At 37.2% G+C, this 57,671-nt stretch carries 55 protein-coding genes, 1 rRNA gene and 3 pseudogenes (2 of these 59 cut by a window edge); 57 read left to right on the forward strand and 2 right to left on the reverse strand.

All coding sequences use genetic code 11. The features are described 5' to 3' along the window. The 8 genes from H1D32_RS00255 to rsmI form a co-directional block, all read left to right on the forward strand. Nucleotides 1–612 carry the end of an aminotransferase class I/II-fold pyridoxal phosphate-dependent enzyme gene (locus H1D32_RS00255; protein ID WP_261176234.1) on the forward strand. Its footprint begins 819 nt before the window's first position, so only the last 612 of its 1,431 coding nucleotides appear in the window; the start codon falls outside the window, past its left edge; its stop codon occupies nucleotides 610–612. A gap of 15 nt (nucleotides 613–627) precedes the next feature. Continuing rightward, a complete protein-coding gene (gene tmk, locus H1D32_RS00260; RefSeq protein ID WP_261176235.1) occupies nucleotides 628–1,260 on the forward strand; it encodes a dTMP kinase in 633 nt (210 codons plus the stop codon). Nucleotides 1,261–1,464: 204 nt separating this feature from the next. Beyond that, entirely contained in the window at nucleotides 1,465–1,794 is a 330-nt protein-coding gene (locus tag H1D32_RS00265) for a cyclic-di-AMP receptor (RefSeq protein ID WP_261176236.1), read from the forward strand. A gap of 11 nt (nucleotides 1,795–1,805) precedes the next feature. Next, entirely contained in the window at nucleotides 1,806–2,792 is a 987-nt protein-coding gene (holB, locus tag H1D32_RS00270) for a DNA polymerase III subunit delta' (protein ID WP_261176237.1), read from the forward strand. A 6-nt stretch (nucleotides 2,793–2,798) separates the two neighbouring features. Further along, nucleotides 2,799–3,632, forward strand: coding sequence for a PSP1 domain-containing protein (locus H1D32_RS00275; RefSeq protein WP_261176238.1), 834 nt, complete (start codon nucleotides 2,799–2,801; stop codon nucleotides 3,630–3,632). Nucleotides 3,633–3,639: 7 nt separating this feature from the next. Then, nucleotides 3,640–3,990, forward strand: coding sequence for a DNA replication initiation control protein YabA (yabA, locus tag H1D32_RS00280; RefSeq protein ID WP_261176239.1), 351 nt, complete (start codon nucleotides 3,640–3,642; stop codon nucleotides 3,988–3,990). A gap of 398 nt (nucleotides 3,991–4,388) precedes the next feature. Continuing rightward, nucleotides 4,389–5,126: a tRNA1(Val) (adenine(37)-N6)-methyltransferase gene (locus H1D32_RS00285; protein ID WP_261176240.1), complete on the forward strand. Its 738-nt coding sequence runs from the start codon at nucleotides 4,389–4,391 to the stop codon at nucleotides 5,124–5,126. Between the two features lie 114 nt (nucleotides 5,127–5,240). Continuing rightward, nucleotides 5,241–6,119 carry a 16S rRNA (cytidine(1402)-2'-O)-methyltransferase gene (rsmI, locus tag H1D32_RS00290; protein ID WP_261176241.1) on the forward strand — a complete coding sequence of 293 codons (879 nt, stop codon included), beginning with the start codon at nucleotides 5,241–5,243 and terminating at the stop codon, nucleotides 6,117–6,119. Nucleotides 6,120–6,201: 82 nt separating this feature from the next. On the opposite strand, the gene H1D32_RS00295 is transcribed toward rsmI, so the two are convergent. Continuing rightward, the gene (locus H1D32_RS00295) at nucleotides 6,202–6,489 is read right to left on the reverse strand and encodes a transition state genes transcriptional regulator AbrB (RefSeq protein ID WP_261176242.1); all 288 of its coding nucleotides are present in this window, start codon (nucleotides 6,487–6,489) and stop codon (nucleotides 6,202–6,204) included. Nucleotides 6,490–7,250: 761 nt separating this feature from the next. Here H1D32_RS00295 and metG point away from each other — a divergent pair. The 19 genes and pseudogenes from metG (at nucleotide 7,251) to spoVT (ending at nucleotide 27,700) form a co-directional block, all read left to right on the forward strand. Then, nucleotides 7,251–9,200, forward strand: a complete 1,950-nt coding sequence (metG, locus tag H1D32_RS00300) for a methionine--tRNA ligase (RefSeq protein ID WP_261176243.1) — start codon at nucleotides 7,251–7,253, stop codon at nucleotides 9,198–9,200. A 120-nt stretch (nucleotides 9,201–9,320) separates the two neighbouring features. Then, nucleotides 9,321–10,089: pseudogene (locus H1D32_RS00305) on the forward strand (TatD family hydrolase). 233 nt (nucleotides 10,090–10,322) lie between these two features. Next, a complete protein-coding gene (locus H1D32_RS00310; protein ID WP_261176244.1) occupies nucleotides 10,323–11,543 on the forward strand; it encodes a resuscitation-promoting factor in 1,221 nt (406 codons plus the stop codon). Nucleotides 11,544–11,784: 241 nt separating this feature from the next. Continuing rightward, entirely contained in the window at nucleotides 11,785–12,345 is a 561-nt protein-coding gene (rnmV, locus tag H1D32_RS00315; protein ID WP_261176245.1) for a ribonuclease M5, read from the forward strand. Continuing rightward, nucleotides 12,338–13,201: a 16S rRNA (adenine(1518)-N(6)/adenine(1519)-N(6))-dimethyltransferase RsmA gene (gene rsmA, locus H1D32_RS00320; RefSeq protein ID WP_261176246.1), complete on the forward strand. Its 864-nt coding sequence runs from the start codon at nucleotides 12,338–12,340 to the stop codon at nucleotides 13,199–13,201. The genes rnmV and rsmA overlap by 8 nt, the downstream gene beginning before the upstream one ends. A 238-nt stretch (nucleotides 13,202–13,439) precedes the next feature. Further along, the gene (gene yabG / locus H1D32_RS00325; RefSeq protein WP_261176247.1) at nucleotides 13,440–14,336 is read left to right on the forward strand and encodes a sporulation peptidase YabG; all 897 of its coding nucleotides are present in this window, start codon (nucleotides 13,440–13,442) and stop codon (nucleotides 14,334–14,336) included. Nucleotides 14,337–14,668: 332 nt separating this feature from the next. Further along, nucleotides 14,669–14,935, forward strand: coding sequence for a biofilm formation stimulator Veg (gene veg, locus H1D32_RS00330; protein ID WP_261176248.1), 267 nt, complete (start codon nucleotides 14,669–14,671; stop codon nucleotides 14,933–14,935). Nucleotides 14,936–15,181: 246 nt separating this feature from the next. Further along, nucleotides 15,182–15,364 (forward strand): small, acid-soluble spore protein, alpha/beta type, encoded by a 183-nt coding sequence (locus H1D32_RS00335; RefSeq protein ID WP_261176249.1) that lies wholly within the window; start codon nucleotides 15,182–15,184, stop codon nucleotides 15,362–15,364. Between the two features lie 339 nt (nucleotides 15,365–15,703). Continuing rightward, complete coding sequence (ispE, locus tag H1D32_RS00340) at nucleotides 15,704–16,567, forward strand: 4-(cytidine 5'-diphospho)-2-C-methyl-D-erythritol kinase (protein ID WP_261176250.1); 864 nt, start codon at nucleotides 15,704–15,706, stop codon at nucleotides 16,565–16,567. Between the two features lie 57 nt (nucleotides 16,568–16,624). Beyond that, nucleotides 16,625–17,467: a pur operon repressor gene (gene purR / locus H1D32_RS00345; protein WP_261176251.1), complete on the forward strand. Its 843-nt coding sequence runs from the start codon at nucleotides 16,625–16,627 to the stop codon at nucleotides 17,465–17,467. A gap of 2 nt (nucleotides 17,468–17,469) precedes the next feature. Beyond that, a complete protein-coding gene (locus tag H1D32_RS00350; protein WP_261176252.1) occupies nucleotides 17,470–17,844 on the forward strand; it encodes a RidA family protein in 375 nt (124 codons plus the stop codon). 187 nt (nucleotides 17,845–18,031) lie between these two features. Further along, nucleotides 18,032–18,325: a septation regulator SpoVG gene (spoVG, locus tag H1D32_RS00355; protein ID WP_261176253.1), complete on the forward strand. Its 294-nt coding sequence runs from the start codon at nucleotides 18,032–18,034 to the stop codon at nucleotides 18,323–18,325. Nucleotides 18,326–18,829: 504 nt separating this feature from the next. Then, nucleotides 18,830–20,200 (forward strand): bifunctional UDP-N-acetylglucosamine diphosphorylase/glucosamine-1-phosphate N-acetyltransferase GlmU, encoded by a 1,371-nt coding sequence (gene glmU, locus H1D32_RS00360; RefSeq protein ID WP_261176254.1) that lies wholly within the window; start codon nucleotides 18,830–18,832, stop codon nucleotides 20,198–20,200. Nucleotides 20,201–20,234: 34 nt separating this feature from the next. Continuing rightward, nucleotides 20,235–21,185, forward strand: coding sequence for a ribose-phosphate diphosphokinase (locus H1D32_RS00365; protein WP_261176255.1), 951 nt, complete (start codon nucleotides 20,235–20,237; stop codon nucleotides 21,183–21,185). 110 nt (nucleotides 21,186–21,295) lie between these two features. Next, nucleotides 21,296–21,919: a 50S ribosomal protein L25/general stress protein Ctc gene (locus H1D32_RS00370; RefSeq protein ID WP_261176256.1), complete on the forward strand. Its 624-nt coding sequence runs from the start codon at nucleotides 21,296–21,298 to the stop codon at nucleotides 21,917–21,919. A 288-nt stretch (nucleotides 21,920–22,207) separates the two neighbouring features. Continuing rightward, complete coding sequence (pth, locus tag H1D32_RS00375; RefSeq protein ID WP_261176257.1) at nucleotides 22,208–22,765, forward strand: aminoacyl-tRNA hydrolase; 558 nt, start codon at nucleotides 22,208–22,210, stop codon at nucleotides 22,763–22,765. A gap of 154 nt (nucleotides 22,766–22,919) precedes the next feature. Then, nucleotides 22,920–23,150, forward strand: coding sequence for an anti-sigma-F factor Fin (fin, locus tag H1D32_RS00380; RefSeq protein WP_261176258.1), 231 nt, complete (start codon nucleotides 22,920–22,922; stop codon nucleotides 23,148–23,150). Between the two features lie 213 nt (nucleotides 23,151–23,363). Then, nucleotides 23,364–26,893: pseudogene (mfd, locus tag H1D32_RS00385) on the forward strand (transcription-repair coupling factor). 267 nt (nucleotides 26,894–27,160) lie between these two features. Further along, nucleotides 27,161–27,700, forward strand: a complete 540-nt coding sequence (gene spoVT / locus H1D32_RS00390) for a stage V sporulation protein T (RefSeq protein WP_261176259.1) — start codon at nucleotides 27,161–27,163, stop codon at nucleotides 27,698–27,700. Nucleotides 27,701–28,049: 349 nt separating this feature from the next. Here the strand turns inward: spoVT and H1D32_RS00395 are convergent, their stop codons facing one another. Then, on the reverse strand, nucleotides 28,050–29,051 hold the full coding sequence (locus tag H1D32_RS00395; RefSeq protein WP_261176260.1) for an SDR family oxidoreductase: 1,002 nt from the start codon (nucleotides 29,049–29,051) through the stop codon (nucleotides 28,050–28,052). A 308-nt stretch (nucleotides 29,052–29,359) separates the two neighbouring features. Here H1D32_RS00395 and H1D32_RS00400 point away from each other — a divergent pair, with 308 nt between their 5' ends. From H1D32_RS00400 to H1D32_RS00540, 30 genes and pseudogenes are all read left to right on the forward strand, one after another. Next, nucleotides 29,360–29,677 carry an oligosaccharide flippase family protein gene (locus H1D32_RS00400; RefSeq protein ID WP_261176889.1) on the forward strand — a complete coding sequence of 106 codons (318 nt, stop codon included), beginning with the start codon at nucleotides 29,360–29,362 and terminating at the stop codon, nucleotides 29,675–29,677. An 8-nt stretch (nucleotides 29,678–29,685) separates the two neighbouring features. After that, complete coding sequence (locus tag H1D32_RS00405; RefSeq protein ID WP_261176261.1) at nucleotides 29,686–30,936, forward strand: putative polysaccharide biosynthesis protein; 1,251 nt, start codon at nucleotides 29,686–29,688, stop codon at nucleotides 30,934–30,936. A 138-nt stretch (nucleotides 30,937–31,074) separates the two neighbouring features. Continuing rightward, nucleotides 31,075–32,535 (forward strand): bifunctional methyltransferase/pyrophosphohydrolase YabN, encoded by a 1,461-nt coding sequence (gene yabN / locus H1D32_RS00410; protein ID WP_261176262.1) that lies wholly within the window; start codon nucleotides 31,075–31,077, stop codon nucleotides 32,533–32,535. Nucleotides 32,536–32,709: 174 nt separating this feature from the next. Further along, a complete protein-coding gene (locus H1D32_RS00415; RefSeq protein WP_261176263.1) occupies nucleotides 32,710–32,979 on the forward strand; it encodes an RNA-binding S4 domain-containing protein in 270 nt (89 codons plus the stop codon). Between the two features lie 223 nt (nucleotides 32,980–33,202). Continuing rightward, entirely contained in the window at nucleotides 33,203–33,484 is a 282-nt protein-coding gene (yabP, locus tag H1D32_RS00420; RefSeq protein WP_396126133.1) for a sporulation protein YabP, read from the forward strand. Continuing rightward, nucleotides 33,481–34,071, forward strand: a complete 591-nt coding sequence (gene yabQ / locus H1D32_RS00425) for a spore cortex biosynthesis protein YabQ (RefSeq protein ID WP_261176265.1) — start codon at nucleotides 33,481–33,483, stop codon at nucleotides 34,069–34,071. The genes yabP and yabQ overlap by 4 nt, the downstream gene beginning before the upstream one ends. 156 nt (nucleotides 34,072–34,227) lie before the next feature. Continuing rightward, complete coding sequence (locus H1D32_RS00430; protein ID WP_261176266.1) at nucleotides 34,228–34,464, forward strand: FtsB family cell division protein; 237 nt, start codon at nucleotides 34,228–34,230, stop codon at nucleotides 34,462–34,464. Nucleotides 34,465–34,533: 69 nt separating this feature from the next. Next, nucleotides 34,534–35,009, forward strand: a pseudogene (locus H1D32_RS00435) (S1 domain-containing RNA-binding protein). Nucleotides 35,010–35,677: 668 nt separating this feature from the next. Next, nucleotides 35,678–38,137, forward strand: coding sequence for a stage II sporulation protein E (gene spoIIE, locus H1D32_RS00440; RefSeq protein ID WP_396126134.1), 2,460 nt, complete (start codon nucleotides 35,678–35,680; stop codon nucleotides 38,135–38,137). Between the two features lie 206 nt (nucleotides 38,138–38,343). Next, nucleotides 38,344–39,075, forward strand: coding sequence for a VWA domain-containing protein (locus H1D32_RS00445; RefSeq protein ID WP_261176268.1), 732 nt, complete (start codon nucleotides 38,344–38,346; stop codon nucleotides 39,073–39,075). Beyond that, the gene (locus H1D32_RS25225) at nucleotides 39,044–39,214 is read left to right on the forward strand and encodes a hypothetical protein (protein ID WP_396126121.1); all 171 of its coding nucleotides are present in this window, start codon (nucleotides 39,044–39,046) and stop codon (nucleotides 39,212–39,214) included. Before H1D32_RS00445 ends, H1D32_RS25225 begins: the two co-directional genes overlap by 32 nt. Continuing rightward, a complete protein-coding gene (locus H1D32_RS00450; RefSeq protein ID WP_396126122.1) occupies nucleotides 39,205–40,014 on the forward strand; it encodes a protein kinase domain-containing protein in 810 nt (269 codons plus the stop codon). Before H1D32_RS25225 ends, H1D32_RS00450 begins: the two co-directional genes overlap by 10 nt. A gap of 120 nt (nucleotides 40,015–40,134) precedes the next feature. Further along, entirely contained in the window at nucleotides 40,135–40,890 is a 756-nt protein-coding gene (locus tag H1D32_RS00455) for a threonine/serine exporter family protein (protein ID WP_261176269.1), read from the forward strand. 14 nt (nucleotides 40,891–40,904) lie between these two features. Further along, nucleotides 40,905–41,348: a threonine/serine exporter family protein gene (locus H1D32_RS00460; protein ID WP_261176270.1), complete on the forward strand. Its 444-nt coding sequence runs from the start codon at nucleotides 40,905–40,907 to the stop codon at nucleotides 41,346–41,348. Then, on the forward strand, nucleotides 41,332–42,741 hold the full coding sequence (tilS, locus tag H1D32_RS00465) for a tRNA lysidine(34) synthetase TilS (protein ID WP_261176271.1): 1,410 nt from the start codon (nucleotides 41,332–41,334) through the stop codon (nucleotides 42,739–42,741). The genes H1D32_RS00460 and tilS overlap by 17 nt, the downstream gene beginning before the upstream one ends. Before the next feature lie 82 nt (nucleotides 42,742–42,823). Continuing rightward, nucleotides 42,824–43,363, forward strand: coding sequence for a hypoxanthine phosphoribosyltransferase (gene hpt, locus H1D32_RS00470; protein ID WP_396126135.1), 540 nt, complete (start codon nucleotides 42,824–42,826; stop codon nucleotides 43,361–43,363). A gap of 71 nt (nucleotides 43,364–43,434) precedes the next feature. Further along, nucleotides 43,435–45,417, forward strand: coding sequence for an ATP-dependent zinc metalloprotease FtsH (gene ftsH / locus H1D32_RS00475; RefSeq protein WP_261176273.1), 1,983 nt, complete (start codon nucleotides 43,435–43,437; stop codon nucleotides 45,415–45,417). Between the two features lie 172 nt (nucleotides 45,418–45,589). Then, nucleotides 45,590–46,357 (forward strand): type III pantothenate kinase, encoded by a 768-nt coding sequence (locus H1D32_RS00480; RefSeq protein ID WP_261176890.1) that lies wholly within the window; start codon nucleotides 45,590–45,592, stop codon nucleotides 46,355–46,357. A 121-nt stretch (nucleotides 46,358–46,478) separates the two neighbouring features. Continuing rightward, on the forward strand, nucleotides 46,479–47,357 hold the full coding sequence (gene hslO / locus H1D32_RS00485; protein ID WP_261176274.1) for an Hsp33 family molecular chaperone HslO: 879 nt from the start codon (nucleotides 46,479–46,481) through the stop codon (nucleotides 47,355–47,357). Nucleotides 47,358–47,536: 179 nt separating this feature from the next. Beyond that, nucleotides 47,537–48,463 (forward strand): cysteine synthase A, encoded by a 927-nt coding sequence (gene cysK / locus H1D32_RS00490; RefSeq protein WP_314733335.1) that lies wholly within the window; start codon nucleotides 47,537–47,539, stop codon nucleotides 48,461–48,463. Between the two features lie 324 nt (nucleotides 48,464–48,787). After that, nucleotides 48,788–50,209, forward strand: coding sequence for an anthranilate synthase component I family protein (locus tag H1D32_RS00495; protein ID WP_314733336.1), 1,422 nt, complete (start codon nucleotides 48,788–48,790; stop codon nucleotides 50,207–50,209). A gap of 12 nt (nucleotides 50,210–50,221) precedes the next feature. Beyond that, entirely contained in the window at nucleotides 50,222–50,800 is a 579-nt protein-coding gene (pabA, locus tag H1D32_RS00500; RefSeq protein WP_261176276.1) for an aminodeoxychorismate/anthranilate synthase component II, read from the forward strand. 2 nt (nucleotides 50,801–50,802) lie between these two features. Then, nucleotides 50,803–51,663: an aminodeoxychorismate lyase gene (gene pabC / locus H1D32_RS00505; protein WP_261176277.1), complete on the forward strand. Its 861-nt coding sequence runs from the start codon at nucleotides 50,803–50,805 to the stop codon at nucleotides 51,661–51,663. A gap of 4 nt (nucleotides 51,664–51,667) precedes the next feature. Then, nucleotides 51,668–52,495, forward strand: a complete 828-nt coding sequence (gene folP / locus H1D32_RS00510) for a dihydropteroate synthase (protein ID WP_261176278.1) — start codon at nucleotides 51,668–51,670, stop codon at nucleotides 52,493–52,495. Nucleotides 52,496–52,501: 6 nt separating this feature from the next. Further along, on the forward strand, nucleotides 52,502–52,873 hold the full coding sequence (gene folB, locus H1D32_RS00515) for a dihydroneopterin aldolase (protein ID WP_261176892.1): 372 nt from the start codon (nucleotides 52,502–52,504) through the stop codon (nucleotides 52,871–52,873). Next, nucleotides 52,866–53,393, forward strand: a complete 528-nt coding sequence (folK, locus tag H1D32_RS00520) for a 2-amino-4-hydroxy-6-hydroxymethyldihydropteridine diphosphokinase (protein WP_261176893.1) — start codon at nucleotides 52,866–52,868, stop codon at nucleotides 53,391–53,393. Before folB ends, folK begins: the two co-directional genes overlap by 8 nt. Then, nucleotides 53,345–53,551 (forward strand): helix-turn-helix domain-containing protein, encoded by a 207-nt coding sequence (locus tag H1D32_RS00525; protein WP_261176279.1) that lies wholly within the window; start codon nucleotides 53,345–53,347, stop codon nucleotides 53,549–53,551. Before folK ends, H1D32_RS00525 begins: the two co-directional genes overlap by 49 nt. A 23-nt stretch (nucleotides 53,552–53,574) precedes the next feature. Further along, nucleotides 53,575–54,567 (forward strand): tRNA dihydrouridine synthase DusB, encoded by a 993-nt coding sequence (gene dusB / locus H1D32_RS00530; protein WP_261176280.1) that lies wholly within the window; start codon nucleotides 53,575–53,577, stop codon nucleotides 54,565–54,567. A gap of 166 nt (nucleotides 54,568–54,733) precedes the next feature. Next, complete coding sequence (gene lysS, locus H1D32_RS00535) at nucleotides 54,734–56,224, forward strand: lysine--tRNA ligase (protein ID WP_261176281.1); 1,491 nt, start codon at nucleotides 54,734–54,736, stop codon at nucleotides 56,222–56,224. A gap of 323 nt (nucleotides 56,225–56,547) precedes the next feature. After that, a 16S ribosomal RNA gene (locus H1D32_RS00540) occupies nucleotides 56,548–57,671 on the forward strand; it runs 428 nt beyond the window's last position.

Raw genomic sequence — 57,671 nt, forward strand, 5'->3', positions numbered from 1 at the left:
TTTTATTTAGCGAATTTGTCAAAAGTGGAGCTTTTATTAACATTAGAAAAAATTAATGAGTTTAAAAAGTACTTAAACCAAATTCCACAACTAAAAGTAGTTGAAAATGAACATTTTCATGTAGATCCATTAAAGGTTACAGTTCAGTCTTGCTGTGAACTTAATGGGTTTGAGGTACAGAAGCTTTTAGAGGAGGAAGGTATTTATACTGAAATGGCAGATTTACATAATGTCCTATTTGTTTTGCCTTTATCAATAGTGACAGATCTCCTTTCTATTGGTGAAAAGATTGCAAATAAACTAAAAGGCAAATCTCTAGAACAAAAATCAGTAAAAGTAGCTAACGAATCTATAAATAAGATCTCAAGCTTAGCACTTTCCTATGAACAAATGGAAAATGTAGAGGTAGAAATAATAGCAATAGAAGATTCGAAAGGGAAGATTATTTCCGAAGAAATCATTCCCTATCCACCTGGTGTTCCGTTATTAGTCCGGGGAGAAAGGATAGAAAATAATCATATTGAGCAATTGTTTGCTTTAAGAAAATCAGGTGCTTACTTTCAAGGAGCTGATGTTTTTAAAAAAGGAATGAAAGTCTTTAAAAATGTATGAAGTGAGGAGCATATAATGAATCAGAATTTTATTAGTTTTGAAGGCGGAGAAGGCGCTGGTAAAACCACTGTTATTGAGGCTTTAGCTAGATTCTTAAAAGAAGAGGGATATAATTTTATTACGACTCGAGAACCTGGTGGTATTCAAATTGCCGAAAGTATTCGGGAGATCATTTTGGATACGAAACATACAGCAATGGATGGTAGGACAGAGGCGTTATTATATGCGGCAGCAAGAAGACAACACTTAGTTGAAAGGATTATTCCGTCGTTACAGGCTGGAAAAGTTGTTCTTTGTGACCGTTTTTTAGACAGTAGTTTAGTCTATCAAGGAATGGCTAGAAATATTGGCTTAGATGAGGTATTGGTCATTAATAACTTTGCAATTGAAAACTGCATGCCAAAGCTCACGTTTTACTTTGATATTGAGCCAGAAAAGGGATTAGCGAGAATTGCAAAAAATAAAGACCGCGAAATAAACCGACTTGATAAAGAAAATTTAGATTTTCATTATAATGTACGAAACGGTTATTTAAAGCTATTAACGATGTTTCCAGAAAGAATAGTGAAAATTAATGCAGATAGACCGTTAGAAGAAGTCGTTGCCGAGACAACGGCAAAAATAACCGAATATTTAAAGCAAGTTTAATCATCGAAAAAAACCTTCAGATTGTTGAAGGTTTTTTATAAGTATGGAACCTTTAATTATTCCTAAGCCAATTTTGTCTATAATTCAATTTTTCTAATAATCAAAATTACATAGATAGGTTCTTTATAGGACATCTGTTATAATAGGATAAATAAAGCTTAAAAGACTAAAGGATAGATATTACTATTATAGGGGGTAAAAAGGATGAAACTTGTTGTAGCAGTTGTTCAAGATAAAGATAGTAATAACTTAGCAAACGCTCTTGTAAAAGGTAATTTCAAAGCTACGAAACTTGCAAGTACCGGTGGATTTTTAAAAGCTGGAAATACAACGTTTATTATTGGTACAGAAGATCAAAATGTTAATGCTGTCTTAGACATTATTAAGGATAATTGTAAGAATAGAGATCAATTAGTTGCGCCGATTTCCCCAATGGGTGGAAATGCTGATTCGTATATTCCATATCCAGTGAATGTTAAAGTAGGTGGTGCTACAGTATTTGTAGTACCTGTAGATCAATTTGAGAGGTTTTAGGTGCGGTTAAAATGACTTGGAGAAAGTTATCTGAAACACAAGGAAAAGTAGTAAAAATAATTACAAATAGTATTCGTAAAGAGCGCTTATCACATGCTTATTTATTCGATGGTCCAAAGGGAACCGGAAAGCGTGAAGTAGCGTTGCAGCTGGCAAAAACATTCTTTTGCGAGAAAAAAGATCAATTTGAACCATGTGAGGTTTGTTCTGACTGTAAGAGAATTGCTTCTGGTAATCATCCAGATGTTCATATTATCCAACCAGACGGACAAACGATAAAGATAGAACAAATTCGCCAATTAAAAAAAGAGTTTTCGTATCGTGGTATGGAATCGGTACGGAAGTTTTATATTATTGAAGATGCTGAAAAGATGACAACTAGTGCTGCAAATGGACTATTAAAATTTTTAGAGGAGCCAGATGGGCAATCAATAGCAGTATTAACTACAGTCGAGGTGCATCGGATCTTACGTACAATTTTATCTAGGACGCAAATTATTTCATTTGTCCCACTGACACCATTACAATTGATGGAGAATCTTGAAAAGGATGGTATACCAAAGCCAATTTCCAAGCTATTAGGTCAGTTAACTAATGATTTGGATGAAGCTTACCAACTTTACCATGATGATTGGATTGCACAAGCTAGAGGCATAGTGATACAATTAGGGGAAGAAGTGTGCACAAGACCACATCAGGTCATGCTCACTTTGCAAGAAAGTTGGTTACCCCATTTTAAAGAGAAAAACCAATTAAATATGGGATTAGATATACTGTTACTTTGGTACCGTGATGTACTCCGGACCTTATTAGCAACTGACGATCAACTAATCTTTGTTGATCAGATCGATAAATTAGAACGACATGCATTAAAGAGCTCACAGCGAAAAGTTAGTCAGCATATGGCTGATATTCTAGAAGCGAAGAGACGTCTAAATGCAAACGTAAATCCTCAACTCTTAATGGAACAATTAATGCTGAGGTTACAGGAGGGATAGTGTATAGTGCATCAGGTAGTGGGTGTTAGATTTAAAAAAGCGGGAAAAATATATTATTTCTCCCCTGAAGATATAGATGTACAAAAAGGTGAGCTAGTAATCGTTGAAACTGCTCGAGGAATTGAGTTTGGTAAGGTTGTCATAGGAAGAAAAGTTGTTGGCGATCAAGACGTTGTATTTCCTCTAAAAAAGGTGGTCCGTGTCGCTAATGAAAAGGATCGGACAACGGTCGAAGAAAATAAGGCTGCAGCGAAAGAAGCATTTGAAACTTGCTTAGCGAAAATACACGAGCATAACCTTGATATGAAGCTTGTAGACGTAGAATACACGTTTGATCGAAATAAAGTACTATTCTATTTTACAGCTGATGGTAGGATTGATTTTCGTGAGCTAGTGAAGGATTTAGCTGCAATTTTTAGGACAAGAATAGAGCTTAGACAAATCGGTGTTAGAGATGAAGCGAAAATGTTAGGTGGAATTGGACCATGTGGTCGAATCTTATGTTGCTCATCTTTCCTCGGTGACTTTGAGCCAGTGTCTATTAAAATGGCGAAAGATCAAAGCCTGTCTTTAAATCCAACAAAAATCTCTGGTCTTTGCGGCAGACTAATGTGCTGTTTAAAATATGAAAATGATAATTATGAATCTGCCAAGCAAGAGCTTCCTGATATCGGAAAATCAATTGTAACAGCACATGGAAAAGGTCGTGTCATTGGTTTAAATATTTTGGAAAAGCTAGTACAGGTTGAGCTTGTCGATGCACGTATTATGGAATATACATTAGATGAGCTAATGAAAGAAGGAGTATTACCTACTCATACCACAAATATTGAGGTGTAAAGTTAACGTGGATAAAAAAGGGGTCTTTTCACGAGTAAGTCTTATGGAAGAAAAAATAGGTGGCCTTTATCGTGAATTAGGGGAGTTAAAAGAGCATTTAGCCCTCCTCTTAGAAGAGAATCAACATCTTAAGATTGAAAATGACCATCTACGTTCTCGGATCGAAAAAGCATCTGAACAAGAGGAAGAAGAAGTAAAGGTAAAAAAAGTAGAAGATGAAAAAATTGATATAGGAGAAGGTTATGATAACCTAGCTCGACTTTATCAAGAAGGATTTCACATTTGTAATCTTCATTACGGAAGTATCCGTAAAGAAGGAGACTGTTTATTTTGCTTGTCGTTCTTAAATAAAAAATAGTTGGAGGTGGACCTCTTTGGTCTATCTCTTTTTATGTTTCATATTTTTAATTACTCTCTAATCCTTTGGCAAGGTGTGACTTTAGCAATATGCTATATATAATTTGTTTTTTGAAGTAGGCTCTTTTCTATCAGATTGTTGCTATTAGCTTTTAGGTCGTACCCAAGCGAATGCTTGGTTCTTCACGCCTTGCGTGAAGCTTTTGAGAATAAATAAGCCATTGGGACAAATAAATTTGTCCCAAAAAGCTTATTTATTCTCAAAAGAAGACCTAAAATCCACAAAGTTTACGAAACAGCCATGAAGTAACATAGAAAATTGAAAATTAAACGTCCTGGAAACGGTTAGTATTCATTTGATATAATCAATTTTATTACAGCAACTCGAGAGGATATTTTATGGTGAAGATAGAGCATGATGAACGGGTTGATTACTTACCAAACGAAAAGTTAAAAATAATCCAAAGTCCCAATGTATTTTCTTTTTCAATGGATGCAGTGCTTTTAGCGAAGTTTTGTTATGTACCAATTCAAAAAGGAAAAATTGTTGATCTCTGTACTGGGAATGGTGTAATCCCACTCTTGTTAAGTGAGCGGAGCAAGGCAGAAATAGTTGGCGTAGAGATCCAAGACCGACTTTATCAGATGGCCATTCGTAGTTCCGAATTAAATAAACGACAAGAACAACTTCAATTTATAAATGATGATATAAAAAACGCCATTGAGACTCTAGGTAAAGGAATTTTTGATCTAGTGACATGTAACCCTCCGTATTTTAAGACAGTATCGGAGAAAATATGGAATGAGAACCAACATTTTGCTATCGCAAGACACGAGATTTATTGTAGCTTAGAAGATGTTATTCGTATAAGTAGTGAACTAGCCAAAGAAAAAGGAAAGGTTGCGCTTGTCCACCGCCCTGAACGATTAATTGATATTATTACAATCATGAAAAAATACCGACTAGAACCAAAACGAATTCAGTTTATTCATCCCAAGATGGGAAAAGAAGCAAATATATTATTAGTAGAAGGAATAAAAACGGGTAATTCAGCCGTAAAAATATTACAACCGTTATTTGTCTATAATGAGAATAATACGTATACGGATGAATTTAAGGAGATTTACTTTTCTTAGTAAATGAGGAATACAGCCTAGTGCTATAGCTTGTAATTCTAACACCGAAAGCAACAAAGCAATTTTTTGAGAGCAAAAAGGAATCGTAAATTATTGGGGAGGGTAAAATGATTCATGTGGATACAAAAAAGCTTTCGTAATGAAGAAGAAGGAGTTTTATATTTAGTTCCTACACCGATTGGTAATTTAGAGGATATTACGTTTCGAGCGTTAAATATTTTAAAAGAGGTTGATCTGATTGCAGCTGAAGATACAAGACAAACGAAAAAACTTTGCAATCATTTTGAAATAGCAACAAAGCTTGTTAGTTACCATGATCATAATAAACAGACAAGTGGCTTAAAGTTAGTAGAGGAAATTAAGGCCGGAAAAAAGATAGCTTTAGTTAGTGATGCTGGAATGCCAGCAATTTCAGACCCTGGTTATGAATTGGTTGTTAGTTGTATTGAAGAAAAAATATCAGTGATACCGTTACCAGGGGCGAACGCTGCATTGCCAGCTCTTGTAGCCTCAGGCTTTCCAACCGACGATTTTTATTTTTACGGATTTTTGCATAGACAAAAGAAGGATAAGAAAAAGCAACTAGAAAATTTAAAAAACATGCAGTGTCCGATCATCTTCTATGAATCCCCCCATAGGTTAAAAGAAACATTGAACTTAATGTTAGAGCAATTAGGTGATAGAAGAATATCAGTTTGTCGTGAACTAACCAAGAAATTTGAAGAGTTCATTAGAGGAAATATAACTGAAATAATCAGTTACTATGAAGAAGAGGATCCGCGAGGAGAGTATTGTTTAATTTTAGAAGGTGCTCTTGAAGTACTAGCTGATAGCGATAACCTTTGGTGGCAGGACCTTTCGATAGAACAGCATATTGATCATTATATAGCTATACAACTTTCATCTAAAGAGGCAATTAAACAAGTAGCCAAAGATCGTAATCTACAAAAGAGAGAAGTATATCAGATTTATCATAATTCAGAGCAAAAATAAAGGCCACCCCATAAGTAGTATAAGCTCTTCAATCTGCGAGCTTATACTGACTTGGGATAGCCTTGTCTATATTTATATATTATTATTTTGCTGTTTTTTCAACAAAATTTTGTAATTCAGTGATAATTTCTTGAGCACCACTTGGGCTTAAGATAATTTTACCACCAGCTAAAGATAAATTATCGTCATTTACTTCACCAGTAACTTGGCAAGTCATGTTTGGCTTGTATTTTTTTAAGATAATTCTATCACTATCAACATAGATTTCAAGTGCATCCTTTTCAGCAATATCAAGGGTACGGCGAAGCTCGATTGGAATAACCACGCGTCCTAACTCATCAACTTTACGAACAATTCCTGTAGATTTCATTTATTTCTCCTCCTGAAATTAAGTATCAATTTATCGATTAATTCTTCAATTTTCGACATTTTTCTCTGTGAATTTAGAATACCAATGTTTCCAAAAGAAGTCAATTATATTTATTCAAATTTTTGCTAGTTTTGTAGGATTTTCTGTAAAAGGATAAAATAAACCTTGGTATGACAAGGTTTATATTTAAGGTATTTTAAAGTGATGTTATTTATTGTATAAATTTACTAGTGCATTTTACAGTTTTGAATGAAATTTATAAAAATGCTCAACTGTTTTTTCGACAAAAATAACAGAAAAAGTCGAATGTCTTTCGACAAAATAAACATGAGTTAAAAAAGATTAAATTGGGCAAACTTGACAATGATATAGGTATTCGGTATATTTTTGCCAAAGGAAGTTTGAATTAACTTCATTAATAATTTCCGTTGAAGAGATAAGTAAAAAGGAAGCCTATTTAAATGACAAATTGTCATTGGCAGAGAGCCGGGGTAGCTGAAAACTGGTAGTAGGAAGAACTTTTGAAAATGGTCTTGGAGGATTTGCCTTCGAGTTACAATGTAATAAGGGGGCAACGTGAACTGAGCGTTAATTAGTACTGGTTACAAAATTGTAACCTTCTGAGCCTTGCTTTCGTGAGAAACAAGGGAAATTGGGTGGTAACACGTGAGAATTTGACTCTCGTCCCTTTATAGGGCGGGAGTTTTTTTATGCATTTTACTATTATAAGTTGAACTATTCATTATTAGGAGGAAAGTGTTATGTCTAAAAAAAGCTTCTATTTAACAACACCAATTTATTATCCAAGTGACAAGCTTCATATTGGCCATGCATACACAACGGTAGCAGGTGATGCAATGGCGCGATATAAGCGCTTAAGAGGATATGACGTTATGTATTTAACAGGTACAGATGAGCATGGGCAAAAAATTGAGCGTAAGGCTGAGGAGAAAGGGGTTAGTCCACAACAATTTGTTGATGAAATTGTGACAGGTATTCAAGAGCTGTGGAAAAAGCTAGATATCTCATACGACGACTTTATTAGAACCACTGAATTAAGACATAAAGAAATTGTTCAACAAATTTTTCAAAAGCTTCTTGATCAAGGTGATATTTATTTAGATGAATACGAAGGATGGTATTGCACCCCTTGTGAGTCCTTTTACACGGAGAGGCAGTTGAAGGATGGCAATTGTCCCGATTGCAACCGTGCAGTAGAAAAGGTTAGAGAGAAGTCTTATTTCTTTAAAATGAGCAAGTATGCCGACCGACTTTTGAAGTATTACGAGGAGAACCCAAGTTTTATACAACCAGAATCGCGAAAGAATGAGATGATCAATAATTTTATTAAGCCTGGTTTAGAAGACCTTGCCGTTTCTCGGACATCGTTTGAGTGGGGCGTAAAAGTTCCTAATGATCCTAAACATGTTGTCTATGTTTGGATAGATGCTCTATCTAACTATATTACGGCCTTAGGATATGGGACAGAAAACCAAGCGAAGTATGAAAAGTATTGGCCAGCTGATGTACACTTAGTAGGCAAAGAGATTATTCGTTTCCATACAATTTATTGGCCAATCATGTTGATGGCACTTGATCTTCCCTTGCCAAAGAAAGTATTTGGCCATGGGTGGTTATTAATGAAAGATGGAAAAATGTCGAAATCAAAAGGAAATGTTGTGGACCCTGTTCCGTTAATCGATCGTTATGGTCTTGATGCACTACGCTATTATTTACTTCGTGAAGTGCCATTTGGCTCAGACGGAGTATTTACACCTGAGAGTTTTGTTGAACGCGTAAACTTTGACTTAGCTAATGATTTAGGAAATTTATTAAACCGAACAGTAGCGATGATTCATAAGTATTTCAATGGTGAAATACCTGCGTATGTGAAAGACGCGACAGATTTTGACGCTACTCTCGTAGGCTTAGCTGAAGAAACTGTGGTCAAAGTAGAAACTGCTATGGAAGATATGGAGTTTTCTGTTGCATTAGCAGCTATTTGGCAGTTAGTAAGCAGAACTAACAAATATATTGATGAGACGCAACCTTGGGTTTTAGCGAAGAGTGAAGAAAACAAAGAACAGTTAGGCTCAGTTTTATATCATTTAGCAGAATCAATACGATATGTTTCAATTTTAATTCAGCCATTCCTCACAAGTACTCCAAAGAAAATTTGGGAACAGTTAAGTGTAGGTGCAGAGGTTACATCATGGGAGAGTTTAAATAAATTTGGTCAGCTTAATTCAGGCGTCAAAATCTCTAAAGGGGAGCCGATCTTCCCAAGACTTGATGCAGCCGAAGAAGTTGCGTATATCGTCAAGATGATGGAAGGCCCAGCTGTTGAACCAGTAGCTACTGAAGTGGCTGTTGAAGCACCAGAAACTGAAGAGATTATGATTGAAGATTTTATGAAAGTAGACTTACGTGTCGCTGAAGTACTGAGTGCAGAACCGGTCAAAAAGGCGAAAAAATTATTAAAACTTCAACTTGACTTAGGGTACGAAAAGCGCCAAGTTGTCTCAGGGATCGCTGAGCATTATAAGCCAGAAGAATTAGTCGGTAAAAAAGTAATTTGTGTAACAAACCTAAAGCCAATTGAGCTTCGCGGTGAACTTTCTCAAGGAATGATATTAGCTGCCTCTCATAATGGCAAACTAACCCTAGCAACAATTGAACAGACACTGCCAAATGGATCGCAAGTGAAATAGTGTTATGAGTGTTGAGTTTTGAGTGTTGAGGTTGTCGCTGGTAGAGCTTCGAAGCTTTACTTTCATGAACTCATTACTCAAAACTCATAACTCAAAACTTAAGTGGAGGTTTTTTACAAAATGTTATTCGACACTCATGCGCATTTAAATGCTGATCAGTTTGAGGAAGATGCTGATGAAGTGATTAAACGTGCTCAAGAAGAAGGTGTTAGCCATATTGTCGTTGTTGGTTTTGATGAAAAAACAATAAATGGCGCGCTAAAGTTAGCTGAAGACTACGATTTTATCTATGCCGCAGTAGGATGGCATCCTGTTGATGCGATAGATATGACTGATAACCATTTAGAGTGGCTAGAACAATTAGCCGCCCATCCAAAGGTTGTTGCTTTAGGTGAGATGGGATTAGACTACTACTGGGATAAGTCACCTAAAGACGTACAAAAGGAAGTTTTCCGGGAAGCAAATTAGGTTGGCAAAAAAAGTGAAACTACCTATTATTATCCATAATCGTGACGCCCATGAAGATATTGTCACAATTTTAAAAGAGGAAAATGCTGGAGAAGTCGGTGGGATTATGCATTGCTTTGGGAGTAGCTTAGAAATCGCTGAGCAATGTTTGGCAATGAATTTTTACATCTCTTTCGGCGGTCCAGTCACGTTTAAAAATGCAAAGCGTCCCAAAGAGGTTGCTAAACAAATTCCACTTGATCGTTTACTAATTGAAACGGACTGTCCGTATCTGGCACCACACCCATATAGAGGAAAGCGTAATGAGCCAAGTTATGTTAAAATAGTAGCAGAAACAATTGCAGAACTTAAAGAAATCACATACGAAGAAATTGTCCAAGCCACAAGTGATAACGCCAAGAAACTTTTTGCTATAAAGTGACAGCAGTTTTTGTCATTTTATATATAGGCTTGTCTAATGGAAACTTTCTTCTAGTAAGTTCTACAACCGAAAAAATATGCATATGCTAGTCTTGTCGAACAGTTTTTCTTTCTTTTTAGACTGTTTTTTAGGATAATTCTACGTAAGACTTTCTGGAAGGGGGAATTATTTTACATTGACAAGACTAGCATAACTCTATATAATTCGGTCCTTAGAAGGGGGAGTTTAAAACTATGATACCAAACATGAAAAAACTTTTTTCCGAGGGCTTGACTGGAAAAAGGTTAATCATGTCCATCATTAGTATGATATTACTAGTAGGTGTCGTTAGTACTGCAGCTTATGAGCTAACGAAAACATCTGTAACTCTAGTAGTAAATGGGGAAGAAACAAACCTCAAAACTCATGCCAAAACTGTAGATGCACTAATGTTGGAGAATGATATTTTAGTAGGAAAGCACGACTTTATTGAACCGTCATTAGATAGTCAGTTAACAAATGATGTCAATGTTGTCTGGATTCCTGCGAAGCTAGTCTATTTAACAAATAATGGTGAAAAGCTACCAGTGTGGACCACATCTCATACGATACAAGAATTAGTTGCGGAATTAAATTTAGAAGTTGGCGATCATGATGTGATCCAGCCAAGCCTAGAAACAGCTCTTGTTGAAGATATGCAAATTACTTATGAGTCCGCCTTTGCCGTAACTCTCCGTAGTGATGGTGAAGAAAAAGAAGTGTGGACGATTTCGACAACTGTCGCTGACTTTTTACAGGCAGAAGACATTATTCTAGGAGAGCTTGATAGAGTAGAGCCATCACAAACAGAAATTGTTAAAGCTAATACAGAAATCAATATCATTAGAGTACAAAAGGTCACCGATGTTGTGGAAGAGGCAATTAACTTTGCAACTGTAACGAGAAATGATAATTCTCTTACACGAGGAACCGAAAAGGTAGTTCAATCGGGCCAAAATGGAAAAATTGCAAAGCACTATGAAGTAATTATTGAAAATGGCAAGGAAGTTTCAAGAGAATTATTGAAAACAGAAACAGTTGAAGCAAGTAAAGATCGTATAGTTGCATTAGGAACAAAGCAACCAGCGCCTCCACCTGCACCAGTGCAACAAGTTTCTCGTGGTGGTACACCAGGAGAATGGTTGACATTTTCGTCGACAGCCTATACAGCTAATTGTAATGGTTGTTCAGGGATAACGGCTACTGGGATAAATTTAAAAGCTAACCCAGGTGCTAAGGTCGTTGCCGTTGACCCTAATGTAATTCCGTTAGGATCAATTATTGAGATTAGATATAATGGTACAATCTTAGGTCAATATAGAGCAGCAGACACTGGCGGTGCTGTTGTGGGTCGTAAAATTGATATTTTTATGGCAGAACGAAGCGATGCCCTTCGCTGGGGTCGGAAAAACGTTCAAGTACGAGTGGTGAAATAACATCGTTGAAGGAGGGTGACGTAGTCATCCTCTTTTTTGTTCAAGAAAAGCTGCGGTTTCCATTATAAAACTGAGCTTTTCTTGTTTCACTATGTTAGACGCTATATACTATGAATTAGTTTCATTAAAGTTTTGAATTTTGAGTTAAGAGTTTTGAGTTGTTCTAGGTATCGCTTCGAAGCAATGTTGTAAAAATTAACTCAACACTCAAAACTCAACACTCAAAACTCTGGGAGGATTTATGAAGATAAAAGAAGTGATTGTTGTTGAGGGAAGGGATGACACGGTGGCTGTTCAAAATGCCGTAAATGCCGATACAATTGAAACAAGTGGGTCTGCTATAGGAAAGCATGTAATTGAGCAAATTAAGCTTGCCAAGGATCGTAGAGGCATCATAATACTTACCGATCCAGATTACCCTGGCGAGAGAATTAGAAAAATTATAAGTCAGCAAGTTCCTGGCTGTAAGCATGCATTTTTACCAAAAAAAGAAGCCATTTCGAAAAAAGGTGATGACCTTGGTGTCGAAAATGCTTCACCAGAAGCTATTCGCCTTGCTTTAAGCGAAGCTCAGCAGGAGGAAGAAGAGTGGGTTGAGCAAGTAAGCTTGGAAGAACTTCTTGCGTTAGGATTAATTGCTGGTAAGAAAGCAAGAAGACGCCGCGAGCGACTAGGTGACATCTTAAAAATTGGCTATACAAATGGGAAACAACTTTATAAACGATTAATTATGTTTAAAATAAGGGCAGAGGAATTTTCCGAAGCAGTTTGTACAGTTTTAAAGGAGGATGAGTATGAGTAAAGATATTGCAACACCTAACCGAACGAAAGAGATTTTAAAAAAGTATGGGTTTTCGTTTAAGAAAAGTTTGGGACAAAACTTTTTAATTGATACCAATGTATTAAATAACATCGTGGATTGCGCTGAGCTACTTCCGAATTCTGGTGCAATTGAAATTGGTCCTGGTATTGGCGCTCTAACAGAACAGTTGGCGAAACGGTGTGAAAGGGTTGTCGCTTTTGAAATTGATCAACGCTTATTGCCGATACTAAATGAAACTCTAGCTCCATATCCGCACGCAACAGTTATCCATTCAGATGTATTAGAAGCAGATATAAACAGTGTAATTAGTGAAAAATTTAAAGAAGGTCAAGATGTAATGGTCGTTGCTAATTTACCTTATTACGTGACAACACCAATCTTAATGAAACTCCTTGAGGAAAAGTTACCAATTAGAGGGATTGTTGTAATGATCCAAAAAGAAGTAGCAGATCGAATATCCGCCAAGCCGGGGACAAAGGAATATGGATCATTGTCAATTGCTGCACAATACTACGCTCAAGCAACAACGGAGTTAATTGTGCCAAAAACAGTCTTTGTACCACAACCTAATGTCGACTCAGCTGTATTAAAGCTTACGATAAGAAAAGAGCCAGCAGTGAAGGTGAACGACGAGCAATTTTTCTTTAGACTTATTAGAGCGAGCTTCGGTCAACGTAGGAAGACGATAATGAATAATTTAACACATAATTTATTTACAAAAGCTGATAAAGAAAAAGTGGAAGCAGCCTTGCTGAGCTGTAATATTGAGCCGACTCGTCGAGGCGAAACGTTAAGTATTGAAGAGTATGCTGTACTTTCAAATGCTCTTTCCTAAGTAGAATATATACAATCAGAGGGTGACGCAGTCACCCTCTTTTCTAGTTGTGAGGCGCAGAGTAGTTTTTTCCCTAGGCATAACCAAAATTTCTGTGAGCCATTATGCAGTGTTAAGAGGAGTGTCTAAAATAGGTCAGAACATTTGCATTCGGGCCTAACCGGGCGTTTCAGCTTTTCTATTTCTATTCACTGTTTGGGGTCTCCTTTCATAGGCTATAGGTGAGGAGGTGTGTTTTTTGAAATTGAAGGTAGGCGATTTTGTAACAAGAAAGTCATACGGTAATGATCTGCTATTTCGAATTTCTAATATAGATGATGAAAACCATGTAATAATCTTTGGTGAAGAAATGCGTCTTATTGCGGACGCACCCTTGATTGACTTGCAACTAGTTTCTGACACAGAGAAAAGTACTCGAGACATTGAAGAAACTAAAAAAGAAGCAAATTGCTATCGTTTATTTCGACAAGATCGAAGGCTTTTACGGAATAGAAATGAGTACGAGATGACAGGGGGCTATACAAGTAAGAGCTCCTATTTTGAATTACCTGGCCGAATCCTCCACATAGACGGTGATCCTGTATATTTAAAGAAATGTATCGATTTATATGAGAAGCTAGGTGTACCTATCTACGGGGTTCATATGGAGGAAAGGGAAATGCCTCTTCAAATAACATCCCTTCTTGAAATGGTTCGACCTGATATTCTAGTTGTCACTGGTCATGATGCTTATATGAGGAGTAAAGGTGAACAAAATGAAGTAAAAGCCTATCGTAACACTAGGTATTTTGCCGATGCAGTCAGAGAAGCCAGAAAATTTGAACCTCATTTTGATCATTTGGTCATTTTTGCAGGGGCATGTCAATCGTATTTCGAAACATTAATTAGAGCTGGAGCTAACTTTGCAAGTTCTCCAGATCGTATTAATATTCATGCTTTAGATCCAGTATATATTGCTGCAAAGGTAAGTTTAACACCGTTCATGGATAGTGTTAGTATTTGGGAGTTGTTACGAAATACCCTAACTGGTGAAAAAGGTTTAGGTGGTATTGAAACTAAAGGGCTGTTACGTAGAGGGATGCCAATTAAAAGCAATGAGGACATTATTTTGGATACGAGAAAGAAAGAGCGTTAACGCTCTTTCCTTTTTTACATAAGGCTGATTTCCTTTAAATTAGCTAGCAATATATATCAAGGTTTCAGGGGCATCTTTTCTAACATGCTTGGGTTTAAACGTACGAATAGGAACTATCTATATAATTAGTGTCTATAAAGCCACAAGGTTTCCGAAAAGGTCCTTACATAAAAATACTAATTTACAGCAATAATAACAAATGTGAGAAAAACGTCAAAAAAAGTTGAATAATTATTGTTGACAAATATTTTGTTTACTTGCTATAATTTAATTTTTGTTTGACATTATTGCTCAGGTGTGTTACACTTTATACAAGTGAGGTGGTTTCAATAATGGGAAAAACGTTAGTTGATATTAAGCGCACGTTAGACGCAAATATTGGAAAGCGAATTACAATAAAAGCGAATGGCGGCCGTCGCAAGACGATTGAACGTTCTGGTTTTCTTGAAGAAACGTACCCGTCTGTATTTATTATTAAGCTGGATGAAGATCAAAATGCCTTCGAAAGAGTGTCATATAGTTATGCAGACGTTTTAACAGAAACGGTGCAATTAACGGTATGTGAGGATGAAAGTCCTGTTGCTGTAGAGGTTGAATAGTCGTTTTTGAAAAAAAGAGGTGTACTCATTTTGGGTCTGACTTCTCCCTAGAAAAGTATTCGATGCTATGTACAAGCTAGCAAAATGCTTTTAAAGGGAGGTGCCTGACCCGCACTTATGAGTACAACTCTTTTTTTGTATATAAAAATTGAGGATGGATTGAAAATAAATAACCTCATAACGGACATTCGAAAGGGAAACAATAGTCATGTCGTAACGATGTCACTTTAAAAGGGGTTGTTTCTATTGGCCAGAAGACGAGGGATTATGTCTGAAAAATTTAAAGTTGAACTTGCAAAAGAACTTGGGTTTTACGATACTGTCCAAAAAGAGGGTTGGGGCGGAATTCGTTCTCGTGACGCCGGGAATATGGTGAAGCGTGCAGTTGAACTTGCTGAACAGCATCTAGCTGCCAACGCGAAAAAATAAACGAAGGTTCTAGTTACGACAGGCTGACTCATTTAGGAGAAACACTCTTAGATGAGTTGGCTTTTTTAGTGTAAAGTTTACAGTTTAGAGTCTAAAGTTGTGATAGCTATTCAGAAGAAGTATATTAACCAAAGGAATTGATATCAGGCACTCACAACAACACTTGATTTTAAACTTCACACTCTAAACCAATTAAGGGTTAGACTTTATATGACTAGGTTATGCTTATAAATAATATCCTGTGGAAAGACTTGAAGATTTTGTCACAAAATAGGTGGTTTACAAGGACAACAAGTGATAAAATAGCGTAAGCATAAGGAACATAGAAGGTGATTAAGAATGAAAATAACGATAAAGGCACCAGCAAAAATTAATTTATCTCTTGATGTCCTGCATAAAAGAGAAGATGGATTTCATGAGGTAGAGATGATCATGACAACTGTTGATTTAGCTGACCGTATTGAATTAACGTTGTTGGAAGAAGATCGTATTATGATTGATGTTTCAGAAGGGTTTGTGCCGAGTGATAGTCGAAATTTGGCCTATCAGGCAGCTCAATTATTAAAGGACAAGTTCCAAGTTGTAAAAGGAGTTCGGATTTTTATTCAAAAAAATATCCCTGTTTCAGCAGGGCTTGCCGGGGGGAGCAGTGATGCTGCAGCTACTCTTAGGGGCCTAAATCAACTTTGGAGTTTAGGGTTAAGTTTAGATGAGCTTGCTGTATTAGGTGCACAAATTGGTTCGGATGTCTCATTTTGCGTTTATGGTGGGACAGCCCTCGCTACGGGGAGAGGAGAAAAAATTCAACACATCAGTGCCCCACCTCCTTGTTGGGTAATATTAGCAAAACCGCCAATCGGAGTTTCAACTGCAGAGGTTTATCGGAATTTAAAAATAACTGATCTCACACATCCAAATATTGAATCAATGGTTGCGGCAATTGAAGGTCATGATTATGAAGGGATTTGTCATCAGTTAGGAAATGTTCTTGAGTCAGTAACCTTTAATCTTTACCCTGAGGTTCAAAGAATAAAGGAACAGATGATTCGCTTTGGGGCTGATGGTGTATTAATGAGTGGTAGTGGACCAACAGTATTTGGTCTTGTCAAACATGAATCAAGAATGTCGCGGATTTATAATGGTTTAAGGGGATTTTGTAATGATGTGCACGCAGTTCGCATAATTGGAGAACGCTACTATTGATAAAATCCGTATGAAAATGTTATATTACTTTTAAATATTCGGATTTTGGAGGTAGTTATGAAAAAGTTTCGTCGCAGTGGCCGTTTAGTAGACTTGACCAATTACTTAATACATAATCCACATCAACTGATACCATTAAATTATTTTGCTGAACGGTATGATTCAGCTAAATCTTCTATTAGTGAAGATTTAGCGATAATAAAGGAAATGTTTGAAAGCCAAGAAACCGGACTATTATTAACTGTGGCTGGAGCAAGTGGTGGAGTTAAGTTTATACCAACTGCAAGCACTGAGGAAATTAAAGTATTTCTTACGGAATTGTGTTCGAAGTTAGAGGATCCTAATCGAGTATTACCTGGTGGCTACTTATACATGATGGATATTATTGGTAACCCGAAGTTGATGAATGAAATTGGTCGTTATTTTGCGACAATGTTCGCAAATAAAAATGTTGATGTTATTATGACGATGGCCACAAAAGGAATACCTTTAGCTTACGCAGTAGCTACCTACATGAACGTACCGGTTTGTATCGTTAGACACGAGCACCGAATTACTGAAGGTTCGCTTGTTAGTATCAATTATGTATCTGGTTCAACGAAACGAATCCAAACAATGTCCTTAGCCAAGAGAAGCCTAAAAGAAGGTTCAAATGTCGTCATCATTGATGATTTTATGAAGGCTGGCGGAACAATCAAAGGAATGATTAACTTAGTTGAGGAGTTCCAATCACATGTGGTTGGAATAGGTGTCTTAGTAGAGGCTAATCATGCAGAAGAAAGATTAGTCGATAAATATACTTCAATGACTCGGTTGTCAGAAGTAAATACAAAGGAAAAGATAGTGAAAGTCGAGTTAGGTAATTTCTTAGATACGTTAAAACAGATCAAGGAGGATTAATCATGAAAATTGTTCAAACAACAGAAGCTCCTGCAGCTATCGGTCCATACTCACAAGGAATTATTGTAAACAATATGCTTTATAGCTCAGGACAAATTCCACTGTTAGCAAATGGAGAGCTTATTTTGGGTGGCGTAAAAGAGCAAACAGCGCAGGTATTAAAAAATGTTGATGCGATCTTAAAGGAAGCTGGTGCTTCTCGTGAAACAGTTGTTAAAACGACGGTATTCATTAAAGATATGAATGATTTCCCGCTAATTAATGAAGTTTATGAAGGTTACTTCTCAACCCATAAACCAGCCAGGTCGACTGTTGAGGTAGCAAGACTACCAAAAGATGTTTTGGTTGAAATTGAAGTAATTGCATTAGTAAAATAAAGCGAAGAAAGACCGATTAACTCGGTCTTTCTTTTTATTCATTGTGACCATTTTGTGAACAATGTGTAAAAATTAGAAAATAATCGAAATTTTTACTGTTTTTTTGTTTGATAAAGAAGGAAAACAGAAAAACTTGTTGAATTAATAAGCAGGACTTATTCATATGTAAAAAAAGGTGGTGGCAGAAATGGAAGTAACAGACGTAAGACTACGCCGTGTAACAACGGAAGGCCGCATGCGTGCGATTGCATCCATTACGATTGATCATGAGTTTGTAGTTCATGATATTCGAGTTATTGATGGAAACAATGGTATGTTTGTTGCAATGCCTAGTAAGAGAACTCCAGATGGCGAATTTAGAGACATCGCTCACCCTATTTCCTCTCATACAAGAGAGAAAATTCAATCAGCAGTTTTAGCTGAATATGAAAAGGCTGGGGATCTAGAAGAAGTTGAATATGAAGAAGCAGGAGCTTCCTAAAAAAGAACAATACGAGCGGCCAAGGATATTTCCTTGGTCGTTCTTTTTTTACGATTTAAGAAAGTATAAACGTTTTTAGTGGTTAATGTCTAGCTCCAGCAAGGCTACGGCTTGAATTCACTGAATTCACTTCTTAACTGCCTTGCGACGAGTAATCGCAGTAACAAACGTAGTGGCGAGGAGTAGCTGTTAAGTCCCTCGAGGTCACAGATGTTCCTGTTCACTGAAACGCTGCCTCTGTGGTCACGTAGGTCCTGGAGGCAAAGCTGCATGAAGTAACTCTAGAAGTAACACATGTTGTGAACGAGGTCAGTAGCTTTTTTCGGACTCAAATGGGCGCCTGCGCTTTTATTAAGAAGATTCTGAAAAATCTTTCATATGAAACTAGATTAATTTCAAATATTAAAGTAAAATAATGTATTTTAAAGAAATGTGCTAGTTAGCTTGAAATGGTAACGTTTTTAAGATATATTCGTAATGGAAAAAAGAACGTGGGGGTTAGCTATGAACAATCGCTTTGTGGTAATTTTAGCTGCTGGTCAAGGGACTAGAATGAAGTCCCGTCTATATAAAGTCCTTCATTCTGTTTGTGGCAAACCAATGGTACAACATGTAGTTGATCAAGTGTCGCAAATTGGTGTAGAAGAAACTGTAGTTGTTGTAGGCCATGGTGCTGAATTGGTAAAAGAACAACTAGGTGATGGAATAACTTATGTTCTACAAGAAGAACAATTAGGTACGGGGCATGCAGTCATGCAAGCGGAAGCATTACTAAAGGATAAAGAAGGTGTTACGATTGTGCTTTGCGGTGATACACCTTTAATCACCAAGGAGACCATGGAATCTCTTATTTTGTTTCACGAAGAACAAAATGCGAAAGCTACCATTCTTACAGCAAAGACTGAGGATCCAACAGGTTATGGTAGAATAGTTCGTGATAGCCAAGGTGCAGTTCAGCGGATCGTCGAACACAAAGATGCAACTAGTGACGAACGAATGATCACAGAAATAAATACAGGAACGTATTGTTTTGATAATGCTGCTTTATTTGCAGCTCTAAAACATGTAGGTAATAATAATGTACAAGGAGAATATTACTTACCGGATGTTATTGAAATCCTCCAGGGCCAAGATGAGTTAATTGCTGCGTATCAAACAGCTAGTTTTGAGGAAACTTTGGGTGTGAATGATCGTGTAGCTTTAGCTAGTGCTGAGGCAATTATGAAAAATCGGATAAATGAAGCCCATATGAGAAATGGTGTCACAATCATTGATCCACAAAACACATATATTGGTGCGGAAGTAATCATAGGCATGGACACCATTATAAAACCAGGAACAATACTTACAGGAAAAACGGTCATTGGTCATGAGTGTGAAATAGGACCTAACACAGAAATTATTAATAGCTATGTCGGTAATCAAACCACGATTAAGCAATCAGTCGTTACAGACAGTGAAATTGGTAATGACGTAAATGTTGGTCCATTTGCTCATATTAGACCGAATTCGCAAATAAGTGATGAAGTTAAAATTGGTAATTTTGTCGAAGTGAAAAAATCGTCATTTGGCAAAGGGAGCAAAGCATCACACTTAAGTTACATTGGGGATGCTGAAGTTGGTAATGATGTAAATCTAGGTTGTGGATCAATTACTGTTAATTATGATGGTAAAAATAAATTTTTAACGAAGATTGAAGATGGTGCATTTGTTGGTTGTAATTCAAACTTAATCGCACCTGTAACAATCGGTAAGAACTCCTATATTGCAGCGGGATCTACTATTACAAATGATGTACCAGAAAACGCGTTAGCAATCGCTCGTGAAAGACAAACAATAAAAAATGAATATATTACTAAATTAAAAGAAAAATAACATCACACTTAAAAATATGGGGGTAAATCGGATAATGGTGAAATATGGTGATCCAAGTTTAAAGGTTTTAACACTTAATTCAAATAGAAGGCTCGCAGAGGAAATTGCTGAAAAAATTGGTATCGAGCTTTCAGTAAGTTCTGTTTCTAGGTTTAGTGATGGCGAGGTACAAATTAACATTGAAGAGAGTATTCGTGGTTGTGATACGTTCGTTATCCAATCTACTTCAGCTCCTGCTAACGAACATATCATGGAACTATTAATTATGATCGATGCCCTAAAGCGTGCATCGGCAAAAACAATAAATGTTGTATTACCTTATTACGGATATGCTCGTCAGGACCGTAAGGCAAGAGCTCGTGAGCCAATTACTGCGAAGCTAGTAGCTAACTTACTTGAAACTGCAGGTGCTACACGTGTAATTACATTAGATCTACATGCAACTCAAATTCAAGGTTTCTTTGATATTCCAGTTGACCAACTAGTTGGAGTCCCTTTAATTTCTGACTATTTTAAAGAGAAGAATATGGAAGACCTTGTCATTGTATCGCCAGACCATGGTGGTGTAGTAAGAGCTAGAAAAATGGCTGATCGCTTAAAAGCACCAATTGCCATTATTGATAAGCGCCGTCCGAAACCAAACGTAGCTGAAGTAATGAATATCGTTGGTAATGTTGAAGGTAAAACGTGTATCATTATTGATGATATTATTGATACGGCAGGAACGATTACTCTAGCTGCAAATGCATTAATTGAAAGCGGAGCAAAGGAAGTTTACGCTTGCTGTACCCATGCTGTTCTTTCAGGTCCGGCAATCGAAAGAATTGATAACTCAAAAATTAAAGAGTTAGTTATTACCAATTCAATTCCAGTAACAGAAGATAAAATAATTCCGAAGATTAAACCACTCTCAGTAGCACCACTAATTGCTAAGGCAATTATTCACGTTCATGAAGAAAGATCTGTAAGTCAACTTTTTGACTAAGGTAGAATAATCCATAATCACCTCAAATATCATTTTTTAACATTTGTTTGGTTAAAAACCCTCCCTAATGGGTAGACCATATAAAGAATGAAAAATATGAGGTGAAAAATATGAGTACGATGTTAAAAGCAACTAGTCGAGATGAATTAAAAGGAAGAAAAGTTCGAAAACAAGGAAAAGTTCCTGCTGTAGTTTATGGAAAAGACATACCAAGTACACCAATTGCCATTAATGAGCTTGAATTTTTAAAGACATTAAAGGAAGCAGGGAAAAACGGAATTATATCTTTATCTACTGAAGGCGACACTTATGAAGTAATCACACATGATATTCAAAAAGAGAAGCTAAGGGGAGACATCCTGCATATTGATTTTTATAAAGTTGATATGTCATCAAAAATGGACGCTAATGTACCAATCCACTTAGTTGGAGAGGCGATGGGTGTTACGGATGGCGGTGTAATTCAACAAACTCTTTATGAGGTTTCGGTTCGCTCCTTACCAGCTGATATTCCTGAGTCTATACAAATAGATATTAGTGATATGATGATTGGTGACTCTTTACAAGTTCGCGACTTGCCGAAGTCTGGAACCTATGAAATAAACAATGAACCAGAAGAAGGAATTATGTCAATTTTAGCACCGACTTTAGCTAATGAGCCAGATGAGCAACAAGAAAAAGAAGACAAAGAAGAAGTACAAGCTGAAAAGGAAAATACAGCCGAAGAAGAATAAATATGAAAAAGGTATAGCCGTTAGGGTTATGCCTTTTTTAAAGTTTTGAGTGCTGAGTTAGGAGTTATGAGTTTTAGGGAAATTCAAAGTGGCCTTTCTGAAATTATTTTTTATCTATTATTAAAGCATTTTCCCCTGTCTTTACGACTGTTTGACCACCTGATTTATTCAATTGACTCAAAATTTAAAACTCAAAACTCAAAACTAAAAGGGTTTTCACTGTTTTTTATCGAAATGGGTATATAGAGTAAAGTTTTACGTTTGATATATGAAAGTGAGGAAGCATCCGTGAAGTTATTTGTTGGACTTGGAAATCCCGGTAAGAAGTATGATGAGACAAGACATAATATCGGATTTCGAGTAATTGATGAATTAGCAAAGAGCTTAGATATACCTTTAAATCAAGAAAAATTTAAAGGCGTTTTTGGCTTCAATACGATTAATGGTGAAAAAGTGTTTTTGTTAAAACCACTTACCTATATGAACTTATCAGGGGAATCCGTTAGACCTTTAATGGATTTTTATAAATTAAGTATCGATGATGTTGTGGTCGTTTATGATGATCTAGATCTTCCACCGGGAAAAATTCGATTAAGACAGAAAGGTGGTCATGGTGGTCATAATGGCATAAAATCATTATTAGCGCACCTCGGTACTGAGAACTTTAAAAGAATTCGAGTAGGTGTCGGGAGGCCTGAAGCAGGCGTTGGTGTTGCAAACTATGTACTTGGTACGTTCCATCCTGATGAAAAGGAAGATGTTGAAGCGGCAGTATCTCACGCTGTAAAAGCATGTGAAAGCTGGCTTAGCCAGGACTTCTTAAATGTCATGAATAGTTATAATTAGATATAATCAAGATTGGATTAGTAACTCTACTTTTATATGCATAGACGATGCGATAGAAGTTCATACTATAATAAGATTTTTGAAAACTTTCTACCAGGCTTTTTAGAGGGGTATAAAGTTTTATTCTTAGGCTTTTTATAGGGAGGAACTTGTTATGGCAATCCACTACCGCTGTCGTCATTGTGGCACGAATGTCGGAAGTATAGAAGCTCAAAACCTAGATAGTCAAAAGTTAGGTTTTCACCAGTTAGATCAAAGTGAAAGAACAGAAATGATCCAATATGATGAGAGTGGCGATATGCAAGTCAGTACGATTTGTGAAGACTGTCAGGAAGCACTTGATAGAAACCCACAATTTCATGAAAATCATACGTTTATTCAGTAATTGATGTTTAGACACTAGATTTTCATGGTCATAATGTGTTTGTAAGCTCAGTTTTTAGCTTTGGTTTTATACCAAAGCATTTTTCCGCTTATTTGGAGATATAAGAGGGACCGAGGAAGCAATAATTAACTATAAAAATAAGAGTTTTTTGCTATTAACCCTATAATAATTAAGGATTAAAGCAGAGCCTTTCTAAAAGGGGGAATGAGAGCTTTGTTAGGTTTAAAACAAATGTTTTTAGAAGATGATGATGTGAGGGCAGTTTTAGACGGAATCGAAGCTCAATTAAGTGAGCAGATGGTTTCTGGTCTAACAGGTTCAGCGAGAACGTTATTACTAGCTTCTGTATATGAACAAACAAAACGACCACAAATCGTTGTGACAAATAATCTTTTTCAAGCGCAAAAATTATATGATGACCTAGTCAGTTTAGTGGGAGAAGATTTAGTTTATCTATATCCAGTGAACGAGCTTATTTCCTCAGAAATAGCAGTTGCAAGTCCAGAAATGCGTGGACAGCGTATTGAGGTATTAAATTTTTGGAGTCAGAAGAATACTGGTATCGTAATTACACCTGTTGCGGGGTTAAGAAGATTATTACCCCCAAAAGAGATTTGGAAACAATGTCAGCTTACATTTAAAGTTGGCAATGAGATAAATGTTGAAGAGAAATTAAGGAAGCTTGTACAGGCAGGGTTTCAAAGGTCAGAAATGGTTTCAGCCCCAGGACAATTTAGTTTACGGGGAGGAATTATTGATATTTATCCACTAACTGAAGAAATGCCTTTACGAATTGAATTATTTGACACAGAGGTAGATTCCATTCGTTTTTTTGATGTGGATACACAACGCTCTCAAAAACAATTAAAAGAAATAAAGATTGGACCAGCTCAAGAAGTAATTTTATATGATGAGCATTTTCAGCAAGGTGCCCATAGGTTAAAAGAGGGACTATCTAGTAGTTTAGTAAAGCTTAAAGACTCAAAAGCAAAAGAAGCTATGATCAACCAAATTTCCTATGAAGTTGAGATGCTTAATGGTAAAAACTCTTTTGAAGGTATGTATAAATATATCTCACTCTACTATGACAAAGCCACAACCTTAATTGACTACTTACCTAGTAATGGTGTCGTTTTTATCGACGAAATTAGTCGTGTTCAAGAAATGGGTGTGAGTTTAGATAAAGAAGAGGCAGAATGGCAAACAGCATTACTTGCACAAGGAGCAATTATTGCTGATTTAAAAATGTCTAAGCAATTAAACGAAATGGTAGAAGCTTCGAAGAAACCACTTGTTTATTTGTCTTTATTCCTAAGACATGTCCCGCATACGAGTCCAAAAAACATTGTTAACTTTAATTGTAAATCTATGCAAAACTTCCATGGTCAACTAAATTTACTTAAAAGTGAAGTAGATCGTTGGTCCAAATCACAAAATAAAATTGTCATTACTGCGGCAGACAAGGACCGTGCCAAACGTATTGAAGATATATTGGAAGATTATAAGATTGAGTCAACTGTTCTAAATAATTCATCAGAGCTTGTGAATGGCTGCCAGATTATTGTTGGCCAATTAACAGGTGGCTTTGAGATGCCGTTACAAAAATTAATTGTCATTACTGAAGAAGAAATTTTTACAAAGAAAACAAAAAGACCAAAGAGAAAACAAAAATTATCAAATGCAGAGCGTATCAAGAATTATTCAGAGCTTAAAATTGGCGACCTTGTTGTACATATCAATCATGGTATAGGAAAGTATTTAGGAATTCAGACATTAGAGATTAATGGAATTCACAAGGATTATATGCATATTACCTACGCTGGTAACGATAAATTATATGTTCCAGTTGAGCAAATTGACCAAGTGCAAAAATATGTGGGCCAAGAAGATAAAGAACCTAAGATTTATGCTCTAGGCGGAAGTGATTGGAAAAAGGTTAAAAAGAAAGTTCAGTCTTCGGTTGAAGATATTGCAGATGACTTAATTAAGTTATATGCCGAAAGAGAAGCGAGTATTGGATATGCCTTTTCTAAGGATAGTATCGAACAAAGAGAATTCGAGTCTTCATTTCATTATGATGAAACCGAAGATCAAATTCGTTGTATCGAGGAAATTAAAGAAGATATGGAAAAACAACGGCCGATGGATCGTCTCCTTTGCGGTGACGTTGGGTACGGTAAGACAGAAGTGGCGATACGTGCCGCCTTTAAGGCAATTATGGACGGAAAGCAGGTTGCATTCTTGGTTCCGACTACCATATTAGCTCAGCAGCACTATGAAACAATTCGTGAACGTTTTTCGGAACATCCAATTAATATTGGCTTACTAAGTCGCTTTAGAACGCGTAAAGAACAAAATGAGACGATTAAGGGCTTGAATTCTGGATCCATAGATATTGTCGTTGGTACACACCGACTTTTATCTAAGGATATCATTTATAAAGATCTAGGATTGTTAATTATTGATGAGGAACAACGCTTTGGTGTTACCCATAAAGAAAAAATTAAGCAACTAAAAGCTAATATTGACGTGTTAACATTAACTGCCACACCAATACCTCGAACATTACACATGTCAATGTTAGGAGTTCGTGATTTATCAGTAATAGAAACGCCACCTGAAAATCGCTTTCCTGTACAAACGTATGTTGTCGAATATAATGAAGCTCTAGTTCGAGAGGCTATTGAGAGAGAGCTTAGTAGAGGTGGGCAAGTATATTTTCTTTATAATCGAGTTGAAGACATTGCACAAATGGCTGATAAAATAGCAATGCTAGTACCAGACGCTAGAGTTTCCTTTGCTCACGGAAAAATGAATGAAACAGAGCTAGAATCAGTGATTATTGATTTTCTTGAAGCACAAAGTGATGTACTGGTAACAACGACAATCATTGAAACTGGTGTGGATATTCCAAATGTGAATACATTAATTGTCTATAATGCTGATAAAATGGGATTGTCACAGCTTTATCAATTGCGTGGAAGGGTTGGTCGTTCAAACCGTGTTGCGTATTCTTATTTTACTTATCAAAAAGATAAGGTTTTAACAGAGGTAGCTGAAAAGCGCCTGCAAGCGATAAAGGAATTTACCGAGCTTGGCTCTGGATTTAAAATAGCGATGCGTGATTTATCGATCCGTGGGGCTGGTAACCTATTAGGTGCTCAACAGCATGGCTTTATTGCCTCAGTTGGATTTGACTTATATTCGCAAATGTTAAAAGAGGCAATTGAGGCTCGAAAAGGCGATAACGCTGAAAAGATTGTGCAGCATGAAGTAGAAATTGACTTGAAGGTTGATGCATACATTCCAGAAACGTACATTAATGATTCAAAACAAAAATTGATATGTATAAACGCTTTAAAGCAATCGAATCCAAAGAAGATATTGAAGAACTACAAGGAGAAATGATTGACCGTTTTGGGGACTATCCTCAAGAAGTAACTTACTTATTTAAAATTTCAGCAATAAAACTATTAGCAAGACAAGAACGGGTTGAATCAATCATCGAGGACCCCCAGCAATGTTCTATTCTTTTGGCTGAAGAAGTAAGTCAACGGATTGATGGTATGAAACTATTTGAAATGATTAGTAAAATGGGTCGAGAACTTTCTGTAGGAACAGCAGGACAAAAGATTAAAATAAATATTAAAACAAAAAAATTGCCTCCGATTAAGTATTTAGAAGTTATTGAAGAAATTTTAACTAGACTTTGGACGGTAAAAAAAGACGTTGACCATTCCTAATAGCTAAAATTATGGGTACTGATGCCTATATTTGAATAATGTTCGCTAAAAAAGAAAAACTAAACTCACCATCATAAATATGGTAAATTCCAATTCTTCGTTGAGAAAATCTAAGTTGAGCAATTAATTGCAGAATTGGTGAATAGTTCTTTTCTAAAGACGGATAATAAGACCAAGAATTAAGCATTAATTTCTTAGTTCTAAGCTAAAGAAATTGATACCTTAACAACTAGTAACTACAACAAAGAAAGAGAGGCATCATCACAAATGAAAGCTACAGGAATTGTACGTCGCATTGATGATTTAGGTCGAGTGGTAATACCAAAAGAAATCCGCCGAACGCTTCGAATTCGTGAAGGCGATCCATTAGAAATTTTTGTCGACCGCGATGGAGAGGTCATTTTAAAGAAGTACTCTCCAATCTCAGAATTGGGTGACTTTGCAAAAGAATATGCAGAGGCCTTATACGAAAGTTTAAACCACATTGTTCTTATTGCTGATCGCGATACATATATAGCGGTAGCGGGTGGATCGAAAAAGGATTATGCAAATAAGGCAATTGGTGAAATAATCGAAAATGCAATGAATGAACGTCAGTCAATTATTCAGACAACACAAGGCGAATATAATATCGTTGGTGATTCAACCGAAGAGGTTGCGGCGTTTGTTATCGCTCCAATTGTTGCCAATGGTGACCCGATTGGTGCAGTTGTTATGATTTCTAAAAATGATCGCTCAATGGGTGACGTCGAACAAAAATTATCGGAAACAGCTGCTGGTTTCTTAGCAAGACAAATGGAACAATAATACAAGAAGGGCATTTTGCCCTTCTTTCTTTATAGTTTAAGAAAGTATAAAATTTCAACGTAATAACTGTCTAGCGCAAGCAGCCCAGCCCCTCGAGGTCAAATAACCTTCGAGAATAAAAGTGAAAGAGCACACTTTTTTCTCGAAGAACATTTGCTTGTCGCTGCTCCTGCGGTTACTCGTCGCAAAGCTCGAGAAGTATTTCGAGGAAGTTACTTGGCTAAGCAGGGCGCTTGCGCTTTTCTTATGTGTGGGTTCTTTTGTAACTTACGATTTGTTAAACGGGAAAGTACATCTGTTTATGCACCGAATTTGTTTTAAATAGCGACAATGTTTTCGAAAAGCGCCTTTATCTACCTCTAAGTTTTAGATTAGCTAATACTGCTTTTTCCTTTTCAAAATTTAAACCTGCTTTTCGCTCACTTTCTGCTAACTGTCTAGACTCATCCCAGGTAAATGTATCACGAATCGTCTCTTCAAGTGGTCTAAAGGTGAGTCCTGTTGACAATGCTTTGTTAATATTTACTCCTAACATTCCGCTCATACCTTTATTTTGCGGAATATATAGTGGAAGTTCTGTCCAGAATCCAACATCATTTCCCTCTAAAAATTCATCTTCTACCCAAATAAAATCTGTCTCGTTGTTCAGAGTTTTTTTACATGCATGCAAAAAATCTTCAAGCGTTAGGTGCTCTTTAGGACCAGTAACATTATAAGTGCCAACTGTTTTTGTCTCAATTGCAGAAACAATATAGGATGCTAAATCTCGAGCATCAATAAACTGTATTTGAGCATCTTTTAAACCTGGAGCCAAGACTTCACCACCTAATGCAACCCGCTTAGGCCAATAGGTAAAACGATCAGTTGGATCGTAGGGACCAACGATAAGTCCAGGTCGTACTATTAGTGCTCGATTTGGGAATATTTTAGAGACTTCTTTTTCACAAAGAACTTTTAATGGCCCGTAAGTTTCACCAGTGACCTCCTGGGTATTCGTATCTTTTAACACACTAAGATCATCAGTTTCAGTTATATTTTCTGCCGAAAAATCCTGATAAACACTTATTGTCGAAACAAAAACGTACAAGTCCGCGTGTGAAGAAAGGGCTCTCGCTGAGTGACTGACAACTCTTGGTACATAACCACAAGTGTCGATAACAGCATCCCAATGATCTTCCTTAAGCATCGAAAGATCACCTTCACGATCACCGACAATTTTTTTTATAGTAGGAAAAAAATCAACATTTGTTTTCCCTCTATTAAAGATAGTGACATCATGTCCTCTTTTAACTAATTCCTCAACAATATGAATACCAATAAACTTTGTTCCGCCAATAATTAAGACCTTCATATCGAAGCCTCCTTTTTCTTACAATATAGTTCGATATGAACTATAATATTCCTTGTCTAATCCGTTAGTAATTGATTATTGTTATCTCCACTTAAAAAACAACTTTGTTGATGTAAACATAGCTTTATGGATAATCCAAATTTCTGTACCTTCAAAGTTAGTAAAGATGTCAGCCTTGGTAATTAACAAGCCACAGACACTTTCCTGGCTAGGTTTAACTAAAGGTAAAAGCTTAGAGCAATTATAAAGAATATGTAGTCTATGTGATATAATGGCAGATAGTTTAGGTGTATTAGGAGGTAAAAGTTATTTTAAAAGGAAAAAAGCTTTGGCAAGGAGCAGTTTATTTGTCTCTTGCTGCTATCATTATAAAAATTCTGAGTGCTGTCTATCGAATTCCGTACCAAAACATTGCAGGTGACGTCGGTTTTTATGTATACCAACAAATATACCCGATATATGGTATTGCGATCATGTTATCGACCTATGGATTTCCAGTTATTATTTCTAAGCTTATTTCTGAAAAGGTAGATGATCGCCAGACAGTTTTAAAAAGTGCATTGTTTAGCTTAACCATTGTCAGTATAGTTGCTTTCAGCTTTTTTATTTCAATGCCACTTGGTTAGCGAATGTTATGGGAGATGAAAATCTAGTCATACCATTACGTACCGTAGCATTTATCTTTGTAATTATTCCGTTACTGTCAGTACTAAGGGGCTACTTTCAAGGTCAAGAAGAAATGCTGCCAACTGCTGTTTCTCAAGTCGCCGAACAATTGTCTCGTGTAGTTGCCATTTTGCTTTTCACTTACATTTTTATCATAAATGGATATGGACCTTATGCGGCTGGAACCGGAGCGGCTCTTGGTTCAATCATTGGTGGTTTTATTGGCTTTTTTGTGCTGTTTCTGTTTTATCGAAGGCAGCGAGGGACTGCAAAGCGGCATCATCGGTCCAAGCTCTCAATTGGAATGGTAAAAACAATTCTCTTTCAAGGGATTATGATATGTGTTAGTAGTCTCATCTTAATTATTTTTCAATTTGTAGACTCCTTGACCGTATTAAGAATTTTAGTTGAAAACGGAACTTTGATGGAAACGGCTAAAATTGCTAAAGGTGTCTTTGATCGTGGGCAGCCGTTAATTCAAATGGGAACGGTCATCACGACATCCTTTTCATTAGTTGTTGTTCCACTAGTCGCAAAAGTGAGGATGGAAGGTCGTCAGGATTTAATCCAAAAGTATAGCAGTCTTTCACTTCGAATTAGCCTTCTTATCGGTGGCGCAGCTTCAGTTGGTTTAGCGGTGATTATCGAACCAACGAATATCATGTTATTTAAAGACAGCGCTGATTCATTAGTTCTTGCGGTTATGGGATTGGCTATCTTTTTTACATCAATCTTTCTAACGACATCTGCGGTATTGCATGGGTTAAATAAGGTTCATGTCACTGTTTTTCATGTTTTTATTGGATTTCTTGTAAAATGGTTTCTTAATATCGCCCTAATACCTGGCAACGGCACACTAGGTGCAGCCACGGCAACTGTTTTTGCATGTGCGGTCTGTGCTAGCCTAAATGTGTATACATTGAGAAAACTAGAGGCATTGCCTAAATTTTCAACTAAGAGAGGATTTAAGGTTGTCTTTTCCTTAGTCGCATTGGCTGTTGGAACATTCATCTGGAAAACAGGTAGTGATTCTTTACTTCAAATTGATCTACATAATCGTCTAGCAAGCATGGTTATTGCCCTAACTAGTGTAGGAATAGGTACAATAATTTTTTTAAGTATGGTTTTAATAACCCGATTATTCTCTGAAGACGAATTAGAACAAATACCAAAACTAAGAAGGCTTGCAGTGTTTATGCAGTCTAAAAAAAGTAAATGAATAGAGTGTAGAGTTTAGAGTGAAAGTGTAGAGTTATTCTTAGAACCGCCTCAGAGCATAATGGGACTTCATTGAGTTACTTTTCAAAACTCTACACGCTAAACTATAAACTTCGCACTGGAAGAAGGGAGTTAGAAAATGGGTAAAATAGTTATTTTAGGTTTAGGGGCTGGAGATCTCGAGCAAATGCCTTTAGGTGTTTACAATAAATTGATGAAAAGTGAGCGTGTTTTTCTACGTACCAAAGAACATCCTGTAGTGGCTGAATTAGAGGAGCAAGGATTTACATATGATTCGTTTGATTACGTTTATGAGGAAAATGAACAATTTAGTGATGTTTATCAAAGTATCACCTCAGAACTCCTTGAAAAAGGTAAGGAAATGGATCTTGTTTACGCAGTACCAGGTCATCCTTTTGTTGCTGAAAGCACAGTGCAACTACTGTTACAACAAGCAAAAGATCATCATGTCGCTATCGAGATTCTAGGTGGCCAAAGCTTTTTGGATAATTTATTTCAAGCTGTAAAAATAGATCCAATAGAGGGTTGTCAAATCGTAGATGGAACTGCATTAAAGCGGGTTGAATTACAGGTAAGGCACCATCTAATCATCTGCCAAGTATATGATGCATTTATTGCTAGTGAAGTAAAACTCACGTTAATGGATCTATTACCCGATGATTATGAAGTTACCATCGTTACTGCAGCTGGAAGTAGTCAAGAACAGTTAACGACCGTTCCTTTGTATGAATTAGACCGGGTTACTACATTGAACAATTTGACAGCCGTTTATGTACCACCTGTAAAAGTTGAGCATATTCTTTACCGTGACTTTGGGAAGTTAAGAGAGGTCATTGCTGAACTAAGAGGACCTAATGGTTGTCCATGGGATATAAAACAAACCCATCAATCATTAAAAAAATATCTATTAGAGGAAGCTTATGAAGTACTTGATGCTATTGATGAAGAAGATGATGATCATTTAGCTGAAGAATTAGGAGATGTCCTATTACAGGTTATGCTCCATGCCCAAATTGGTGAGGATGAAGGTATGTTTACTGTTGATGATGTAATTGCAGCGGTAACCGAAAAAATGATTCGTAGACATCCACATGTTTTTGAAGCAGGAAATTTAAACAATGAGGCCGAAGTTATTCAGCAATGGGATGAAATTAAGCGCCAAGAAAAACAAGTAAGTGGGGAAGTTGAAGAATCAAGGTTAGCAGGAGTACCGAAAAGTATGCCAGCTCTTTACCGGGCTGCAAAGCTTCAAAAGAAAGCAGCAAAGGTTGGATTTGATTGGACTGAGGTTGCTCCTATTTGGATGAAGGTTCAAGAAGAAATCGCTGAATTTATGAATGAAGTGAAACAAAATAATACTGAACGAGCTCATAAGGAATTTGGCGATGTATTATTTGCATTTGTAAATTTAGCACGGTTTTACGAGATCGACCCTGAGTTAGCGCTACAATCGACGAACGAAAAATTTTATAACCGCTTCGGATATATTGAAAAGAAACTGCAAGAACGCCGGCTTACGTTTGAAGAAGTAGACTTAGCATATTTAGACGAAATTTGGGAGGAAGCGAAGAGAATGTAGAGTTTAGAGTTATGAGTGTTTGAGTGATGAGTTATTTGAAGGTAACTCGAAGATGATTTAAGTTAGCATGCATTAGTGAAAAAAATTAAACTCATGTAACCTCTGTGGAAGAACTTTTCACCAACTCAAAACTCAAAATTCAAAACTCAAAACTAAATAAAGGGAGGAATACACGTGAGGTTGGATAAATTTCTAAAGGTTTCGCGTTTAATTAAGCGCCGCACTTTAGCAAAGGAAGTATCAGATCAAGGTCGAATCACAATAAATGATCAAGTAGCAAAAGCAAGTTCAACTGTAAAAGTGGGCGACGAATTAAAAGTCCGCTTTGGCCAAAAAATAGTAACAGTTAGAATTGATGACATAAAAGAGACATCAAAAAAAGAAGAAGCTGCTAACATGTATACGATTGTTAGCGAGGAAGCTTTAAAGCAGGAAGAAGTTTAGAAGAAAAGGGAGCAATCAATTGCTCCCTTTTCGTTTTGAGTTAGGAGTGTTGAGTTATTGTTTGCAAAGCTTCGAAGCGCAACTCTCACTAATTCAAAACTCATAACTCTACACTCAAAACTATATAAAGGCTTGTTCTATTCTCTAGTACATTTACATAAATATAGCGTAAAAGAGGATAGAGGAGGAATTTTTGATGGAACAATACGAATATGGCACTCAAATGGGTAGAGATAGAAAGGTGAAAGAACATAATATTACGATGCGAGGCAGAAAGCATTTGGATATTACTGGTGTAAAGCAAGTGGAAAGCTTTGACAATGAAGAGTTTTTATTAGAAACGGAACTAGGATTTTTAGCCATAAGGGGACATAATCTCCATATGAAAAATTTGGATGTTGATCAAGGGATTGTTTCGATTGAAGGGAAAATCTATGACCTCGTTTATTTAGATCAGCAACAAGGCGATAAATCTAAAGGCTTCTTTGGGAAGTTATTCAAGTGAGCCTAACCGTTCAGTTACAAACCATGCTAGCAATGGTGGCTATGGGTGGGTGGATAGGAATGGCTATTGACACCTATAGCAGACTAATTCGAGGTCGTAGTTGGAATAAGTGGATTACAGTAATTAATGATGGTTTATTCTGGATTCTCCAAGGGCTTTTGGTATTTTATGTGCTTTTGCAGATTAATGAAGGCGAAATGAGATTTTATATATTAGTTGCATTATTATGTGGTTATTCTTGTTATCGAGCTTTATTATTTCGAATTTACCTTAAGATGTTAGAAGCTGTTATCCAAGGTGTTATAAGAACGTATAGGTTTTTAAAAGCAGCATTATTTATGCTTGTCATAAATCCTATCAAAGAGTTGTTGAAGTTTTTATATAAGCTGTGTATGATGATAGTAAGCTTTTCAATAACAGTTATATTTTTCCTTTTAAAAATCATCTATACTCCTTTTGTTTGGATTGGTAGATTAATTTGGCGTTTGGTGCCGAAAGAAAAATTAAAGAAATTTTATAATAAACTAGGATTTTACAAAAAAGTGAAGAACTATATAAAGCGATGGTTTACAAAAAAAGGGTCTTAAAAGGGTGAGGAGCATGAACAACGGACAACAAAGAAAAGTACGAGAATTAAACTCTCGCTACATAGAACAGCATGAAACGCAAATGGAACAAAAATCAAAGGTAGAAAGGGTCTTTTTAGACGCTTGACTGCTCTTAGTATATTTGTTGTATTTGCTTTGGTCATAACAATTTTTACCCTCCATTCGCAAAATAGTGTCCTTGAACAGAAGCTAGAAAAGAAGCAGCTGCTTGAAAAGGAGATGGCCAAGCTAGAGTTAATGGAAAGAGATTTATACGATGAGATTGCGAATCTAAACAACCTAGAATATATCTCTGAAATTGCTAGAAGAGATTACTTCTTATCTAAGCCGGGCGAGATCATCTTCAAAGTAACACCAACTTCTTCAGATTGACACTTGTTTTTGCTTCATGTATAATTAAAAGGTACAATAATTATGTTTTTAAGGAGGAGCATTTTTTTCATGTCAATCGAAGTAGGCAGCAAGTTACAAGGGAAGGTAACAGGAATCACCCATTTTGGAGCATTTATTGAGCTGCCAGGTGGTACTACTGGTCTTGTTCACATTAGTGAGGTAGCAGATAATTATGTTAAAGACATCAACGAGTTTTTAAAAGTTGGTGACGAAGTTGAGGTTAAAGTAATCGCGGTAGAAAAGGATGGCAAAATTGGTCTTTCAATTAGAAAGGCAAAAGAACGTCCACCAGAAGAACAACCAAGACCTCAAAAAAGACCGCCACGTGATCGTGATCAAGAAAGACCAGGAAATAAACAGTATGGTTCTCGTAATAGCGGTAATAGAAACAATAACCAAGCTCGCCCATCCCTTTCTTTGAGGATAAAATGAATCGCTTTTTAAAAGATAGTGAGGAAAGACTCACTTCAATTAAGCGAAACACGGAATCAAAACGTGGAGGTCGAGGTGCTAGACGAGGCTAACTTGCTGCAGTTGACAAGTTAATTGATTCTTATTTATATAAATAGCTATTTTCGCATCCTTTCATTTTGAAAGGATGCTTTTATTTTTTAAAAGATAAGAATGTATAAAATTTCAACGTAATAACTGTCTAGCTCCAAGACACATCAATGAAGTTACTTCATTGCAGGTTTTGCGACGAGTAAACGTAGTGACGCAGGAGCACCGCCCAGCCCCTCGAGGTCAAATAACCTTCGAGAATAAAAGTGAAAGAGCACACTTTTTTTCTCGAAGAACATTTGCTTGTCACTGCTCCTGCGGTTACTCGTCGCAAAGCAGAGAAGTAACCCGAGGAAGTTCCTTGGCTCCCAGGGCGCTGGCGCTTTTCTTATTATTATAATGAATTTGATGAAATTCACTCAGAAAAAAATTATGAGAAAGATATTCTTTCAAATTTCTCCTTTATAGAGTTTTTTGATTGTATATTCGAGAGCGTTTTACATATTATGTTGTTAAAAAACTATCATTTAGTGGGATTTTGACTTGGTTACGAGAATCAAGTCGAACACTTTTTTGGACAGGCTCTGTTGTTTTGACAAAAATGAAAGTTTGATCTGCGTATAATAGAAACACGATAAATTAACGGGTGGTGGATATAGTGTTTCGAAAAGTACTTAAAGTGGTAGAACCAATGAGGGGACTGGTGGTGTCTGACCAATTGGAGTCGGACAACCTTAAGGAGAGTTTCACTGATCGAATGGGAAGTATTGCTTCACTTGTTTTTTATAAATGGGGGTTTCTAATATTTATTATTGGACTATTACTAGGTAGAGCAATGATCCTATCGGAGATGCTTCCTTTTATATTGCCTTTCTTCGCTACAATATTTCTAATGAAGCGCGAAAAGGCACCCATTGCAATGTTAGCATTGGTTGCTGGTTCTATGACTATCATTCCTATTAATGGGGTCTTTGCTTTTATTTCAATCATAAGCTTTCTAGTTTTATATCGTTTATTTAATACATTATATGAAAATAAGGTGAAAATATTACCTATTTTAGTTTTTACTTCAGTATTTACAACAAAAATTCTATTAACTTACATCTTTGAAGGAACGATTACTAATTATGTCTGGTTAGTAACAGGTGTTGAGGCAGGTTTGAGTTTTATTTTAACGATGATTTTCCTTCAGAGTGTTCCTATTGTAACTGAACGAAAGCGGAAACATTCTTTGAAAAATGAGGAAATCATTTGTTTAATTATTTTACTAGCGTCTATTATGACGGGAACGATTGGTTGGTTTGTTTACGGACTAGGTGCAGAAAATATGCTAGCACGCTATCTAGTGTTAATCTTTGCCTTTGTCGGTGGTGCTGCTATTGGTTCAACTGTGGGAGTTGTTACAGGATTAATTTTAAGTCTAGCAAGTGTTGCTAGTTTATATCAAATGAGTTTATTAGCTTTTTCAGGTCTCTTAGGAGGTCTTTTAAAGGAAGGGAATAAGGTAGGTGTTGGAGTAGGTTTGCTAGTAGGAACACTTCTTATTGGCCTTTATGGCGATGGAAATGGAGAAATTTCAGTTACTGTAATGGAGTCAGTCGTAGCCATCGTAGTTTTTATTGCCACGCCACGAAGCTTAATTATGAGACTTGCAAAATATATCCCTGGTACAGCTGAGTACTGGAAAGAGCAGCAACAATATTTACGTAAATTTAGAGATGTAACTGCAGGGAAAGTTGAACAATTCTCAACGTTATTCCAAACGTTATCAAATAGTTTCTCTAATGTGAATTTACCTGCTGAAGTTGAAGATCCAGAGCGCGAAGTAGATTACTTTTTAAGTAATGTCACAGAAAAAACTTGTCAAATGTGCCTTAGGAAGCAGCAGTGTTGGACTAAGAACTTCGATAAAACATATAACTACATGCAAGATATTATGGTAAGTTGCGAAGAAGATGAAAATATTAACAAACGATTAAAGTCTGATTGGTCGAGATATTGTTTAAAAGCTGAGAAAGTCATTCATGTTATTCAACATGAACTAAATCAATATAAAGCTGGAAAAAAGTTAAAACGACAACTACTAGAAAGTAGGCGTCTTGTTGCTGATCAGCTTTTAGGAGTTTCGAAAGTCATGGGTGACTTTGCTAAAGAAATTCAAAAAGAGCGCGAAAATCTTCAAATGCAAGAAGAGCAAATCTTAGACGCACTTCGTGATGCCGGTGTCGATATTGGTCACGTTGAGATTTTCCAACTTGATGAAGGAAATGTAGATATTGAACTTAGTGTTCCGACAAATCAGCATGGCGAGTGTGAAAAGTTAATCGCACCAATGTTATCACATATTTTAGAGGAACAAATTGTCGTCAAAAAAGTTGAAACAAGCTATTACCCGAACGGCCATACAGTTGTCTCCTTCGGCTCTGCAAAGCAATTTGTGATTGAGACTGGAATTGCAACCGTAGCAAAAGGAGGAGCTTGGATCTCAGGAGATAGTTACTCAACAATGGAAATAGGCTCTGGTAAATATGCTGTTGCTATTAGTGATGGAATGGGCAATGGTGAAAGAGCGCATTTAGAAAGTAATGAGACTCTTCAGTTACTACAGAACATATTGCAATCAGGGATTGAGGAAACTGTTGCAATTAAATCAATAAATTCAGTACTGTCATTACGGTCTACCGATGAGATATTTTCAACATTAGATTTGGCAATGATTGATCTCCAAGATGCTTCAGCAAAGTTTTTAAAGATTGGCTCAACGCCTAGCTTTATTAAAAGAGGCGAGAAAGTATTTATGATCGAAGCTAGCAATTTGCCTATGGGTATCATCAATGAATTTGACGTTGATGTCGTTAGCGACCAGTTAAAGGCAGGAGATTTATTAATCATGATGAGTGATGGGATTTTTGACGGACCTAAACATGTGGAGAATAGTGAAGTCTGGATGAGACGTATCATAAAAGAGATAAAGGCAGAAGATCCACAGGCAGTTGCCGACATTATCATCGAACAAGTAATTCGTACAGGAGATAATCGCATTGAGGATGATATGACCGTTGTTGTTGCCGGGGTGAAAAGAAATCTCCCAAAATGGGCAACGATACCGATGTACCAAACAAGTGGACTTAAGAGGAAGAAAGCGCAATAACAGTTAAGAGTGTAGAGTGTTGAGTTATTTTAGTATTTCTTCGTAGCTTTTCTTTCAAGCCACTCAAAACTCAAAACTCAAAACTCAAAACATGGAACTAGTAAAGAATTCAAAATATACAAACTAAATTAGTCAGATAAAGTATATTCCCCTTCGAAAACGTGAATGATGGTAACATTCATATGAATTGGAGGGGAATTGTTGTTATGAGGAAAGGTACATTAAAACAAATTTTATTATTAACAGATGGTTGTTCGAACCAAGGTGAAGATCCTATTGCAATTGCAGCTTTGGCGAAAGAAGAGGGCATTACAGTAAATGTGATCGGTGTAGTAGATGATGATCGGATTAGTGATCAAGGTATCGAGGAGATTAAATCAATAGCGTTATCAGGTGGCGGGATTAGCCAAGTCGTATATACTCAACAACTTGCCAAAACGGTACAAATGGTAACAAGAAAGGCAATGACGCAAACAATTCACGGTGTTGTTAATAGAGAGTTAACTCAAATACTAGGCAAAGACCAAGATATAGAAGATTTACCGCCAGAGAAGCGTGGGCAAGTGATGGAGGTTGTCGATGAACTTGGCGAGACAATGGATCTTGAACTTTTAATATTAGTAGATACAAGTGCTAGCATGAAAAATAAACTAGCAATGGTGCAAGAGGCTCTAACAGATTTGTCGATTAGTTTAAATTCTCGATTAGGGTCTAATAAATTTTCATTATACTCATTTCCGGGGAAACGAAAAGAAGTTGATAAATTGTTAAGCTGGACACCGAAAATTGATTCCTTAACAGGTGTCTTTCATAAGTTAGCATCTGGAGGTATTACCCCAACAGGTCCAGCTCTTCAAGAGGCGATTTCGATGTTTCCACGAAAGAGTAGAAGGAGTCTGTTAGCTGATGAGCAATTTGAAGCAGAGTCAAGTATGTAATCTACCTCCTGAAACAAAAATTGTTGGTAAATGGCATAAGAGACCCTATAAAATAGTAAAAGAATTAGGGAACGGAGCGACGGGAACTGTGTATTTAGCTAACTCTCCAGAGGGCTTAGTAGCAGTTAAATGGGTTTAAATAGTATGGCCATTACCTCTGAGGTAAACGTCCTCAAGCATTTTTCAAAGGTTCAAGGACAAGTCCTTGGGCCTTCTTTGGTTGATGTTGATGATTGGGTGACACCTGAAGGGACAATTCCTTTTTATGCGATGGAATACCTCAAGGGAGAAGACTTATTCACGTTTACTTCAGGTAAAGGTAGTGAATGGGTTGGAATTTTTATGGTTCAGCTGTTAGGGGATCTGGATCGCCTTCATCAAGCCGGTTGGGTATTTGGAGACTTAAAGCCTGATAACTTAATCGTTGTGGGTCCACCACCACGCATTCGCTGGCTCGATGTAGGTGGAACTACATTACTAGGTAGATCAATTAAAGAATATACGGAGTTTTATGACCGAGGATATTGGGGCTTGGGTACTAGGGTAGCGGAACCTACCTATGATCTATTTGCGGTTGCGATGATTATTATAAACGTAGGGTACCAAAATCGATTTGAAAAAAACGGTGAGGGAATTAAACAACTAAAGGAAAGAATTCAGAGGAAGCCAATTCTTAAGCAATATGAAACAGTTTTACTTAATGCATTACAGGGTAAATATCCAAACGCCCAAGTAATGAAAAAAGATGTTATTGAAGCGATCAGTAAATCAAAACAAACTATGGTTAAGCCAATTAAAAAGCAAACTGTAGTCAAAAGTCATCATCCGAAACCCCAAAAAACAACAAAAGAAAAGTCATCAGGAATTTTGGAAACGTTTCTTTTTGCCTCTTTCCTTCTTTTAGCATATATCCTATACTTATTTGGACAAATGATGTGAAGTTTTGAGTGATGAGTTTTGAGTTTTGAGTGTTTTTAAGCGCTGTTTGGAAGCAGTACCAAAAAACTCTTAACTCAAAACTCTACACTCTCAACTGCACTTTAAGAAGGGAGGGCTAAAATGGGAAAGGCAGACCAAATGATGGACGTATGTTTACTTGCTGGTGAAATCATGCTTACTTATGGTGCGGAAACTTATCGTGTTGAAGAAACATTAGAAAGGATGGCAAAAGCAGCAGGGTTAAAAAATGTTCATAGTTTTGTGACAACTACGGGGATCTTTATCTCGTTTAAGGATGACGATAAAGGGGACACGATGCAAATGATTCGGATTGATGACAGATATTATGATTTAAATAAGGTCACGCTTGTAAACCAAGTTTCACGGGAGTTTGTCATCGGTACGATAACAGCTGAGGAAGCATACCGAAAGCTACGAAAGATTGTTTTGTCACCGATGAATTATCCAATTTGGCTTATCCATTTTGCTTCAGGTGTTGCAGGAGGTGCATTTTCGTACCTTTTTGGAGGTGGAGTGAAGGATACCATTCCTGCCTTTATTGCTGGTGTAACGGCTAGTGTATTATTAATTGAGGTTGAAAAATATTTAAGGGTGAAGTTTTTTGCTGAGTTTATTGCAGCATTTACGGGAGGGGCAGTTGCGATTGCGCTCGTTTATGTGGGTTTTGGAACAAATTTAAACCAAATTATCATCGGTACATTAATGCCTTTGGTACCAGGAGTACCGTTGACAAATGCAGTAAGGGATTTAATGAGTGGAGATCTAGTTGCAGGTGTTAGTCGTGGTGCAGAGGCGACGATTACTTCCTTATCAATTGCTACAGGAATTGCTCTGGCAATTTCGTTATTCTTATAAATAGGTGGTAAATTATGATTGTTGAACTAATTGTTTGTTTTTTTGCAACAGTGTCATTTGGAATTATTTTTAGTGTGCCAAGAAACTCTTTGCTCATTGGAGGAGCAATCGGGATGCTGGCATGGTCAATCTTTCGGATTTTGCCTGATTTCGGAGTTACTTCAATTTTTGCAACAAGTATTGCATCTATTACGGCAGCTACGCTCGCACAATTTTTATCGAGGAGATTTCGAATACCGGCAACGGCTTTTACCATACCGGGGATTATTCCATTAGTTCCAGGCAGTAAAGCGTATTATACCATGTTGGCTTTTGTCGATAGTGACTATATCGGTGGTCTCGAGCTTGGGATAGAAACAATGCTACAAGCAGGGGCGATAGCTGCAGGAATTGTCTTCGCTCTAGCGGTATTTTCATTCGGAAAGGGGATTGGTCACCGCTATGAGGCAGGTCGTTAATTCCTTCATTAAAAAGCATTCGCTTTTATTTAGAGGTGCCACGGTTATTGTTGGTGTTTCTGGTGGACCCGATTCTCTTGCACTTCTTCACTTTTTAAAGTCGGAGGAGAAGCGAATGAACCTAAGGATTATCGCTGCACACGTAGATCATATGTTCCGTGGTGACGAATCAGCAGCCGATTATGCTTTTGTAGAAGATTACTGTAATAAAGAGAGTATTGAGTTTGAAGGTGTTCATATAAATGTCAGGCAATATCAGGAACAGCATAAGCTGAGTTCTCAAGTAGCGGCAAGAGAATGTCGTTATGATTTTTTTTCATCAGTAATGAATAAACATGGTGCTCAGGTACTAGCTTTGGCTCACCATGGTGATGATCAAGTGGAAACAATGATTATGCGACAAATTAGGGGAGCTCAAGGGTTTGGATTAGCAGGAATACCTGTAAAACGCCCATTTAGTAGAGGGATGATCATTCGACCATTTCTTTGTTTATCAAAAGATGAAATTTACCACTACTGTGGGACAGAGGGACTTAATCCAAGAATTGATGAGAGTAACTTTACTTCTAAATACATGAGAAATCGAATTAGAAATGGAATATTACCGGTATTAAAAGTAGAAAATCCAGCAGTTCATGAAAGATTTCAGCAGCAAAGTGAACTTAGGTTCGAGGACGAGTTATTTCTAGAATCATTAGCTGAACAAGAGATATCAAAAGTGATCCTCTCTAAAAAACCTCAAAAAGTGGTGCTTTCGATTTCTACATTGAATGATATGGCTATCCCTTTACAAAGAAGAGGCTTTCAACTAATATTAAACTATCTTTACGAACAAAACATACCAGAAATTACCTCTATACATATTGAACAGTTTTTGACTCTTGTTAAGAATGCTCATCCTTCAGGCTCTCTATCCTTTCCAAACGGTTTAAGAATTTCAAAATCCTATGATTACTGTACCTTATCCTTTGATAATGAAACAAAAGTCTCAGGGTTTAGTTATCAATTATTGGTACCGGGGATTGTAACTGTTAAAAAGGGTAAGATAATTGGAGAAGTCACCGATTTTTTTCCTACTCTTAAATTAAATAAAAAAGTAATTATTTGTGATTTTGAAAAAATAAAGTTACCTTTAATGGTAAGAAACCGTAGACCTGGTGATAATATGTCACTACAAGGAATGAGTGGTACGAAAAAATTAAAATCGCTATTTATTGATGAGAAAATTCAGCGCGAAAATCGAGACGATTGGCCAATAGTTGTGAATGGTAATGGTGAAATTCTTTGGGTTCCAGGATTAAGGAGATCCAATTTTGCTCTTCCTACACTGGATACAAAGAAATTTTTGGTGTTATATTATGAAACAAGTCTACAGCTAGATCTACCTACATAAATATTTACAATTGCTTTTACCAAAAGAAGAATGATTACTAAATTAGCTATACATTATTCTAGGGGGTTATATTTAAGTCATGATGAGAGATGAGATTAAGGAAGTACTAATTTCTGAAGAAGAAATCCAAGCGAAAATTAAGGAACTAGGTGCGGCACTAACTGATGAATATCAAGATCGTTTTCCGCTTGCGGTAGGAGTCCTAAAAGGTGCAATGCCATTTATGAGTGATCTAATTAAAAGAATTGATTGCCATATTGAATTAGACTTTATGGACGTGTCTAGTTATGGTAATGAAATGGTTTCTTCTGGGGAAGTTAAAATTATTAAGGATTTAAACACTTCTGTAGAAGGAAGAGATGTCCTAATAATTGAGGACATTATCGATAGTGGTTTAACATTAAAATATTTAGTTGAACTGTTCCACTATAGAAAAGCAAAGTCTGTTAAGATTGTTACGTTATTGGATAAGCCTGAAGGTCGGAAAGTTGATCTAAAGCCAGATCTAGCTGGGTTTAAAGTCCGAAATGAATTTGTTGTTGGTTACGGTTTAGACTATATTGAACGCTACCGCAACTTACCTTATATCGGTATATTGAAGCCAGAGATCTATCAAGGTTAATTAATTGTGAATAAGAATACTTTTGTGATACTATAATTTAAGCTTTATTTGCCAGTGGGAGGAGGTAAAAGATGAATCGAATTTTTCGAAATACAGTCTTTTATTTATTAATCTTTTTAGTTATTGTTGGGATCGTTAGTTTCTTTAACGGGCCGCAAACAGATACAAAGGATATGAAGTACGGTGAATTTCAGGCACATTTAGAACGTGGTGAAGTTGGCCCAACAACAATACAGCCTGTTCGTGGTGTTTATGTCATTCGCGGAAGCCTGAAAACAATGGCTGAAGGTGAGTCATTTGTTGTAAATATTCCTGAATCTGATATAGCTCTTGTTGATCTCTTAGAATCAGCTAAAAGAGGCGGTATCGAGTTAGAGGTGTTACAAGCAGAACAAACGAGTGGTTGGGTAACATTCTTTACTTCAATCATTCCATTTGTGATTATCTTTATTTTATTCTTTTTCCTTTTAAGTCAAGCCCAAGGTGGCGGAAGTCGTGTAATGAACTTTGGGAAAAGTAAAGCAAAGCTTTATGATGATAAAAAGAAAGCCAAGTTTACTGATGTAGCCGGAGCAGATGAGGAAAAGGCAGAGTTAGTTGAAGTAGTCGAGTTCTTAAAGGATCCTCGTAAATTTGCGGCAATTGGCGCTCGTATACCAAAAGGGGTCCTACTTGTGGGTCCTCCAGGTACAGGTAAAACCTTACTTGCTAGGGCAGTTGCTGGTGAAGCGGGTACACCATTCTTCTCGATTAGTGGTTCAGACTTTGTGGAGATGTTTGTTGGGGTCGGTGCATCACGTGTACGTGACCTGTTTGAAAATGCTAAGAAAAATGCACCTTGTATCATCTTTATTGATGAAATTGATGCAGTTGGACGTCAACGTGGCGCAGGTTTAGGTGGCGGCCATGACGAACGTGAGCAAACATTGAACCAATTATTAGTTGAAATGGATGGCTTTGGTGCTAATGAAGGAATTATCATTATTGCCGCAACGAACCGTGCTGATATTTTAGATCCTGCATTACTTCGTCCAGGTCGATTTGACCGTCAGATTTTAGTGGGTCGTCCTGATGTTAAAGGACGTGAGGCAGTTCTTGAGGTCCACGCACGAAATAAGCCATTAGCTAGCGATGTTAATTTAAAAACAATTGCTACTCGTACACCAGGTTTTTCAGGAGCTGATTTGGAAAACTTATTAAACGAAGCTGCTTTAGTTGCTGCTCGTCGCAATAAGAAAAAAGTTGATATGAATGATATTGAAGAAGCGATTGACCGTGTCATTGCTGGGCCTGCTAAGAAAAGCAGAGTGATTTCTGAGAAGGAAAAGAATATTGTTGCATATCATGAAGCTGGTCATACAGTAGTGGGTGTGAAATTAGAAAGTGCTGACCTCGTTCACAAGGTAACAATTGTTCCTCGTGGCCAGGCTGGTGGTTATGCCGTGATGCTTCCTAAAGAGGATCGTTACTTCATGACGAAACCAGAGTTAATAGATAAAATTATTGGTTTATTAGGTGGTCGAGTTGCCGAGGAAATAATTTTCGGTGAAGTAAGTACAGGTGCTCATAACGATTTCCAAAGAGCAACAAGTATTGCTCGTAAGATGGTAACTGAATATGGGATGAGTGATAAATTAGGACCGATGCAGTTTGGTTCAGCTCAAGGTGGTAATGTTTTCCTTGGTCGAGATATTAATAATGAGCAAAATTATAGTGATGCAATTGCCTACGAGATTGATCAAGAAATGCAACGTATTATTAAAGAGAGCTATGAACGTTGTCGTACGATCTTAACTGAAAACAAAGATAAGCTTGAATTAATTGCGCAAACATTATTAGAAGTTGAGACTTTAGATGCTGAACAAATCAAAGCTTTAATGACAGAGGGTAAGCTTCCAGAAAACCACCACTCTAATAATAAAGCGGAGACAGTTGCTGAAGGTGATGTGAAAGTAAACATTAGTGCCAAGAAAGATACATCAGATAAGCAATCTGATGAAGATGCACTACTACCTTCAGAAGAAACACAATCTGAAGATAATAAAAAAGAATAATTGAAAAAGGTGTCTTTCTAGACACCTTTTTTTAATCTTGATAGTAGGAATTTTTGCGGATATTAATGTAATATATAAGGTAACCGCTATCCTTAATTTTTGTTATTCATTTTTAATGTATAACTAACTATAATTAAGAGGATAAAAATACAAAACCTAAGTAGGTGACATGATGATATTTGTTTTAGATGTTGGGAATACAAACATTGTGCTCGGTGTATATGATGGGGAAGTGCTGAAGTATCATTGGCGTATTGGTACTAATCGACAGAAAACTGAAGATGAGTACGGAATGATGGTGAAACAGCTTTTTGCTAATGAAGAGCTACAGTTTAGGGATATCGATGGAATTATTATCTCTTCAGTCGTTCCGCCAATTATGTATGCCTTAGAGCAAATGTGTAAAAAATATTTTTCAATTACGCCTATGGTTATCGGCCCGGGAATCAAAACAGGTTTAAATATAAAATATGATAATCCTAAAGAAGTAGGTGCCGATCGCATTGTAAATGCTGTAGCAGGGATAGATTTATATGGTGGTCCGCTAATTATTGTTGATTTTGGAACTGCAACTACATACTGTTATATCAATGAAGACAAACAATATATGGGTGGGGCAATTGCACCAGGGATAGGTATTTCGACCGAAGCCCTTTATAATCGAGCATCAAAGTTACCGAGAATTGAAATTGTTAAGCCGAAAAATATCATCGGTAAAAACACGGTTAGCGCGATGCAAGCAGGTATTTTATATGGATATGTTGGACAAGTTGAAGGTATTGTTACTCGCATGAAGGAACAAGCAAATGGAAACCCTAAGGTAATTGCAACAGGTGGTTTAGCACCATTAATAGCCAACGAATCAACACTTATTGACGTTGTTGAACCGTTCTTGACCCTTAAAGGGCTTCAGATGATTTATAACAAAAATATTGAGTAGTGTTAGAGGATGTTTCAAGCATGGCAGGCACCATCGTTCAAGATGGTCGTAAACTAGCTTGAATCAGCCTCTTCGTTTTTCGTAAACTAATAAAAATGATTTTAATGAAGGTGGGAAAGTAATGTCAGATTACTTAGTAAAAGCTATTGGATTTGAAGGCAAAGTACGTGCTTACGCTATAAAAACAACGAAAATGGTCGGTGAAGCCGTTAGACGTCATGAAACTTGGCCAACTGCATCAGCTGCACTTGGAAGAGCGATGACTGCATCAACCATGATGGGCGCGATGTTAAAGGGTAATGAGAAGTTGACCGTTAAAATTGAAGGGGGCGGACCGATAGGGGCGATTATTGTTGATAGTAATGCCAAAGGCGAAACAAGAGGTTATGTAGGAAATCCTAAGGTCCACTTTGATTTGAATGAACACGGTAAATTGGATGTTGCACGTGCAGTTGGTAGAGATGGATTATTGGCAGTGGTTAAGGATCTTGGTATGCGTGATCATTTTACTGGAAGCGTCCCACTAATATCTGGTGAGCTCGGAGAAGATTTTACGTATTATTTTGCATCCTCAGAACAAACGCCAGCTTCAGTTGGAGTTGGGGTACTTGTAAATCCAGATAACTCAATATTGGCATCCGGTGGTTTTATCATCCAATTAATGCCTGGCGCGGATGATGAGACAATTACATTTATTGAAAACAGACTTGCTACAATACCACCAGTATCTAAATTAATTGAAGCTGGAATGCCGCCTGAAGAACTTCTCTATGCTCTACTGGGGGACGACAATGTAAAAATTCTTGAAAAGATGGATGTTGTGTTTAAGTGTACATGTTCGAAAGAACGAATTTCACAGGCTTTAATAAGTCTAGGGAAGGCAGAGCTAACTGAAATGATTGAAAAAGATGGCGGTGCCGAAACTGAATGCCATTTCTGTAACGAAAAATATACGTTTACGAAGGTTGAACTAGAAGAACTTAGGGAAGAGTCTAAATAAGAGTTAAGAGTGTAGAGTTTAGAGTTTTGTGGGTGGATTTAAAATGACGCCTTTACAATATTAATTATTTAAGTTAACAAATATTGGTTGACAGTTTCTGAATCCTCTGATAAATTAATATTAATTAAACCAATCTATTTACTCGGTATTAAAACTAAGATTTTTTCGAGGAGGATATTATAATGAAAGTAGTAAACTCAATTACAGATTTGATTGGTCAAACCCCGCTTGTAAAATTAAATCGGCTTGTCTCAGAAGATCATGCAGATATTTATTTAAAGCTTGAATATATGAACCCGGGAAGTAGTGTTAAAGACCGTATTGCATTAGCGATGGTAGAAACTGCTGAAAAGAATGGAACGCTTAAAGAAGGAGCTACCATTATTGAGCCAACTAGCGGTAACACTGGAATAGGTTTAGCGATGGTCGCAGCTGCTAAAGGGTACCGTTCGATATTAGTAATGCCTGAGACAATGAGTTTAGAGCGCCGCAATTTACTTCGTGCTTATGGGGCTGAATTAGTATTAACCCCGGGGCCAGAAGGAATGGGGGGAGCTATCCGAAAAGCAACAGAACTAGCCAAAGAAAATGGCTATTTTATGCCTCAGCAATTTGAAAATGAAGCGAATCCTGAAGTCCACCGTTTAACGACGGGTAAAGAATTATTAGAGCAAGTTGGAGAACAGTTAGATGGCTTTGTCTCTGGAATTGGAACAGGTGGAACAATCACAGGTGCAGGTGGAGTCCTGAAGGAAAAATTCCCTAACTTACACATTGCAGCTGTTGAACCTACGGATTCCCCAGTCTTATCTGGAGGCAAACCAGGTCCACATAAAATTCAAGGAATTGGTGCTGGTTTCGTTCCTGATATTTTAAATACAGCCATTTATGATGAGGTAATTCAAATCTCTACTGAAGAGGCTTTTGAATATGCACGTCGTGCTGCAAAAGAAGAAGGAATATTAGGTGGGATATCTTCTGGAGCTGCAATAGCAGCTGCTTTAAAAGTGGCAAAGAAACTTGGTAAAGGTAAAAAAGTTGTCGCGATCATCCCGAGTAACGGCGAGAGATATTTGAGTACAGCTTTATATCAATTTGAAGACTAAATGTAGAACAGTCCCCTTGGGGCTGTTTTTTTGTTTAGGTTAGCATTTTTAGTACTCAATGTTTAGATCATATGGATTTCTTATTTGTGGGAGATTAGATTTTTGTAGAAAGTAGCTCTCTGCCTTTTTATCTCCTGAAAAGGCGCGATTTATCGGGCTAATCAAGGTGCTTGGTCTCATCTTTTTGTAGAGCAATTTTTCCTGCTTTAAGTATCTATAACATTAGTGATAAAATAAAATGAGAAAAAGCAGAAACACTAATAATAAAAGTACTATAGTATATGGAGTGTGAACGTCATTTTGGGACAAACCGTAGCTAATCAAATCAATCAACGCTTTCCAATAGGTAAATCCATATGTGCAAAGAACTTTGATTGGTTTGCAAAATATAAAGAACTAGCTAAGTATAAAAAGCACCATATTGTTTTAGAAAGTGGTAGAGGTGGAAATTACACTATCATCGGTCTAGATCCTTGGGCGATATTATCAGGGAAGGATGAAGTATTAACTATCAAGGTAGGCAATGAAACAATCACGAAAATGGGTCCCTTGCTTCCATCAATGAAGGAGTGGATGAGTGTTTATCAAACCGAAACAGATGCTCTGTTACCTGAATTTCAGGGTGGTGCAATTGGTTTTATAAGTTATGACCTGATAAGACAGATTGAACGTTTGCCTAATCAAAGCCATGATGACCTAAATACGGAAGATCTGTACTTTTTATTGTTTGATGATGTCTTTGTATATGATCATAAAGAACAGCAATTTTGGTTTATTACACATTATCAAGAAGGTCAAAAGGCGATGGCTGAACAAAGACTTGAGGAACTAGAAGCACTTTGGTTAACTCCTGCTAGGGAACAACTCTGGGATTATAAATCTGAACTTGATATAGATGATCACTGGGAGGCTTCCTTAACGGAAGATGAGTTTAAACATGCTGTTGCCAAAATTCAAAATTACATCGCTGATGGAGATGTATTTCAGGTTAATCTTTCTGTTCGCCAAGCCAAAAGGCTTCAAACTGAACCGTTGCATATTTATGAAAAATTACGTGAAATAAATCCATCACCTTATATGTCTTATTTTCAGACACCTGAATTTCAATTTGTAAGCGGTTCTCCTGAATTGCTAGTAAAAAAACAGGGAGAGGACATAAGTACACGCCCGATTGCCGGTACAAGATCAAGAGGTAAAGATACTCATGAAGATGAACAATTAGCTCGAACGCTTATTGAAAACGAAAAAGAAAAAGCAGAGCATGTAATGTTAGTTGATTTAGAAAGAAACGACTTAGGACGAGTAAGTCGTTTTGGTACTGTAGAAGTTAACGAATTAATGGTCATTGAAAAGTACTCTCACGTGATGCATATTGTTTCAAATGTTCGCGGAAAGCTTGATCCTGCCTATGATCTTTATGACGTGATTGAAGCAACTTTCCCTGGAGGGACAATAACTGGTGCACCAAAGGTTCGAACGATGGAGATTATTGAAGAGCTTGAACCGGTACGGCGTGGTGTTTATACTGGCTCTATTGGGTGGATCGGGTATAATGGTAATATGGAATTAAACATTGCAATAAGAACGCTGGTTGCTAAGAATGGGTACGCTTATGTACAGGCTGGGGCAGGAATTGTAATTGATTCTAACCCAGAAGCTGAATATAAAGAATCACTAAAAAAAGCAATGGCGTTATGGAAGGCGAAAGAGCTGAGTGAAGCAGAGAAAAGTAAAGTGAAGAGCTGAGGAGGAGAACAGATGATTTTAATGATTGATAACTATGACTCGTTTACTTATAATCTTGTTCAATATTTAGGTGAAATGGGACAGGAATTAGTAGTGAGACGCAATGATAAAATTACAATTGAGGAAATTGAACAATTAAAGCCGAAATACTTGATGATTTCACCGGGACCTTGTAGTCCGAATGAGGCAGGAATCAGTATGGATGCTATTAAATATTTTGCTGGAAAAATCCCTATCTTTGGAGTTTGCCTAGGGCATCAATCGATTGCTCAGGTTTTCGGTGGCGATGTTGTCCGTGCTGAACGACTAATGCATGGGAAAACATCTGAAATGGTTCATGATAAGAAAACTATTTTTAAAGGAATGTCCTCTCCATTTACAGCGACAAGGTATCATTCCTTAATCGTAAAAAGAGAAACACTACCAAATTGCTTTGAAATATCCGCAGAGACCTCTGAAGGTGAAATCATGGCGATTCGTCACAAGGATCTTCCGATTGAAGGAGTGCAATTTCACCCAGAATCAATCATGACGGTCGATGGTAAAAAGCTATTAAAAAATTTCATTGAGCATTACTCTCGAGGTAACTAAATATGTATATATACTTGAATGGAGAATATGTCTTACAAGCTGAAGCAAAGATTTCTCCCTTTGACCACGGATTTTTATATGGCCTTGGCGTATTTGAAACATTTCGGATTTATGATGGTCATCCATTTTTATTGGATGACCATTTTCAGCGCTTAGCCAGGAGTTTAAGAGAGTTAAATATATCCTTGTCATTAACAAAAGCTGAACTTTTGGAAATCATAGAGAAATTATTGGAGAAAAATAAACTTCAGGATGCTTATATTAGATTCAATGTTTCTGCAGGTGAGGCACCAATTGGCCTCCAAACTGAACCTTATAAAGCCCCGAATGTTATTATTTTTATGAAACCGATTGGTCGATTAGATAAAATCAAAAAGGCTGCTATTCTAAATACAGTCAGAAATACACCAGAAGGAAGAGAGCGTTTAAAGTCACATCATTATCTAAATAATGTTTTAGGGAAACGTGAAGTTCCTGATCTGGATACGGAAGGGATTTTTCTAACTAGTGAGGGTTTTGTTGCTGAAGGGATTGTCTCGAATATTTTTTGGGTAAAAAAAGGGGAGGTCTATACTCCTTCCGTTAAAACAGGCATTTTAAACGGGATCACTCGTAGATTTATCCTTCAGCTTTTGAAAAAATATAATATTCCTTGTCATGAGGGGTGTTACGATGCTACTCAGTTAGCAGAAGCTGATGAAGTTTTTATCACGAACTCAATTCAAGAGGTAGTGGGAATTACAACGCTTGATGAACATCGATATCCTTCGGAAAGAAAAATGACTCAGTTTTTACAGCGTACCTACGAAGAATGTAAAAAACAACGCCTTTATGCAATTAAGGAATTAGAGGAAAGGATTTGATTTCATGTATACAGCGCCACTAATTAAATTTGGCAACCACGAGTTGGATTTATCAAAGAAAACGTTAGTTATGGGTATTCTAAATATAACTCCTGATTCATTTTCGGATGGTGGTAAATATAACGATATAGATTTAGCAGTTACAAGGGCTATCAAAATGGTTGAAGAAGGTGCTGATATCATTGATATCGGTGGTGAGTCAACGCGTCCTGGCGCTCTTAAGGTAAGTGAGGAAGAAGAAATTCGCCGTGTTATTCCAATTATCCAGGCAGTTTCTAATGTAGTGGATATTCCCATCTCGATTGATACGTATAAATACGAGGTAGCTAAACACGCCATTGAAGCAGGTGCAACGATTATTAATGATGTTTGGGGAGCGAAGGCTGAGCCTAAAATTGCTGAACTATCTGCTAGTCATAAACTACCAATCGTTATCACACATAATCGTGAAAATACAAACTATACAAACTTAATTGACGATGTCATAGCTGATTTAAAAGAAAGCATTACCATTTGCGAACAAGCGGGTGTTGAACATGAGAATATTATTTTGGATCCCGGAATTGGATTCGCAAAAACATTTGATCAAAATATTGAAGTAATGCAAAATCTAGATAAATTAGCGGAACTAGGATATCCAATTTTATTGGGTACTTCAAGAAAATCAATGATTGGAATGGCTTTGAATTTGCCAGCTAACGAACGTTTAGAAGGTACTCAAGCCACTGTATGTTATGGCATGATGAAGGGATGTCAGATTATGCGAGTACACGACGTCTTGGAAATTTCTCGAACTGTTCATATGATGGATGTATTAATGGGGAGAAGGTGAGTGAAAGTGGATAAGATTTTCTTACAGCAGTTAGAGTTTTATGGTTATCATGGAGTATTTCCTGAAGAAACGAAATTGGGACAACGTTTTATTGTTGACTTGATTTTAGAAACAAACTTAAGAGATGCGGGAAAAAGCGATGACCTAACAAAAACGATTAATTATGGTGATGTATTTAATACAGTGAAGGAAATTGTTGAAGGACCTCCCTATAAGCTCGTCGAGGCGGTTGCCGAAAAAATAGCTGAAGCTGTATTAAATGAATTTGCATTAGTTAATACTTGTACAATAAAAATGATTAAACCAAATCCACCTATTGCAGGACATTACCATTCGGTTGCCGTTGAAATTGTGAGAACTAAAAATGACTATGAGTAATATTGTTTATCTATCGCTAGGCTCTAATATGGGAGATCGGTACCAATTTTTGAAATTTGGTTTAAACAGTTTAAAAGAAGATGTAAATATATCCATAAAAAAGTGCTCATCTATCTATGAGACTTCACCAGTTGGATTTATAGAACAGGCTGACTTTTTAAATATGGTTATTGGGATTGAGACATCTTATACCCCTCTAGAGCTTCTTAAATGTACTCAAGCAATACAAGAAAAATCCGGCAGAAAGTTTAAAGTTCGCTGGGGACCTAGAACATTAGACCTTGACATTTTGTTATATAATCAAGAGAATATTGAGATGGACGGATTAACTATCCCACATCCACGGATGTATGAACGCGGTTTTGTGATACTCCCATTAATGGAAATCGCTCCTGATCTGTATTTTGAAGCAGTTAAACAATCAATTGCGCAGATAAATCAAGAATTATTAGATAAAGAAGGTGTTCGGTTATGGAAGAATCGATTTGGGGAAGAAGAATTAGAGCATTTCGAAAACTAAAAGGGTATACTCAAGAACAACTTGCAACAAAGTTAGGAGTATCGGTATCTGTATTAGGAGAAATCGAAAGAGGAAATCGTATCCCCTCTGAAGAGCTGATTAACCAAATATCTTTAGTATTGAATGTTGCTAAAGAAGATTTAAATTCTATAAATTAATTTTTAGATAGGAGGTGGCATCCATGTTAAAGATAGGTGATATTGCCATGAAAAATCCAGTTGTATTAGCTCCAATGGCTGGTGTTTGTAATCCGGCATTTCGTTTAATTGCCAAAGAGTTTGGCGCAGGGCTAGTATGTGCAGAAATGGTTAGCGATAAAGCTATTTTATATAAAAATGAAAAATCGTTACAAATGCTCTATGTCGATGAACAAGAAAAGCCATTAAGCTTACAAATTTTTGGTGGTGATAAAAAGACATTAGTGGAAGCTGCCAAAGTAGTCGATAAACAAACAAATGCAGATATTATTGATATAAATATGGGTTGTCCAGTACCGAAAATTACAAAGTGTGATGCAGGTGCTAAGTGGTTACTTGATCCAAATAAAATCTATGAAATGGTTGCAGCGGTTGTAGATGTGGTAGAAAAGCCAGTGACTGTTAAAATGCGAATTGGTTGGGATGAACAGCATATCTATGCTGTTGAAAATGCCAAGGCTGTTGAAAGAGCCGGTGGTAAAGCTGTTGCAGTTCATGGGAGAACCAGAGTGCAAATGTATGAGGGTACAGCTGACTGGGATATCATTCGCCAAGTAAAAGAAGCTGTAAACATACCGGTTATCGGAAATGGGGATGTAAAAACTCCGCAAGACGCTAAACGTCTATTAAAGACAACCGGTGCTGATGGAGTGATGATTGGTAGAGCTGCGTTAGGAAATCCATGGATGCTGTATCGTACGGTTCAGTATTTACAAACTGGCGAATTGGCTCCAGATCCAACACCAAGAGAAAAGGTTGATGTTTGTATGCTCCATTTAGATCGCTTAATTGCTCTAAAAGGTGAACGAGTAGCCGTCCGAGAAATGAGAAAACATGTTGCCTGGTATGTAAAAGGTATGAAGGGTGCTTCAAAAATTAAGGATCAAATTAATCAATTTGAGTCACGCAATGAAATTAAAGAAGTTCTCTATACCTATATTGAGGAAATAGAAGCAAGAGAAGCGGTAGTTCAGTAATTTGACAATCTACCTTATGTAACCTATAATACCTCTGTAATTAGTAACTGCCAGCAAGACGCTGGCAGTTTTCTATTATACATTTATCGGGAAATGGACATACAAGATAATAACTTTATATAAAAATACATAACTTCATTAAATAAATCGTTAGGAGATGAGAGTAGTGACAAATGAATTAGAATTAAATGATCAGTTGCTCGTGCGGAGAGAAAAACTCAAGAACTTACTTAATGAAGGACTAGATCCTTTTGGGAAAAGATTTGAACGTTCACACACAGCAGAGACGATGGATACAGAGTTTGGCGATTTAACAAAAGAAGAATTAGAAGCAAAAGAGCTTCAAGTGACGATTGCTGGACGTATTATGACGAAAAGAGGAAAAGGGAAAGCTGGTTTTGCCCATTTACAAGACCTTACAGGCCAAGTTCAAATCTATGTCCGTCTTGACGCAGTTGGTGAAGAGCAATACTCTATCTTTGACTCAATCGACATTGGGGACATTGTTGGTGTGACTGGTACGGCATTCAAGACAAAGGTAGGAGAGCTTTCTGTAAAAGTGAAAGACTTTCAACTTCTAACAAAGTCATTACGCCCTTTGCCGGATAAGTTCCATGGACTAAAGGATGTTGAACAAAGATATCGTCAACGTTATGTTGATTTAATTATGAATCCAGAAGTAAGGAAAACTTTTGTTACGAGAAGTAGAATTCTGAAGTCAATGAGAAACTATTTGGATTCGCACGGATACCTAGAAGTTGAAACACCAATGATGCACTCGATCGCTGGTGGAGCTTCTGCGAGACCTTTTATTACTCATCACAATGCTTTAGACATGGAATTATACATGCGTATAGCTATTGAACTTCATTTAAAACGTCTGATTGTTGGTGGTCTTGAAAAAGTTTATGAAATTGGACGAGTTTTCAGAAATGAAGGGGTTTCTACACGACATAACCCTGAGTTTACAATGATTGAACTTTACGAAGCTTACGCTGATTACAAAGATATCATGGCTCTAACAGAAAATTTAATTGCTCATATCGCAGAAGAAGTACTTGGTACAACCACTGTTCAGTATGGAGAGTACGAGGTTGACTTAAAGCCAGAATGGAAACGACTGCATATGGTAGATGCAATTAAAGAATATACAGGTGTTGATTTTTGGGAAGAAATGACCGATGAAGAAGCACGACTACTAGCAAAAGAACATAAAGTTCCAGTTAAAGAAACAATGACATATGGTCATGTGGTAAATGAATTCTTTGAACACTTTGTAGAGGAAAAATTAATACAGCCTACTTTTATCTATGGGCATCCAGTAGCTATCTCACCGTTAGCTAAGAAAAATCCAGAAGATGAAAGATTTACAGACCGTTTCGAATTATTCATTGTTGCTAGAGAGCATGCAAATGCATTTACGGAATTAAATGATCCAATTGATCAGCGTGAGCGTTTTGAGGCGCAGCTAGTAGAACGTGCTCAAGGTGATGACGAAGCTCATATGATGGATGATGATTTCGTAGAAGCTCTAGAATATGGAATGCCTCCTACAGGTGGGTTAGGAATCGGGATAGATCGTTTGGTTATGTTATTAACGAACGCACCTTCCATTAGAGATGTACTCTTATTCCCTCAAATGAAACATAAAGAATAATGATATGTGCCGCTCGTCTTAGCTAGAAGGCTGGGATGAACGGCATTTTTTTAATAAAAAAGATTGTTCTTAAGAGAAAAAGTGTTGACTCTGATTTCAAAAGTTGATATATTATTACTTGTCGCTTCGAGACAACGCCCGAAAGTTCTCATAAACAGGTGTTGACATTGTTGGGTGGCTATGTTATATTAATAAAGTCGCCGATGAGCGAACAAGTATCAAAAACATATCGTTCTTTGAAAACTGAACACACAGCCAAGCGAATTAAAGAGATAGTAAATATCTCGTCAATGCAACAAATTTTTTGAGCTATATCAAACACTTTTATGGAGAGTTTGATCCTGGCTCAGGACGAACGCTGGCGGCGTGCCTAATACATGCAAGTCGAGCGGAGATTTAAAAGCTTGCTTTTAAATCTTAGCGGCGGACGGGTGAGTAACACGTGGGCAACCTGCCCTGTAGACTGGGATAACTTCGGGAAACCGAAGCTAATACCGGATAATCTTTTGAGTCACATGGCTCGAAAGTAAAAGTTGGGTTTACCTAACACTACAGGATGGGCCCGCGGCGCATTAGCTAGTTGGTAAGGTAATGGCTTACCAAGGCGACGATGCGTAGCCGACCTGAGAGGGTGATCGGCCACACTGGGACTGAGACACGGCCCAGACTCCTACGGGAGGCAGCAGTAGGGAATCTTCCGCAATGGACGAAAGTCTGACGGAGCAACGCCGCGTGAACGATGAAGGCCTTCGGGTCGTAAAGTTCTGTTGTTAGGGAAGAACAAGTACCGTTCAAATAGGGCGGTACCTTGACGGTACCTAACCAGAAAGCCACGGCTAACTACGTGCCAGCAGCCGCGGTAATACGTAGGTGGCAAGCGTTGTCCGGAATTATTGGGCGTAAAGCGCGCGCAGGCGGTCTCTTAAGTCTGATGTGAAAGCCCACGGCTCAACCGTGGAGGGTCATTGGAAACTGGGAGACTTGAGTGCAGAAGAGGAGAGTGGAATTCCATGTGTAGCGGTGAAATGCGTAGATATATGGAGGAACACCAGTGGCGAAGGCGACTCTCTGGTCTGTAACTGACGCTGAGGCGCGAAAGCGTGGGGAGCAAACAGGATTAGATACCCTGGTAGTCCACGCCGTAAACGATGAGTGCTAGGTGTTAGGGGTTTCGATGCCCTTAGTGCCGAAGTTAACACATTAAGCACTCCGCCTGGGGAGTACGACCGCAAGGTTGAAACTCAAAGGAATTGACGGGGGCCCGCACAAGCAGTGGAGCATGTGGTTTAATTCGAAGCAACGCGAAGAACCTTACCAGGTCTTGACATCCTTTGACAACCCTAGAGATAGGGCTTTCCCCTTCGGGGGACAAAGTGACAGGTGGTGCATGGTTGTCGTCAGCTCGTGTCGTGAGATGTTGGGTTAAGTCCCGCAACGAGCGCAACCC

The organism is Anaerobacillus sp. CMMVII (assembly GCF_025377685.1).
Taxonomy (GTDB): domain Bacteria; phylum Bacillota; class Bacilli; order Bacillales; family Anaerobacillaceae; genus Anaerobacillus.

Bases quoted from the DNA above. Each gene is read 5' to 3' on its own strand.
- tmk (WP_261176235.1), top strand. From the start codon at position 628: ATGAATCAGAATTTTATTAGTTTTGAAGGCGGAGAAGGCGCTGGTAAA.
- H1D32_RS00265 (WP_261176236.1), top strand. From the start codon at position 1,465: ATGAAACTTGTTGTAGCAGTTGTTCAAGATAAAGATAGTAATAACTTA.
- holB (WP_261176237.1), top strand. From the start codon at position 1,806: ATGACTTGGAGAAAGTTATCTGAAACACAAGGAAAAGTAGTAAAAATA.
- H1D32_RS00285 (WP_261176240.1), top strand. From the start codon at position 4,389: ATGGTGAAGATAGAGCATGATGAACGGGTTGATTACTTACCAAACGAA.
- rsmI (WP_261176241.1), top strand. From the start codon at position 5,241: ATGTGGATACAAAAAAGCTTTCGTAATGAAGAAGAAGGAGTTTTATAT.
- H1D32_RS00295 (WP_261176242.1), bottom strand. From the start codon at position 6,489: ATGAAATCTACAGGAATTGTTCGTAAAGTTGATGAGTTAGGACGCGTG.
- metG (WP_261176243.1), top strand. From the start codon at position 7,251: ATGTCTAAAAAAAGCTTCTATTTAACAACACCAATTTATTATCCAAGT.
- H1D32_RS00310 (WP_261176244.1), top strand. From the start codon at position 10,323: ATGATACCAAACATGAAAAAACTTTTTTCCGAGGGCTTGACTGGAAAA.
- rnmV (WP_261176245.1), top strand. From the start codon at position 11,785: ATGAAGATAAAAGAAGTGATTGTTGTTGAGGGAAGGGATGACACGGTG.
- rsmA (WP_261176246.1), top strand. From the start codon at position 12,338: ATGAGTAAAGATATTGCAACACCTAACCGAACGAAAGAGATTTTAAAA.
- veg (WP_261176248.1), top strand. From the start codon at position 14,669: ATGGGAAAAACGTTAGTTGATATTAAGCGCACGTTAGACGCAAATATT.
- ispE (WP_261176250.1), top strand. From the start codon at position 15,704: ATGAAAATAACGATAAAGGCACCAGCAAAAATTAATTTATCTCTTGAT.
- purR (WP_261176251.1), top strand. From the start codon at position 16,625: ATGAAAAAGTTTCGTCGCAGTGGCCGTTTAGTAGACTTGACCAATTAC.
- H1D32_RS00350 (WP_261176252.1), top strand. From the start codon at position 17,470: ATGAAAATTGTTCAAACAACAGAAGCTCCTGCAGCTATCGGTCCATAC.
- spoVG (WP_261176253.1), top strand. From the start codon at position 18,032: ATGGAAGTAACAGACGTAAGACTACGCCGTGTAACAACGGAAGGCCGC.
- glmU (WP_261176254.1), top strand. From the start codon at position 18,830: ATGAACAATCGCTTTGTGGTAATTTTAGCTGCTGGTCAAGGGACTAGA.
- H1D32_RS00365 (WP_261176255.1), top strand. From the start codon at position 20,235: ATGGTGAAATATGGTGATCCAAGTTTAAAGGTTTTAACACTTAATTCA.
- H1D32_RS00370 (WP_261176256.1), top strand. From the start codon at position 21,296: ATGAGTACGATGTTAAAAGCAACTAGTCGAGATGAATTAAAAGGAAGA.
- fin (WP_261176258.1), top strand. From the start codon at position 22,920: ATGGCAATCCACTACCGCTGTCGTCATTGTGGCACGAATGTCGGAAGT.
- spoVT (WP_261176259.1), top strand. From the start codon at position 27,161: ATGAAAGCTACAGGAATTGTACGTCGCATTGATGATTTAGGTCGAGTG.
- H1D32_RS00395 (WP_261176260.1), bottom strand. From the start codon at position 29,051: ATGAAGGTCTTAATTATTGGCGGAACAAAGTTTATTGGTATTCATATT.
- H1D32_RS00405 (WP_261176261.1), top strand. From the start codon at position 29,686: ATGGGAGATGAAAATCTAGTCATACCATTACGTACCGTAGCATTTATC.
- yabN (WP_261176262.1), top strand. From the start codon at position 31,075: ATGGGTAAAATAGTTATTTTAGGTTTAGGGGCTGGAGATCTCGAGCAA.
- yabP (WP_396126133.1), top strand. From the start codon at position 33,203: ATGGGTAGAGATAGAAAGGTGAAAGAACATAATATTACGATGCGAGGC.
- spoIIE (WP_396126134.1), top strand. From the start codon at position 35,678: ATGAGGGGACTGGTGGTGTCTGACCAATTGGAGTCGGACAACCTTAAG.
- H1D32_RS00445 (WP_261176268.1), top strand. From the start codon at position 38,344: ATGAGGAAAGGTACATTAAAACAAATTTTATTATTAACAGATGGTTGT.
- H1D32_RS25225 (WP_396126121.1), top strand. From the start codon at position 39,044: ATGAGCAATTTGAAGCAGAGTCAAGTATGTAATCTACCTCCTGAAACA.
- H1D32_RS00450 (WP_396126122.1), top strand. From the start codon at position 39,205: ATGGGTTTAAATAGTATGGCCATTACCTCTGAGGTAAACGTCCTCAAG.
- H1D32_RS00455 (WP_261176269.1), top strand. From the start codon at position 40,135: ATGGGAAAGGCAGACCAAATGATGGACGTATGTTTACTTGCTGGTGAA.
- H1D32_RS00460 (WP_261176270.1), top strand. From the start codon at position 40,905: ATGATTGTTGAACTAATTGTTTGTTTTTTTGCAACAGTGTCATTTGGA.
- tilS (WP_261176271.1), top strand. From the start codon at position 41,332: ATGAGGCAGGTCGTTAATTCCTTCATTAAAAAGCATTCGCTTTTATTT.
- hpt (WP_396126135.1), top strand. From the start codon at position 42,824: ATGAGAGATGAGATTAAGGAAGTACTAATTTCTGAAGAAGAAATCCAA.
- ftsH (WP_261176273.1), top strand. From the start codon at position 43,435: ATGAATCGAATTTTTCGAAATACAGTCTTTTATTTATTAATCTTTTTA.
- H1D32_RS00480 (WP_261176890.1), top strand. From the start codon at position 45,590: ATGATATTTGTTTTAGATGTTGGGAATACAAACATTGTGCTCGGTGTA.
- hslO (WP_261176274.1), top strand. From the start codon at position 46,479: ATGTCAGATTACTTAGTAAAAGCTATTGGATTTGAAGGCAAAGTACGT.
- pabA (WP_261176276.1), top strand. From the start codon at position 50,222: ATGATTTTAATGATTGATAACTATGACTCGTTTACTTATAATCTTGTT.
- pabC (WP_261176277.1), top strand. From the start codon at position 50,803: ATGTATATATACTTGAATGGAGAATATGTCTTACAAGCTGAAGCAAAG.
- folP (WP_261176278.1), top strand. From the start codon at position 51,668: ATGTATACAGCGCCACTAATTAAATTTGGCAACCACGAGTTGGATTTA.
- folK (WP_261176893.1), top strand. From the start codon at position 52,866: ATGAGTAATATTGTTTATCTATCGCTAGGCTCTAATATGGGAGATCGG.
- H1D32_RS00525 (WP_261176279.1), top strand. From the start codon at position 53,345: ATGGAAGAATCGATTTGGGGAAGAAGAATTAGAGCATTTCGAAAACTA.
- dusB (WP_261176280.1), top strand. From the start codon at position 53,575: ATGTTAAAGATAGGTGATATTGCCATGAAAAATCCAGTTGTATTAGCT.